Origin of the sequence: Anaerostipes hominis (ex Lee et al. 2021), from assembly GCF_002270485.1 — a bacterium.
Taxonomy (GTDB): domain Bacteria; phylum Bacillota; class Clostridia; order Lachnospirales; family Lachnospiraceae; genus Anaerostipes; species Anaerostipes hominis.
In genome coordinates, this window is record NZ_NQOG01000008.1 from 56,285 (window position 1) to 113,955 (window position 57,671).

51 protein-coding genes (2 of these 51 running past the window's edge) are annotated in these 57,671 nt (G+C 45.3%); 46 read left to right on the plus strand and 5 right to left on the minus strand.

The genetic code is table 11. From position 1 onward, the window contains the following. The 3 genes in view from CI597_RS09405 to CI597_RS09415 are tightly spaced (at most 37 nt apart) and all read left to right on the plus strand, a layout consistent with a single transcriptional unit that may run on beyond the window. Positions 1-434, plus strand: partial view of a Gfo/Idh/MocA family oxidoreductase gene (locus CI597_RS09405; protein ID WP_024728455.1) — the end only. The gene continues 571 nt to the left of window position 1, outside the view; 434 of the gene's 1,005 nt are visible here — the last part of the coding sequence; its start codon lies beyond the left edge, outside the window; its stop codon occupies positions 432-434. Between the two features lie 24 nt (positions 435-458). After that, positions 459-1,496, plus strand: coding sequence for a zinc-dependent alcohol dehydrogenase (locus CI597_RS09410; RefSeq protein WP_024728454.1), 1,038 nt, complete (start codon positions 459-461; stop codon positions 1,494-1,496). A gap of 37 nt (positions 1,497-1,533) precedes the next feature. Continuing rightward, positions 1,534-2,931 carry an MFS transporter gene (locus CI597_RS09415; protein ID WP_024728453.1) on the plus strand — a complete coding sequence of 466 codons (1,398 nt, stop codon included), beginning with the start codon at positions 1,534-1,536 and terminating at the stop codon, positions 2,929-2,931. A gap of 115 nt (positions 2,932-3,046) precedes the next feature. Here the strand turns inward: CI597_RS09415 and htpG are convergent, their stop codons facing one another. Then, positions 3,047-5,038, minus strand: coding sequence for a molecular chaperone HtpG (htpG, locus tag CI597_RS09420; RefSeq protein WP_024728452.1), 1,992 nt, complete (start codon positions 5,036-5,038; stop codon positions 3,047-3,049). A gap of 224 nt (positions 5,039-5,262) precedes the next feature. Between htpG and CI597_RS09425 the strand changes: the two genes are divergently transcribed. From CI597_RS09425 to CI597_RS09435, 3 genes are read left to right on the plus strand one after another with little or no spacing between them, the layout of a single operon-like run. After that, positions 5,263-6,750: an FAD-dependent oxidoreductase gene (locus CI597_RS09425; protein WP_024728451.1), complete on the plus strand. Its 1,488-nt coding sequence runs from the start codon at positions 5,263-5,265 to the stop codon at positions 6,748-6,750. Next, positions 6,698-7,624 carry a tocopherol cyclase family protein gene (locus CI597_RS09430; protein ID WP_024728450.1) on the plus strand — a complete coding sequence of 309 codons (927 nt, stop codon included), beginning with the start codon at positions 6,698-6,700 and terminating at the stop codon, positions 7,622-7,624. Before CI597_RS09425 ends, CI597_RS09430 begins: the two co-directional genes overlap by 53 nt. Beyond that, positions 7,621-8,073 carry an NAD(P)H-dependent oxidoreductase subunit E gene (locus CI597_RS09435; RefSeq protein WP_024728449.1) on the plus strand — a complete coding sequence of 151 codons (453 nt, stop codon included), beginning with the start codon at positions 7,621-7,623 and terminating at the stop codon, positions 8,071-8,073. The genes CI597_RS09430 and CI597_RS09435 overlap by 4 nt, the downstream gene beginning before the upstream one ends. Here the strand turns inward: CI597_RS09435 and CI597_RS09440 are convergent. After that, on the minus strand, positions 8,056-10,095 hold the full coding sequence (locus CI597_RS09440; RefSeq protein ID WP_024728448.1) for a thioredoxin domain-containing protein: 2,040 nt from the start codon (positions 10,093-10,095) through the stop codon (positions 8,056-8,058). The two genes, CI597_RS09435 and CI597_RS09440, sit on opposite strands and share 18 nt — an antisense overlap. Before the next feature lie 183 nt (positions 10,096-10,278). Here CI597_RS09440 and CI597_RS09445 point away from each other — a divergent pair, with 183 nt between their 5' ends. The 8 genes from CI597_RS09445 (at position 10,279) to CI597_RS09480 (ending at position 20,527) form a co-directional block, all read left to right on the plus strand. After that, entirely contained in the window at positions 10,279-10,986 is a 708-nt protein-coding gene (locus tag CI597_RS09445) for a response regulator transcription factor (protein WP_024728447.1), read from the plus strand. Beyond that, positions 10,958-13,099 (plus strand): sensor histidine kinase, encoded by a 2,142-nt coding sequence (locus CI597_RS09450; protein ID WP_024728446.1) that lies wholly within the window; start codon positions 10,958-10,960, stop codon positions 13,097-13,099. Before CI597_RS09445 ends, CI597_RS09450 begins: the two co-directional genes overlap by 29 nt. Positions 13,100-13,179: 80 nt before the next feature. Continuing rightward, a complete protein-coding gene (locus tag CI597_RS09455) occupies positions 13,180-14,379 on the plus strand; it encodes a glycoside hydrolase family 3 protein (RefSeq protein WP_235824591.1) in 1,200 nt (399 codons plus the stop codon). Positions 14,380-14,514: 135 nt separating this feature from the next. Then, complete coding sequence (purC, locus tag CI597_RS09460) at positions 14,515-15,219, plus strand: phosphoribosylaminoimidazolesuccinocarboxamide synthase (protein ID WP_024728444.1); 705 nt, start codon at positions 14,515-14,517, stop codon at positions 15,217-15,219. Positions 15,220-15,242: 23 nt separating this feature from the next. Continuing rightward, positions 15,243-16,670, plus strand: coding sequence for an amidophosphoribosyltransferase (purF, locus tag CI597_RS09465; protein ID WP_024728443.1), 1,428 nt, complete (start codon positions 15,243-15,245; stop codon positions 16,668-16,670). Between the two features lie 12 nt (positions 16,671-16,682). Next, the gene (gene purB, locus CI597_RS09470) at positions 16,683-18,113 is read left to right on the plus strand and encodes an adenylosuccinate lyase (protein WP_024728442.1); all 1,431 of its coding nucleotides are present in this window, start codon (positions 16,683-16,685) and stop codon (positions 18,111-18,113) included. 60 nt (positions 18,114-18,173) lie between these two features. Continuing rightward, positions 18,174-18,851, plus strand: a complete 678-nt coding sequence (locus tag CI597_RS09475; RefSeq protein ID WP_024728441.1) for a diacylglycerol/lipid kinase family protein — start codon at positions 18,174-18,176, stop codon at positions 18,849-18,851. Positions 18,852-18,922: 71 nt separating this feature from the next. Continuing rightward, positions 18,923-20,527, plus strand: a complete 1,605-nt coding sequence (locus CI597_RS09480) for an amidohydrolase (RefSeq protein ID WP_024728440.1) — start codon at positions 18,923-18,925, stop codon at positions 20,525-20,527. On the opposite strand, the gene CI597_RS09485 is transcribed toward CI597_RS09480, so the two are convergent. Next, positions 20,524-21,603: a LacI family DNA-binding transcriptional regulator gene (locus CI597_RS09485; protein WP_024728439.1), complete on the minus strand. Its 1,080-nt coding sequence runs from the start codon at positions 21,601-21,603 to the stop codon at positions 20,524-20,526. The genes CI597_RS09480 and CI597_RS09485 overlap by 4 nt on opposite strands. A 329-nt stretch (positions 21,604-21,932) precedes the next feature. On the opposite strand from CI597_RS09485, the gene fsa reads away from it, so the two are divergent. The 7 genes from fsa (at position 21,933) to CI597_RS09520 (ending at position 27,712) form a co-directional block, all read left to right on the plus strand. After that, positions 21,933-22,586 (plus strand): fructose-6-phosphate aldolase, encoded by a 654-nt coding sequence (gene fsa, locus CI597_RS09490; RefSeq protein WP_024728438.1) that lies wholly within the window; start codon positions 21,933-21,935, stop codon positions 22,584-22,586. 18 nt (positions 22,587-22,604) lie between these two features. Then, positions 22,605-23,426: a transketolase gene (locus CI597_RS09495; RefSeq protein WP_024728437.1), complete on the plus strand. Its 822-nt coding sequence runs from the start codon at positions 22,605-22,607 to the stop codon at positions 23,424-23,426. A 1-nt stretch (position 23,427) separates the two neighbouring features. Continuing rightward, the gene (locus tag CI597_RS09500; RefSeq protein ID WP_024728436.1) at positions 23,428-24,366 is read left to right on the plus strand and encodes a transketolase family protein; all 939 of its coding nucleotides are present in this window, start codon (positions 23,428-23,430) and stop codon (positions 24,364-24,366) included. A gap of 425 nt (positions 24,367-24,791) precedes the next feature. Further along, complete coding sequence (locus CI597_RS09505) at positions 24,792-25,064, plus strand: hypothetical protein (RefSeq protein ID WP_051405241.1); 273 nt, start codon at positions 24,792-24,794, stop codon at positions 25,062-25,064. Further along, complete coding sequence (locus CI597_RS09510) at positions 25,016-25,945, plus strand: BglG family transcription antiterminator (RefSeq protein WP_051405240.1); 930 nt, start codon at positions 25,016-25,018, stop codon at positions 25,943-25,945. The genes CI597_RS09505 and CI597_RS09510 overlap by 49 nt, the downstream gene beginning before the upstream one ends. Before the next feature lie 359 nt (positions 25,946-26,304). Beyond that, on the plus strand, positions 26,305-27,183 hold the full coding sequence (locus tag CI597_RS09515; protein ID WP_024728435.1) for a ribokinase: 879 nt from the start codon (positions 26,305-26,307) through the stop codon (positions 27,181-27,183). Between the two features lie 94 nt (positions 27,184-27,277). Further along, positions 27,278-27,712: a hypothetical protein gene (locus CI597_RS09520; protein ID WP_024728434.1), complete on the plus strand. Its 435-nt coding sequence runs from the start codon at positions 27,278-27,280 to the stop codon at positions 27,710-27,712. 92 nt (positions 27,713-27,804) lie between these two features. On the opposite strand, the gene glmS is transcribed toward CI597_RS09520, so the two are convergent. After that, a complete protein-coding gene (gene glmS, locus CI597_RS09525) occupies positions 27,805-29,625 on the minus strand; it encodes a glutamine--fructose-6-phosphate transaminase (isomerizing) (RefSeq protein ID WP_024728433.1) in 1,821 nt (606 codons plus the stop codon). Between the two features lie 545 nt (positions 29,626-30,170). Here glmS and CI597_RS09530 point away from each other — a divergent pair. The 15 genes from CI597_RS09530 (at position 30,171) to CI597_RS09600 (ending at position 48,715) form a co-directional block, all read left to right on the plus strand. Next, on the plus strand, positions 30,171-32,177 hold the full coding sequence (locus CI597_RS09530; protein ID WP_024728432.1) for an LTA synthase family protein: 2,007 nt from the start codon (positions 30,171-30,173) through the stop codon (positions 32,175-32,177). 130 nt (positions 32,178-32,307) lie between these two features. Further along, positions 32,308-33,594, plus strand: coding sequence for a trigger factor (gene tig / locus CI597_RS09535; protein WP_024728431.1), 1,287 nt, complete (start codon positions 32,308-32,310; stop codon positions 33,592-33,594). A gap of 31 nt (positions 33,595-33,625) precedes the next feature. Beyond that, the gene (clpP, locus tag CI597_RS09540) at positions 33,626-34,216 is read left to right on the plus strand and encodes an ATP-dependent Clp endopeptidase proteolytic subunit ClpP (RefSeq protein WP_024728430.1); all 591 of its coding nucleotides are present in this window, start codon (positions 33,626-33,628) and stop codon (positions 34,214-34,216) included. Between the two features lie 22 nt (positions 34,217-34,238). After that, positions 34,239-35,540: an ATP-dependent Clp protease ATP-binding subunit ClpX gene (gene clpX / locus CI597_RS09545; protein WP_024728429.1), complete on the plus strand. Its 1,302-nt coding sequence runs from the start codon at positions 34,239-34,241 to the stop codon at positions 35,538-35,540. 103 nt (positions 35,541-35,643) lie between these two features. Beyond that, a complete protein-coding gene (gene lon, locus CI597_RS09550; RefSeq protein WP_024728428.1) occupies positions 35,644-37,965 on the plus strand; it encodes an endopeptidase La in 2,322 nt (773 codons plus the stop codon). A gap of 18 nt (positions 37,966-37,983) precedes the next feature. Continuing rightward, positions 37,984-39,261, plus strand: a complete 1,278-nt coding sequence (locus CI597_RS09555; protein ID WP_024728427.1) for a bifunctional folylpolyglutamate synthase/dihydrofolate synthase — start codon at positions 37,984-37,986, stop codon at positions 39,259-39,261. 4 nt (positions 39,262-39,265) lie between these two features. Further along, positions 39,266-39,739: an HD domain-containing protein gene (locus tag CI597_RS09560; protein ID WP_024728426.1), complete on the plus strand. Its 474-nt coding sequence runs from the start codon at positions 39,266-39,268 to the stop codon at positions 39,737-39,739. A 9-nt stretch (positions 39,740-39,748) separates the two neighbouring features. Further along, the gene (folP, locus tag CI597_RS09565; protein WP_024728425.1) at positions 39,749-40,555 is read left to right on the plus strand and encodes a dihydropteroate synthase; all 807 of its coding nucleotides are present in this window, start codon (positions 39,749-39,751) and stop codon (positions 40,553-40,555) included. A gap of 13 nt (positions 40,556-40,568) precedes the next feature. After that, positions 40,569-41,396, plus strand: a complete 828-nt coding sequence (gene folK / locus CI597_RS09570) for a 2-amino-4-hydroxy-6-hydroxymethyldihydropteridine diphosphokinase (protein ID WP_024728424.1) — start codon at positions 40,569-40,571, stop codon at positions 41,394-41,396. Beyond that, positions 41,393-42,523 (plus strand): chorismate mutase, encoded by a 1,131-nt coding sequence (locus CI597_RS09575; protein ID WP_024728423.1) that lies wholly within the window; start codon positions 41,393-41,395, stop codon positions 42,521-42,523. The genes folK and CI597_RS09575 overlap by 4 nt, the downstream gene beginning before the upstream one ends. A gap of 51 nt (positions 42,524-42,574) precedes the next feature. Then, on the plus strand, positions 42,575-45,073 hold the full coding sequence (locus tag CI597_RS09580; RefSeq protein ID WP_024728422.1) for an alkaline phosphatase family protein: 2,499 nt from the start codon (positions 42,575-42,577) through the stop codon (positions 45,071-45,073). 117 nt (positions 45,074-45,190) lie between these two features. Beyond that, on the plus strand, positions 45,191-46,477 hold the full coding sequence (locus tag CI597_RS09585; protein ID WP_024728421.1) for an adenylosuccinate synthase: 1,287 nt from the start codon (positions 45,191-45,193) through the stop codon (positions 46,475-46,477). A gap of 62 nt (positions 46,478-46,539) precedes the next feature. Beyond that, a complete protein-coding gene (gene lepB / locus CI597_RS09590; RefSeq protein ID WP_024728420.1) occupies positions 46,540-47,094 on the plus strand; it encodes a signal peptidase I in 555 nt (184 codons plus the stop codon). A 12-nt stretch (positions 47,095-47,106) separates the two neighbouring features. Then, positions 47,107-48,243 (plus strand): hypothetical protein, encoded by a 1,137-nt coding sequence (locus CI597_RS09595; protein ID WP_024728419.1) that lies wholly within the window; start codon positions 47,107-47,109, stop codon positions 48,241-48,243. 4 nt (positions 48,244-48,247) lie between these two features. Then, positions 48,248-48,715 carry a RidA family protein gene (locus CI597_RS09600; protein ID WP_301331487.1) on the plus strand — a complete coding sequence of 156 codons (468 nt, stop codon included), beginning with the start codon at positions 48,248-48,250 and terminating at the stop codon, positions 48,713-48,715. 210 nt (positions 48,716-48,925) lie between these two features. Here the strand turns inward: CI597_RS09600 and CI597_RS09605 are convergent, their stop codons facing one another. Then, entirely contained in the window at positions 48,926-50,314 is a 1,389-nt protein-coding gene (locus CI597_RS09605; RefSeq protein ID WP_051405244.1) for an MATE family efflux transporter, read from the minus strand. A 126-nt stretch (positions 50,315-50,440) separates the two neighbouring features. Between CI597_RS09605 and CI597_RS18500 the strand changes: the two genes are divergently transcribed. From CI597_RS18500 to CI597_RS09645, 10 genes are all read left to right on the plus strand, one after another. Beyond that, complete coding sequence (locus tag CI597_RS18500) at positions 50,441-50,992, plus strand: alpha-amylase family glycosyl hydrolase (protein ID WP_024728416.1); 552 nt, start codon at positions 50,441-50,443, stop codon at positions 50,990-50,992. A 17-nt stretch (positions 50,993-51,009) separates the two neighbouring features. Then, entirely contained in the window at positions 51,010-51,285 is a 276-nt protein-coding gene (locus tag CI597_RS18505) for a hypothetical protein (RefSeq protein WP_235824592.1), read from the plus strand. Continuing rightward, the gene (locus tag CI597_RS19445) at positions 51,270-51,419 is read left to right on the plus strand and encodes an alpha-amylase family glycosyl hydrolase (RefSeq protein ID WP_235824593.1); all 150 of its coding nucleotides are present in this window, start codon (positions 51,270-51,272) and stop codon (positions 51,417-51,419) included. Before CI597_RS18505 ends, CI597_RS19445 begins: the two co-directional genes overlap by 16 nt. 92 nt (positions 51,420-51,511) lie before the next feature. Next, the gene (locus CI597_RS09615; RefSeq protein WP_024728414.1) at positions 51,512-53,605 is read left to right on the plus strand and encodes a BglG family transcription antiterminator; all 2,094 of its coding nucleotides are present in this window, start codon (positions 51,512-51,514) and stop codon (positions 53,603-53,605) included. Between the two features lie 237 nt (positions 53,606-53,842). Then, complete coding sequence (locus tag CI597_RS09620; RefSeq protein WP_024728413.1) at positions 53,843-55,108, plus strand: PTS transporter subunit IIC; 1,266 nt, start codon at positions 53,843-53,845, stop codon at positions 55,106-55,108. Between the two features lie 11 nt (positions 55,109-55,119). Next, positions 55,120-55,563, plus strand: coding sequence for a PTS sugar transporter subunit IIA (locus CI597_RS09625; RefSeq protein WP_024728412.1), 444 nt, complete (start codon positions 55,120-55,122; stop codon positions 55,561-55,563). Positions 55,564-55,588: 25 nt separating this feature from the next. Then, positions 55,589-55,891, plus strand: coding sequence for a PTS sugar transporter subunit IIB (locus CI597_RS09630; protein WP_024728411.1), 303 nt, complete (start codon positions 55,589-55,591; stop codon positions 55,889-55,891). 35 nt (positions 55,892-55,926) lie between these two features. Beyond that, the gene (locus tag CI597_RS09635; protein ID WP_024728410.1) at positions 55,927-56,976 is read left to right on the plus strand and encodes a galactitol-1-phosphate 5-dehydrogenase; all 1,050 of its coding nucleotides are present in this window, start codon (positions 55,927-55,929) and stop codon (positions 56,974-56,976) included. A gap of 40 nt (positions 56,977-57,016) precedes the next feature. Continuing rightward, positions 57,017-57,667 (plus strand): ribulose-phosphate 3-epimerase, encoded by a 651-nt coding sequence (gene rpe / locus CI597_RS09640; RefSeq protein WP_081723885.1) that lies wholly within the window; start codon positions 57,017-57,019, stop codon positions 57,665-57,667. After that, positions 57,664-57,671, plus strand: partial view of a galactitol-1-phosphate 5-dehydrogenase gene (locus CI597_RS09645; protein WP_024728408.1) — the start only. The gene runs 1,042 nt beyond the window's last position; the window shows 8 of its 1,050 coding nt (coding positions 1-8); the start codon lies at positions 57,664-57,666; its stop codon lies beyond the right edge, outside the window. The genes rpe and CI597_RS09645 overlap by 4 nt, the downstream gene beginning before the upstream one ends.

Here is a 57,671-nt window from a genome sequence, read left to right on the forward strand (position 1 = left end):
GGTTCCTCGACGGAGATCCCGAGGACTGCCATGCCTTTGGCGGTGCCTATGTGTGCAAAGGGCTGGAAGAATACGATGACTATGACAATGGATTTTCTCTGACCAGAATGGACAATGGGACAACTGCATACATTCAGGTGGGAAGAACTGCGACCTGCAGCCATGTGGAATCTGAGATTGTGGGCACAAAAGGCACCATCCGCATAAACAGCGTGCCGAGGAAAAACTATGTGTCTGCCTTTACAGAGAAAGGCTATGTGGAGGAATGCCAGGAAGACTTTATGAACCGCTGGGGAGATGCATTCTATAATGAACTTGAGAACTTTGTGGACTGTGTAGAGAACGGACGCAGCCCGGAGATTACGGCCCATGACGGTACGATGAGCCTTAAGTTCTGCCAGAAACTGCATCAGGCATATTTGGATGAAAAATAACCGAAAATCTGGAAGGAGAAGAAGATGAGTGATAAAATGAATGCAATCGTATTTAAAGATTTAGGAGAATTTGAATATACACAGAGACCGGTACCCCAGGTTTCCCATGGAGACGATGTACAGATCAGGATCCTGGCCGCCAGCATCTGCGGTACAGATGTACATATTTTGCGCAATCCGCCCGGAATCAAGGCAAATAGGGGGATCATCCTTGGACACGAATGTGTGGGTGAGGTTACAGAGATCGGCAGTGATGTGATCGATTTAAAAGTGGGCGACCACATTATTCTGGACAACAATGTGCCGTGCGGAGTCTGCACACCGTGCCAGACAGGAAATAGTAATCTGTGTACGCATATGGGATCCATGGGTGTTCATAAAGATGGAGTCTTCGCCCAGTATGCCGTAGCCCCTGAAAGGCAAATGGTGCGGATTCCAAAAGAGATCCCGTTAGAGCAGGCAATTTTTGCAGAACCGCTGAACTGTGTCATGGGCGCAGTGAAAAAGCTGAAGGTGATGCCGGGTGATACAGCATTGGTGCTGGGAGGCGGACCGATCGGATTATATTTTACGACATTGCTGAAAGCCTGCGGAGCGGGAAAGGTTCTTGTATCCGAGGTATCGGATTTCCGCACGGAGTATGCGAAAGCCCAGGGGGCGGACCGTGTGATCAATCCTGCGAAAGAGGATTTAAAGACAGAGGTGCTGAGTGAGACAGAAGGAACCGGGGCAGATATCGTTATAGACGCAGTGGGAATTCTGATCAACGATGCGCTCTCAGCAGTCAAAAGCGGAGGAAGCATTCTGCTCTTTGGACAGAACGGGGCCGCAAGACAGGAAATCTGCCAGAATGATATTACGGCCAGGGGACTCACAGTTTATGGCAACTTTATTGGAAATTACACTCTGAAAAATGTGGCGAATCTTTTGTCCAGCAGAAAAGTAGACTTTGTCAATATGATCACCCATAAGCTTCCTCTTGAAGATTTCGAGACAGGGCTGAAAGCCATGCAAAAAGGGGAAGCATTGGAAGTGGTCCTGGACCCGTTTGCCAACGCATAAGCCAGCGTATAAGAATAAACGTTTATGGAGGAAATATATGGATAAACAGACGAGGGAAATTGACAATAGTTTTAAAAGGATCCCCTGGAGAGTGCGCTTTGCCTACGGTTCCGGCGATGTGGCAATCAATGTGGTTTATGGAATGATTGGAAGCCTGCTGACGATATTTTATACGGATTATGTGGGTGTCTCAGTGGCGGCCATCGGTGTGGTAATGCTGGTCTCAAGGCTTTTTGACGGATGCTCCGATATCATTATGGGTTTTGTTGTGGAGCGAACACACTCAAAATGGGGAAAATCAAGGCCGTGGGTGCTGTGGATGGCGCTGCCGTACTCTGTCTCCGTGGTGCTTTTGTTCACCGTGCCCATGACTACAGATCTTTTGCAGCTGGTATACATTTTTATCACGTATAACCTTTGCAACACCGTATGCTTCACCATGCTGAGTCTGCCTTATGGAAGCCTGTCCGCCATGATGACCAGAAATTCCACAGAACGTGATATGCTGAGCATTGTAAGAATGGGGATGTCCCCATTCGGTCGGATCATGGCAGTGGGCTGCTCGCTTCCGCTGGTAAAGATTATGGGAAATGACCAGGCAGCCTGGATCAAAACAATTTCCATCTGGGCGGTGATCGCGCTGATCCTGCTGCTGATCTGCTTTATCAACTGTAAGGAAAATGTCCATATACCGGCGGCGGAAGAAAAAAAAGATAAGCAGCCTGTCCTGAAATCTATGAAGTATTTACTCACAAACCAGTATTTTTGGGCGGTGCTGATTCTGTGGATGATGCAGAATGTTATTTACAGCCTGACGGGGACCATTCTCCCTTATTACTGCAAATATATACTTTATAATGACAGCTGGATGTACAGTGTGCTGTATTTCACAGAGACACTGGTGCTCATGGGAGCGACCTGTATCTGTCCCCTTCTTCTCAGAAAATTTGGCAAGAGGAATATGTCTCTTTTTGGGGCTGTCCTTGCTCTGGCAGGACAGCTGGTATTCTTCATGGATCCGGAAAGCTTTTCGTGGCTTTTGTTCAGCTGTGTGATCCGGGCTGTCTGCCTGGCGCCGTTAAATTCTATTATTTTTGGAATGCTGGGTGATGTGGTGGAATTCGGACAGTGGAAACATCACGTGCGTCAGGAAAGCCTGATCTTTGCATGTGGTTCTGTGGGGACAAAGATCGGAAACGGGCTTGCAGCAGCAGCCATGACAAGTCTCCTGGGAATGTCTGGTTACATAAGTTCAGCTGCAGGCAGTACTGTCCAGCCGGGTTCTGCCCTGGCAATGATTATGAACATTTATAAGTTCGGTCCTGTTCTTGTGTGGGTGATCGTCATCGCAGTACTGTTTCTCTATAAGCTGGACAAACGATATGATACCATTATGTCGGACCTGGAAAAAAGGGAAAGGCAGGGGGAATTATAGTAGATTTATAAAAATCGGCGCGCTGTCCATAGCAGGCATGGCCATAAAAAACAAGGGTCCTTGCAGCTGAGATATATACTCCCAACTGCAAGGACCCTTGCGAATATTGGCTATTTTATTTCGTCAGCATCTGCATGATCTTATTGCTGCGTGCGATGAATTTTGTCATCTGATCGGCCGGGAGCTGTTTGTTGCTCAAAACTGCCAGGTCATAAAGCTGTTCACAGATGATCGGTGTATTCTCTGCGTCCCCGTGTTTAAACAGGTACTGTACCAGCTGGTTGTTGGCATTTAAGGTCAGAGATTCCGCTCCTCCGAACATGGCCGGGTCCATGCCTGCCATTCCGTACATTTTCATCATATCCTGCATCCGGCGGCTCTCCTCGGATAAGGTGATGACTGCGGATACATCTTCATTTTTCAGTTTGTCCACATGGACATCCAGATTTTCCTTTCCAAGAGTCTTTCTGAATAATTCCGTAAGCGCAGTCGTGATGTCGGTGAGATCTTCTTCGGAATCCTCTTTCAGGGCACCTTCCACATCGGCGTCGATCCGTTTGAACGCCAGGTTCGGATTCTGCTGTTCCAGCTGAGAGATAAACGCCGCATCAATGTTGTGTTTCAGGATGACGGCATCCAGACCCTGTTCTTTGAACATATTGATATACTGGCTCTGCTGTACTTCGTCCGTAATGTAGTAGATGGTTGTCTTGTCTTTCTCATCGGCAGGGACCGGAGCCAGGTCACTGAGTGTTAAATACTTTTGATCCATGTTCTTGAACAGAACGTAGTCTTTGATCTTTTCTCCGAATTTCTGGTCCTTGATATAGCCGAATTTAATGAACGGGCTGATATCATCCCAATATTTTTCATAGGTTTCACGGTCGGTCTTGCACATGCCGCTCAGTTTATCCGCAACCTTCTTGGAAATGTAGTCGGAGATTTTTTTCACAAAGCCGTCGTTCTGGAGAGCGCTCCTTGAAACATTCAGCGGCAGGTCCGGACAGTCGATGACACCTTTTAAGAGCATCAGGAATTCAGGGATGACTTCCTTGATGTTGTCGGCGATGAACACCTGGCTGTTGTAAAGCTTGATGGTTCCTTCGATGGAATCATACTCCGTGTTGATCTGCGGGAAGTACAAGATTCCCTTCAGATTAAACGGATAGTCCATATTTAAGTGAATCCAGAACAGAGGCTCTTTGAAATCCGCAAATACTTTATGATAAAATGCCTTGTATTCTTCGTCCGTGCAGTCGTTCGGGTGTTTCATCCAAAGCGGATGAGTATCGCTTAAAGATACCGGGCGCTTATTGATCTTTACCAGATCTTTTGCGGGAGAAACCTCGACCGTTTCTTTTTCGCCGTTTTCATTTTCCTTTTCTTCGGTCTTTGCATCCTCATGGATATGCTCGACAACCACATCCTCTTCGGTCAGTTCTGATTCGTCGATCGTCTCATATTCCTGTTCTTTATTGGCATCGGTCAAAAAGATTTCCACAGGCATGAAAGAACAGTACTTCTGAATGACTTCTTCAACTTTGGATTCGTTGGCAAACATCAGGCTGTCTTCATTTAAAAACAGTGTGATCTGTGTTCCGACCTGTTCCCGGACGCCGTCTTCGATGTCATATTCTGTACCGCCGTCGCACTCCCAGTGTACCGGAACCGCACCATCTTTGTAAGAGAGGCTGTCGATATAAACCTTATCGGCTACCATAAATGCAGAATAGAATCCAAGACCGAAATGTCCGATGATCTGGTCCTGATCTGTCTTATCCTTATATTTCTCTAAAAATTCTGTGGCTCCTGAGAACGCGATCTGTGTGATGTATTCTTCGACTTCCTCAGCCGTCATACCAAGGCCGGTATCGATAAACTTCATTGTTTTTTCTTTAGCATCAACGATGACCTGGATTTCCTCTTTGTGACCTTCCGGAAATTCATATTCGCCCATGGAAGCCAGTTTCCGGAGTTTTGTGATGGCATCGCATCCATTTGAGATCAATTCCCTGACGAAAATATCATGATCGGAATACAGCCATTTTTTAATAATTGGAAAAATGTTCTCACTGTTAATTGAAAGGTTACCATGTTTTTGTGCCATGATATACACACTCCTTTGCATTGCTTTTCTATTGACAGGTTTAATTTTCAATTCTTCGGCAGGACAAGAATCTGCCGTTCTGCATAATATTGTAGAGCCACAGAAAGGGAAAGTCAAGAGAAAATTAGCACTCAATTCATATGAGTGCTGATAATTCTGCCGTGAATAGTCCGGATTAATTTGAGCCATCCTAAAAAGAAAAATAATTGAAGGGAGGGATTTTTGTGGATACGATTTGGGAAAAGACTGTGGATATGCCTTCTTTCCCGGCTTTTCAGGGGAGAAAAAAAGTTGAGACTGCAGTGATCGGCGGGGGCATAGCCGGAATTTTGACAGCGTATCTCCTGGCACTGGAGGGAAGAGAAGTTCTCGTTTTGGAGGCAGACAGAATCGGCAGCGGACAGACAAAGGGGACTACAGCAAAAATTACAGTTTCCCATGGTCTGATCTACCAAAAGCTGATCCGTGAAGTCGGAAGGGAACAGGCAAGGCAATATGCACTGATGAACCAGACTGCGGTGAGAAAATACAGGGAATTGATAAAGGATCATCAGATCGACTGTGATTTTAAAGAATGCTCTTCCTATTTATACTCCAATTATCAGGAAGAGGCGCTGAAGGAAGAAGTACACGCGGCACAGTCACTTGGCCTTCCGGCTGATTATACGTCACAGACAGAACTCCCCTTTTCCGTGAAAGGGGCAGTCAGGTATACTGGACAGGCCAGATTTCATCCGCTGAAATTTTTAAAAGCAGCGGCGGAAGGGCTGGAGATTTATGAACAGACCCTTGTCACAGATGTGGAGAGGAACAAAATTATCACGGACCGGGGAATCGTTGAGGCGGAGAATATCGTCTTTACGACCCATTATCCCATCATGAACCGGCCCGGATATTATTTTCTTCGAATGCATCAGGAACGGAGCTACGTTCTGGCTCTCACGGGGACTGATCATATAGAAGATATGTATCTGGGAGTCGATCCAAACAACGGCCTGTCTTTTCGGCCTTACGGACCATATCTCTTATTCGGCGGCGGAGGCCACAGGACGGGTGAGAATCTTTTGGGAGGGCAGTATCAGATGCTTGAGTCAAATGCCCGCCAGTACTGGGGAAATTGCCGGGTGGAAAGCGCCTGGTCCGCACAGGACTGTATGACCATTGATTCTATTCCTTATATTGGATATTACTCTTTTTCAAAGACGGGATGGTATGTGGCAACAGGATTTAAGAAGTGGGGGATGAGTTCTTCCATGGCATCTGCTCTTTTGATCACAGATTATATTATAGAAAAGAGGAATGCCTTTGCCCATGTATTTTCACCTCAGAGGCTTCATCTGAAGGCATCAGCCAAATCGCTGGCAAAAGAGGGGATGGTGACTGCCAGGAACTTTGTACTGGAGAGAATGAAGATTCCAGATGAAGAGGCGGCGCATCTTAAAAAGGGACAGGGCGGTGTGATCGAATACGAAGGGAAAAAGGCCGGGGCATATAGAGACGAGAAGGGAATTGTCCACGTAGTTTCTCTGACCTGTCCGCATCTAGGATGCATCCTCCAGTGGAATCCGGAGGAATTAAGCTGGGACTGTCCATGCCATGGTTCCAGATTTGACTATAAAGGAAATTTAATTGACAATCCAGCAAAGGAGGATTTAACACATGAAAAACCCGAATGCATTTCAGGGGACAAAAAGAAAGAAGAATTATTTTGAGGGCTGGTATTTAAAACACCAGAAAGGGGATCAGATGTTTTCGATCATACCAGCTTATCATATTGACCGGGAAGGAAATGCATTTTCATCCCTTCAGGTGATCACAAAGGAGCAGTCATGGTATTTTTCCTGGAAGGCTGAGGCTTTCTGCGGATCGGGACAGAAGTTTCATGTAGTCCTGGATACGGGAAGAGGAGAGGGGCCGGTAAGCATTTTTTCTGAGCGGGGCATTCTTCTCAATATCCATGAGGAAGGATTAAGCCTTGAGGGGAGGATCATTTATAAAAATATTCATCCGCTTTCTTCTGATATTATGGGGCCGTTCCGGCATGTGCCCGGAATGCAGTGCCGCCATGGGATCATCAGTATGCGGCATCAGCTTTTCGGAGAAGTCACTTTGAACGGATATAAGATGAACTTTGACCAGGGGACAGGATACATTGAAAAGGACTGGGGCGGATCTTTTCCGGATGCCTACCTCTGGTCCCAGAGCATATTTCCCGACAGCGGAAAGAACAGCCTGATGCTGGCGGCGGCAAAAATACCGATTGCAGGCCTTCATTTCGATGGGGTGCTTGCGGCGCTGAATTTATACGGAAAGGAATATAAGATAGGTACTTACCTGGGCGCTAAAGTAAAGACAGACTGGAAATCCAGGATCATCATCCGACAGGGGGACTTAAAACTCCGGGCCCAGCTCCTCTCCGGAGACGGAAATGAGCTTCTTGCGCCGGAACACGGGGCAATGGACCGGAGGATCAAGGAAAGTCTGTGCTGCAGAGTGAGATATACTTTTTGGGACCAGAAACTGAAGGTCCTTGATATGATCACGGACAGGGGAAGCTTTGAACAGAGTCAGAAGGAGAGAACATGAATCTACGTGTCGGTGAGATCCTAAAGTTTTATGAGAGGCAGGGGAAGCCGGCAGAACAGGAAGAGATTCTTTCTGCCCTCCGGGAGATCCAGGAGGTGCTGGGATGCATCCCGAAAGCGGTGCAGGAAGAAGCTTCCCTGCGGCTTGGGGTCAAGCCGTCCTTTCTTGCCGCATTTGTAAAAAAGTATCCTGAATTTAAGGAAGTTTCAGAAAAATATGAGATCCAGGTCTGCACCGGTCCGTCCTGCGGGGCAGGAAAAGCCCTTGAAATATTGAGGGCTGTGGAAGCTGCAGGGAAGCAGAAAGAACGGGAACAGGGAATCTCCGTTAAAATTGTGAAAGGCAGATGTACCCGGCAGTGCGGCAAAGGCCCCAATCTTAAGATCAATGGGGTCCTTCACCATCACATGACGCCGGAACAGGCGGCCGAGTTAATCCGCCTCCTTTAAGAGTGCTTCCAGGCTTTCTGCGTCAAAGACCGGAGCCTGACAGGCCCGTCCCCGGCAGAGGTAGCAGGATATTTTATCCGGAAGCACCGGATATTCTTTCGTGAACGGAGCAATGGCAGCCAGCATATCTTTGTTTCGCTCTGTTTTGACCAGTACGGTTAAGTCAGTCATCTGACGTCTGGAGAGCAGTTCCAGGAATTCTTCGGGAAGGCTCTCTTTTTTTGCCGTGATGACCAGCTGTCTGGACGGATGAAACTGGGAAGACAGCACGGTCAGGGCATAACAGTAAGCAGAAGGATGGACAGACAGATCTGCAGAAAAATAAGAAAAAGTCTGATCCATGCAGTCTCTGTATATGGACCTTCCGGTTATTTCAGATAAGATCGAGAGCACATGGAGGGCAGCGGAGTTGCCGGAAGGCAGGGCGCCGTCATAGAGTTCTTTCGGTCTTAAGATCAGTGCCTCGCTTTCACTGGAATAGAGGAAAAACCCGCCGTGTTCCCGGTCAAAAAACAGAGAGATCATGAGGTCTGCCGCCTGAACTGCCTTTTTAAGGTATTCTTCCAGAAAAGTGGAGCGATAGAGGGAAAGCATGGCCAGGGAATAAAAAGCATAGTCCTCCAGCTGGCCGTCATAAGCCGCTTCCTCGCCGCACCACCGGAGAAACAGGCGGCCATCGTTTTTTCTTAAATGTTTGTCAAGGAAAGATTCTGCTTTTTGTGCGGCATAAAGGAATGTCTTTCGTCCGAAGATCCGGGATGCTTTTGTGAGAGCAGAGATCATCAGGCAATTCCAGGAAGTCAGTATTTTTTTGTCTGTGGAAAGACTGGTCCGCTTCTTTCGGTAAAGATAAAGGGCCTCCTTCATCTCTTGTAAGTCCTCCGGGTCATCCGGGAGAACAGAATGGTTCAGCAGATTCGGGATGTTTTTGCCTTCAAAATTGCCGCGGTCCGTAATATCATAGCGGCGGCAGAAAAGGCTGCCTTTTTCTTCTCCCAGAACGTGAAGGATTTCATCTTGGGTGAAAGTGTAGTACTTCCCTTCTTCCCCTTCGCTGTCTGCATCCTGACTGCAGTAAAAGCCTCCATCGGGATGAGAAAGTTCTTCTAAGACATAGGAGACGGCCGCATCAACGATTTCGGGAAAGAGAGAATTTTTACAGCATGCATAGGCTTCCCCATATGCCTCTAAAAGAAGTGCATTGTCATACAGCATCTTCTCAAAATGGGGCACCAGCCAGCGGTCATCAGTTGAATAGCGGGAAAAGCCTCCTCCGATATGGTCAAAGATTCCTCCCCGATACATACAAAGAAGTGTGTGCTTTGCCATAAACAGACTGTCCTTATCACCGCACAGTTTGTATTGGTGAATCAGAAACAGCAGCACTGCCGGAGTCGGAAATTTGGGCGCTGTGCCAAACCCACCGTTGACTTTGTCAAAGGATGCTTTAAGTTCTGCCAAAGCCTGAGCCGGGACATCTTCTGATAGGGAAACATTTTCTGACGGCCTTCGATTTGTATTCAGCTGGTCAGTGATCTCATTTCCGATTTTTAAAAGGCGTTCCCGGTCCTGTTTCCATAAGAGAGAGATTCGGGGCAGCAGGTCCATGAGGCCTGTCAGCTGGTATCGGGAAGTCTTGGGCAGATAAGTGGCCGCAAAAAACGGTTTCTGGTCAGGTGTCATAAAAACAGACATGGGCCAGCCTCCGGAACCGGTCATTGCCTGGCAGACAGACATATAGACGGAATCAATGTCCGGGCGTTCTTCCCGGTCTACTTTAATAGAAATAAAATGCTTGTTTAAAAGCTCTGCTACCTCATGGTCTTCGAAAGATTCCTCCTCCATTACATGGCACCAGTGACAGGAGGCATAGCCGATACTCAAAAATACAGGCTTGTCTTCAGCTCTGGCTTTTTTAAAGGCTTTGGGACCCCATGGATACCAGCGCACCGGATTGTGTGCGTGCTGGAGCAGATAAGGTGATTTTTCATGGATTAAAAGGTTTGGTTCAAATTTTGACATATAGGCTCCTTTCCAAATGGTTATGGCTTTAGAATATGCAGATCCTTTTTGTTTCATCCGGACATCAGGTTCTGTTATAATAAAAAGAAATACTGATTGTAAGACTTTTTTCAGAATTGTATTCAATGAAATCTCAGAATTGGATGATACACTGTGGTTATCAAGAAAAAGAGGAGGAAGACTATGGCACAGCCCAAGATTTTAGTAGTAGATGATGACAGAGAGATTGTAGGAGCGATCAAAAAGCGCCTGGAACTGGAAGGATACGATGTAGTTCCCGCCTATAACGGTCTTGAGGCTCTGGATGTGCTCGTGGAGCAGGATATCCAGCTTCTGATTATTGACATTATGATGCCGGGCATGGACGGACTTTCTGCTACCATGAAGATCCGGGAGAGCAAAAACATTCCGATCATCATCCTGTCTGCTAAGACGGAGGAGAGCGATAAGATCTTAGGACTTTCCATGGGGGCAGACGATTATGTCAGCAAACCTTTCCGGCCGGATGAGCTGATTGCAAGGGTAAAATCCCAGCTTCGCAGATATTTACAGCTCGGAAGCAAAGCAGCAGGGCCGGAAGATAAGAACAGGCTGATCCTTGGTGGACTGACACTGGATCTGGACGGTAAGTGTATTTATGTGGACGGGGAACCGGTGAAAGTCACGGCTACAGAGTTTAAGATACTGAATCTCCTGATGAGGCATCCAGGCAGAGTTTTTTCCGCCGAAGAAATCTATGAAAGAGTCTGGGAAGAAGCAGCATATGCAACAGAAAACACAGTGATGGTTCATATTCGGAGGATTCGTGAAAAGATCGAGATCGATCCGAAGAACCCAAAATATTTAAAGGTGGTATGGGGAATTGGATACAAAATGGAAAAAATGGATTAACAGCGGACTGATTGCTGCGGTGAGCATTGCCATGGTAGGCGGAGTGCTGTTCGGCATCTATCAGATGCATACCATGGATAATTATAATGACGGACTGGATTTCACAACGATCAAAAAAGGTGAGCGGATGGAAGACTCCGATTACTATGTGCACGCCGTCCAGCGGATTTTAAACAAATGGGTGAAAGAGAATAATCTGATGGACCAGAATTATGATGATGTTGAATCAGAACTCCCGTCCAATCTTGAAAACGAGATTTTTGTAAAGGCAAAACTTACGATCCAGCCTTACGGCAAAAAAGCTGTGACGAAAGAATACGGTGCCGATGCCAGGACAGTAAGAAAACCTGTATTTAAGAAAAAGATTGTGATCAACAGAAACGATACGCTGGGGTATGGATTGAATCCCAACAAAAGTATAAGAGCAAAATATGCAAGCAATGCAAATACGGATGAGACTTATAATGATGAATACGAAGATAATGTTATGTCACCGTCGGATTTTTACAATATCAGCGGAAACTCTATGAACAGGGGAAGCCTTTCCCTGCCTCAGACATTTTTTATTGACGATGCTAAGCAGCAGAGACTTGAGTCTGCAGTGATCGAAGTCGGTTTCTACGATGGATATTATAATGCGCTGAATAAACATTACAAGACGTTTCCGGATGTGAGGAAAGAACTGATGATCAAACTGTCTATATTATTGGGGGCAGAGGTTTTGGGGCTGCTTGTTCTGTCAGTGCTGTTTGCACTTCAGAAAAGCCGTGCCAGGTTCTTCAAAAATATAGACCGCATCTGGTACGAAGTGATTCTCTGCGTCATAGGATTTGGCCTGTTCCTGGTCGCAGGAACGGTGGCGACTGCATCCATCGGTGCCCTTCGGCAGGAAGAACTGATACCGATCATGACATTTGCAGGGATCGTACTGCTGATGATCGGGAGCGTATTCTCCATCTGCCTGCAGACAACGGTCTGGCGCCTGAAGGAAGGGACATTTTTAGAACACACACTTTGTGTGGGCACGGCCCGGAGATGGTACCGCAGGAACAGGCAGAGACGGGAGGCGGAGAAAGAAGCTCTGGAGTTTGCAGACCGTCTGGCCGTGGAACGGCTTTCAATCTACCGAAAAGGAAAGTACCTCATGCTTGCAATTTTCTTTGCAGGGCTGTTTATGATCGACTGGTCGCCTATTCTGGCAGTGATCGCCCTCTGTGTGGGTCTCCTTGGAATGAAATATCTGGGAGAACATTTTGATGAGGTTGCGAGGCAGCAGAGGGATCTTGGAAAACTGATCCGGCAGATCGAGAGAATCTCGGAGGGAGATCTGAAAGCCGATGCAGACATACCGAAGGAATCCCTGTATTATAACGCGTCGAAACAGCTGAGCAATATCGGAAGCGGCCTGGACAAATCCCTTCAGGACCAGATGAAAGGGGAGCGCATGAAGATCGACCTGATCACAAATGTATCCCATGACCTGAAAACGCCGCTTACGTCGATCATCAGCTATGTGGACCTTCTTGCGAGAGACAGGACACTGTCTCCGGAGGCAAGGGATTATGTGACCATACTGAATCAGAAAACGGAGAGACTGAAAAATACGATTGCTGATCTGTTTGAACTTGCGAAATCTACCAGCGGTGAGGCCAAGGTCACATTGGAGCCGATGGATCTCAAGAAACTGATGGAACAGACCCTCGAGGATATGAGTGATCAGATCAAAGAGTCCGGTTTTAAAGTGAAGTTTCAGTGTGAAGCAGAGCATACGAAATTTAAGGGGGATGTGAACCGTATGTACCGGGTAGTGCAGAATATATTGGAAAATGCACTGAAGTATTCCCTCAAAGGTACAAGGATTTTTGCCACGATCTCAAATCAGGGCAGCAGAGTCTGCCTGACGGTCCAGAATACTTCCGGTTATGAGATGAACTTTACTGAGGAGGAGATCATGGAACGCTTTTACAGAGGAGAAAAATCCAGGACCAGTGAAGGGAACGGCCTGGGACTCTCGATCGCAGACAGCTTTACTGCAAACTGCGGGGGAGAATTTAAGATCGGGATCGACGGAGATCAGTTTAAGGCTATGATCCTGTTTCCGATTCTTCCGTAGGACACAAAGTTTTAAAAGTAAGGACAATGACAGAAGTGCCATTACATGCTATAATAACTTCATTGAAGAAAGGAATTTCTATGATGAGAAGACGTATTACATGCATGCTGCTGGCACTCTGTCTTTTATTATGCGGGTGCAACATTGACGGCAAAAAGGACTATACAAAAACAGAAGATCTGGACGAAGCTACCCTTCAGGGCATGGCAAAGGATATCACAAAGGAGATGACACTGAAACAAAAGATCGGGCAGCTCTTTATGGTATCTATGTATTCACTGGATGGTTCGGGCAGCAAGAACCAGACCAAAGTAACCGGAACGATGAAGAAGACCATGAAGAAGTATCCTGTGGGAGGGATCGTTCTGTTTTCAAAGAATGTTAATTCCGAAAAGCAGTTAAAGCAGCTGATCAAAGACCTTCAGAGTGCTTCCCACATACCGCTGTTCATAGCGGCAGATGAGGAAGGAGGCAGCGTCTCGCGGATCGCCTCCAAGCTTCCGGATGCAGTCAGCCAGTATCCTGACGCCAGGGAGATCGGGGAGACTTATACGGACCGGCAGATCGCAGAGATGGGGAAGGAACAGAGCAGACAGCTTAAGGCCTTCGGGATCAATATGAATCTGGCGCCGGTGGCCGATGTGCTCTCCAATCAAAACAACACGGAGGTCGGAAATAGGGCTTTCGGCTCTGATGCCAAAGAAGTGGCTGCTATTGTAAAGACGCTGGTAAAAAATATGCAGAAGCAGCAAATTTCAGCCACGTTAAAGCATTTTCCGGGAAGCGGCGATGCCCTTGGAGATACCCACAGGGGAGCGGCGGAGACCAAACAGTCCATCCAGGAGCTGAGAAAAAAAGAGTTTCTTCCATTTAAAAGCGGTATGGAGGCAGACGCGGATGCCGTCATGGTTTCCCATCTGATTCTCACCAATGTGACGGATGAGAAAGAGCCGTGCAGTTTAAGCCAGCGGGTGATATCGGACATTCTGAGAGACGAGCTTGAGTACGACGGGCTCATTTTAACCGACGCCATGAATATGAATTCCATCACAGACAGCTATACCTCAGGGGAAGCGGCGGTGAAAGCCATAAAAGCAGGCGTGAACATTGTCGTTATGCCTGAGGATCTGGGACAGGCATTCAAGGCCGTAAAGCGTGCGGTGAAAGATGGAAAGATCGAGGAATCCGTCATTGACAAGGCCGTAAGAAGGATCTTCTATACCAAACTGAAACGGGGTGTGATACAGCCGGATACCATTCTTTTAGAGGATAACCAATAATTTTTTTGGATGTCGAAAAATAAAAATCAGTGCGATAGAAGATATTGCACTGGTATTTTATATGTGATACTATTTGTGAGGAAGCCTCCAAAGCGGGGCAATGCAGTGAAAGCAGAAGAATAAAGGAGATAAGACATGGAGAAACAGGAATTATTATATGAAGGAAAAGCGAAGAAAGTATTTACAACAGAAGATCCGGATTTATTAATTGTCGACTATAAAGATGATGCGACAGCGTTCAACGGAGAGAAAAAAGGAACCATCATCGGAAAAGGCGTTGTAAATAACCGCATGTCCAACTACATGTTCAAGATGCTGGAAGAAAAAGGTGTTCCGACACACTATGTACAGGAACTCAGCGACCGTGAAACAGTCGTAAAAAAGGTGGAGATCGTGCCTTTGGAAGTAATCGTCCGCAACGTGGCTGCAGGAAGCTTTTCCAAGAGACTCGGGATCGAGGAAGGCTTTGAACTGTTAGAGCCTACCCTTGAATTCAGCTACAAAGATGATAATCTTGGGGACCCATTGATCAACGAATATTTTGCTTATGCCATCGGTATCTCCAACCGCAAAGAAGTAGAACGTATCACTGAGTATGCATTTAAAGTAAATGAGGCATTGATCGAGGAATTCAAAAAGATCGGCATTAAACTGGTTGACTTTAAGATCGAATTCGGCCGCTATAAAGATGAAGTCATCTTAGCAGATGAGATCTCTCCGGACACATGCCGCCTTTGGGATTTAGAGACAAACCAGAAATTAGACAAGGACCGTTTCCGCAGAGATTTAGGAGACGTGGAAGAGGCATACGAAGAAGTATACAGAAGACTTGGTTTATAATTTATTCACAGAGAGGCTTGAAAATGGACATAGAACGTTTTGACAAGTTAGGAGAAGAGTGCGGCGTCTTCGGAGTCTATGATTTTGACGGCAATGACGTGGCTTCTACGATTTATTATGGTTTATTTGCGCTTCAGCACCGGGGACAGGAAAGCTGCGGGATCGCGGTTTCCGATACCAATGGTCCGAAAAGGAAGGTTTCTTCCAGGAAGGGTATGGGACTCTGTAATGAAGTCTTTACCCAGGAGTCTTTAGGCGAACTGAAAGGCGATATCGGTGTCGGCCATGTGAGGTATTCTACTGCAGGACAGAGCTGTCCCGAGAATGCGCAGCCGCTCGTATTAAATTATGTCAAAGGTACTCTGGGTCTGGCCCACAACGGTAATCTGATCAATGCGCTGGAGTTAAGGCATGAACTGGAATATTCCGGAGCTATTTTTCAGACGACCATAGATTCTGAAGTGATCGCTTACCATATTGCCAGGGAGAGGGTCAATACCCACAGTGTGGAAGACGCAGTGGCAAAGGCCATCCGCAAGATAAAGGGCGCATACTCTCTTGTGGTGATGTCTCCGAGGAAGCTCATTGGGGCAAGAGATCCATATGGCTTTAAGCCGCTCTGCATCGGAAAGAGAGACAATGCCTATATCCTGGCGTCCGAGACCTGTGCTCTGGACACGGTAGGCGCTGAGTTTGTCCGGGATGTGGAGCCGGGTGAGATCGTTACGATCACAAAAGACGGCATTCAGTCGGACTGCAGTATGTGCCTTCCAAAGGGCGAAGCTGCCAGATGTGTCTTTGAATACATTTATTTTGCGCGGCCGGACAGCTGTATCGACGGAGTCAGCGTGTACCAGTCAAGACTTCAGGCGGGAAAATATCTGGCGATCGATTCGCCGGTGGATGCGGACGTCGTCGTGGGAGTGCCGGAATCCGGCAATGCCGCTGCACTGGGCTACTCTCTGGAATCGGGGATCCCTTATGGAACAGCTTTCGTGAAGAATACTTATGTGGGACGAACATTTATCAAACCGAAGCAGAGCAGCCGGGAGTCCAGCGTGCAGGTTAAGCTGAATGTCTTAAAAGAATCTGTAAGAGGAAAGAGAGTCATCATGATCGACGACTCTATCGTCCGGGGTACAACCAGCGACCGGATCATCTCCATGCTCAGAGAGGCGGGAGCCAGTGAGGTCCACGTAAGAATCAGTTCTCCGCCGTTCTTATGGCCGTGTTATTTTGGGACCGATGTTCCTGCCAGAGAGCAGCTGATAGCGTATAACCGAAGTATTGATGAAATTTGTGATCTGATTGGAGCGGACAGCCTGGGATACTTAAAGACTGAGAGATTGGAACAGCTCTCTGAGGGGCTGTCGATCTGCAAAGGCTGTTTTACGGGAGAATATCCGATGGAACCGCCGAAGGAAGATATCCGCGGAGATTATGATAAATAAGGAGAAGAATTCATGAACAATAAATATCAGAGCCCCTTATCCGAACGATATGCCAGTAAAGAGATGCAGTATATCTTTTCACCGGATATGAAGTTCAAAACATGGAGGAAACTGTGGATCGCACTGGCCGAAGTGGAAAAGGAACTGGGACTTTCTATTACACAGGAACAGATCGACGAGCTGAAAGAACATGCGGAAGACATTAACTATGATGTTGCAAAAGAGCGTGAGAAGTTAGTCCGCCATGATGTGATGTCCCATGTTTATGCCTATGGAGAGCAGTGCCCTAATGCTAAAGGGATTATCCATCTGGGAGCTACTTCTTGCTATGTTGGAGACAATACTGACATTATCATCATGACAGAGGCATTAAAGCTTGTGAAGAAAAAGCTTGTGAACGTGATTGCTGAGCTTTCCAAGTTTGCTGTAGAATACAAAGACCTTCCGACCCTTGGTTTTACGCATTTCCAGCCTGCACAGCCGACAACAGTCGGAAAACGGGCAAGCCTCTGGCTGATGGATCTTGTGTATGATCTGGAGGATCTTGACCATGTTATCGATAATATGCGTCTTCTCGGGTCCAAGGGAACGACTGGGACTCAGGCAAGCTTTTTGGAACTGTTTGAGGGAGACCACGGCACGATCAAAAAGATCGACGGTATGATTGCTGAAAAGATGGGATTTGACAAGTGCCAGCCGGTATCCGGACAGACCTATTCAAGAAAGATCGACTCCAGAGTACTGAATATATTAAGCGGCATCGCACAGTCTGCCCATAAGTTCTCCAATGATATCCGCCTCCTCCAGCATTTGAAGGAGGTAGAGGAGCCGTTTGAGAAGAATCAGATCGGATCTTCCGCTATGGCATACAAGAGAAATCCGATGAGAAGCGAACGTATGGCTTCCCTGGCTGACTATGTGATCTCAGATGCCATGAATCCTGCGCTGGTAGCTTCTACCCAGTGGTTTGAGAGAACTCTGGATGACTCAGCCAATAAGCGTCTTTCTGTGCCGGAAGGATTCCTTGCTATTGACGGCATTCTGGATCTGTACCTGAATGTCGTGGATGGTCTGGTCGTTTATCCTAAGGTTATTGAAAGCCGCCTCATGAAAGAACTTCCGTTTATGGCAACGGAAAATATCATGATGGACGCAGTAAAAGCAGGCGGAGACCGCCAGGAACTTCATGAGAAGATCCGTGTACATTCTATGGCGGCCGGGAAAATAGTCAAAGAAGAAGGAAAAGAAAACGACCTGTTGGAGAGAATCGCGAACGATCCTTCCTTCGGAATGACGATGGAACAGCTGGAAGCGATTATGGAACCGAAAAATTTCGTGGGACGTGCACCGCAGCAGACAGAGGAATTTGTCAGTGAAGTTATAAAGCCGATCCTGGATGAAAATAAAGAAATGCTCGGTATGACAGCCGAGATCACGGTATAGTATTCATATGACGGAAAGCTCCTTTTAAAAGGGGCTTTTCTCTGCTTATAGGGGATGATAATGTATTATTTTATTGTAAATCCAAATGCAGGGTCCGGCAATGACTTTGCCAGGGGGATGGGGTATTCAAAAGACCCGAAAGAGAGGCTCAGGAGCATTTTAGCAGATGAGAACGGGGCCGTGATCAATGTGGGAAACACTTTTGCTCCCGATGACTCCGGGTGTTTCCTCGTCAGCTCCGGGATAGGATATGACGCACGGGTGTGCCATATGGTCAATCACGCAAAGACAAAAAAGCTGATGAACCGGCTCCACATGGGAAAACTGACTTATCTGGGGATCGGTCTTCGCGGCCTGTTTGCGGCTGAACTGTTTGCGGTGCGCCTGGTTCTTGATGATTCCAGAGAAGAAATATTTCATGATGTGCTGTTTGCATCGGTCCATAACCTGCCTTATGAGGGCGGGGGCCTGAAATTTTCACCGGATGCCCGGCCGGATGACGGTTTTCTGAATCTGTGTATTGTGGCAGGCATATCAAAGGCAAAGATGATTCGTCTGCTGTCCAAAGTACCAGGGGGAAAGCATATTGGCTGTCCGGGTGTTTACAGCTTCCGCTGCCGGAAGGCAGAATTTTTTATGGAGAAACCTCAATTCTTTCATATGGACGGAGAAGTGCCTGGGCAGTTCTGCCACGTGACGGCAGGGATCGGTTCTGAAGATTTGAAGATTTTGGGCTGACCGGAGGAGTAAAAATGTCCCGGTCTGTAAATCCTAACAGGGACAATGATTTACAGAGAGGAAGGGATCAGATGGACAGGATATACTATAACGGGAATATTCTCACAATGGAAGACACCCAGACAGAGCCGGAGGCGGTTTTGATATCGGACGGGATCATTGCATTCACAGGAAGCCTGGAAGAAGCAGTGAGGGCTGCGCAGCATCCGGAGATGATAGATCTTAACGGGAAGACCCTGATGCCGGCGTTTATAGACGGACACAGTCATATTTCTCTTGTGGCACAGTTTTCACAGTTTGCAGATTTGTCCGGATGCGAAAGCTTTTCAGATATCAAAATGCGCCTGGCTGCATTTCAGAAGGAAAAAAAGATTGGTGCAGGCGGGGCTGTCATAGGTGTGGGGTATGACCACAATTTTCTGGAAGAAAAGAAGCACCCGGATAAACATATATTGGATGAAGTGTCAGATCAAGTACCCGTATTTGTCCTGCATGCGTCCGGGCATATGGGGGTTGGAAATTCAGTTTTATTAAAAGAGTCAGGGATCGACGCGTCGACACCGAATATGGAAGGCTCCAGATTTGGCAGGATACCGGGAACTATGGAACCGGACGGGTATGCGGAAGAGACGAAGGCACTGAACCTGCTTCTGGCTCAGGTATATGCAAAGATTCCAAGGGACCCGAAAGCACAGATAGAGAAAGCCCAGGAACTTTACCTGTCCTATGGAATTACTACGGTTCAGGACGGTGCGGCATCCGGACAGGATGTGGAGGCTTTATTTGAGGCTGCGAAAGAGGGGCTGCTGAAAGCAGACGTGGTTTCTTATGTTCTCGTCGGTGAAGAACCTGAAAAGCTGGAGCGGGAATATGCAGAGCTTAAAAAAACATACTGGAATCACATGAAACTGGGCGGACGGAAAGTGATCCTGGACGGATCTCCACAGGGAAAGACCGCGTGGCTGTCGAAACCCTATGTGGGAGAAGAAAAGTACCGGGGATATCCGGCAATGGAACGGGAGAAAGTACAGAAATATGTCCGGGATGCCATAGAAAGCGGTGTACAGATCCTCGCTCACTGCAACGGAGACGCGGCTTCTCAGCAGTGGATCGACAGTTTTGAAAACGCTATGGAACAGTGCGGTGTCTCAAAAGACGATGATTTGAGGCCGGTCATGATCCACTGTCAGACAGTGCGGAAAGATCAGCTTCTCAGGATGAAAAACATTGGTATGATCCCGTCTATGTTTGTAGACCATGTTTACTACTGGGGTGACATTCATTTAAAGAATCTGGGAGAAGAAAGGGCAGAAGCCATAAGTCCTGCCAAGTCTGCATTTGAGCAGGGGCTTTGTGTGAATTTTCATCAGGATGCGCCGGTGGTTCCTCCGGACATGCTGCATACGGTGTGGTGTGCAGCAAGCCGCATGACCCGGGAAGGAAAGAGCCTGGGAGAAGAGGAGCGGGTCAGTGTCTATGAGGCGCTGAAAGCCGTGACGATCAACGGGGCCTATGCTTATTTTGAAGAAGACAAAAAAGGGAGTATAGCCGAAGGAAAAATTGCAGACCTTGTGATCCTCGATCGGAATCCACTGAAAACACCTATCTCAGAACTGAAAGACATCAAGGTGACGGAGACGTTGAAGGAGGGAGAGACTGTGTACCGGAAACGCTAGGTGTTCCTGGCTTTTCCGGTACTTTTTCTTTTGACGATGAACGGCTCAAACTCAAGTTTTGTCACGAAGCTCCTCGGCCTGTTTTTCGTCTTGGATTCCCTGTGTCTCACTATGATATCCACTGCCTCCCGCCCCTTGGCCTCGATAGAGTGTTCCACCGTTGTGAGGGAGATCCTTCGCATGTCTGCCATGGGAATGTTGTCAAAGCCGCAGACAGAAAAATCGTTCGGAACCTTGTACTTCATATCAAAAAGGGCATCTAAGATTCCCAGGGCGACCATGTCGTTGTAGGCCACAAATGCAGTGGAATCTGTTCCCTCGGTAAGGATTTCTTTGGTCAGGTTAAAGCCGCAGGAATACTCCAGCATGTTCGGGGAAAGGGTGTTGTACTCACCGGTCGACACAGAGCGGCAGGTGACATTTTCCGGATCAAAGCCATGCTCATAGAAGGCTTTTTTCAGTCCCTCAAAGCGCTTGGACCGGGAACGCTCGATCGTACTCATGGGCGTTGAAACGTAGGTGATTTTTCGGTGTCCGAGAGAGAGCAGGTGCTCTGCTACCAGATAAGCCGGTTTGGTGCTGCTGACATGGATGGAGTCAAACATGATGTCGTCATTTTTGTCTCCGATGTTGATCACGGGGATATGTTTGGACATTTCATTTACATCCTCAAGCCACGAAGTCGGGTACAGGTAGACGATGCCCGCCGCGTCAAAATCCTGGATCATATTCAGGTAGAACTGCTCGGTGTTGGGATTCCTCAGAGTAGGGGCCGCGAAAGTGACATATCCGTAGTCGTGAGCGCGCTCTGTGATAGAATGGACAAGAATCGAATAGTAGTGATTGGATAAGAAAGGACACATGATGACAATCACTTTGGAAAGCCCGACCAACTGAGCTTCCTTCTTTTTCTTTTTTTCATATCCGAGTTCCTTTGCCGCATTTAAAACTTTGAGCCTTGTTTCCTCAGAAAAAGATACATTGTTTTTTTTGTTCAGAATCATTGACACTGCGGACTGGGAAACATTTGCATATCTTGCGATATCTTTTGTAGTAACCTTTTTTTTTGAAGCCATAAATCCTCCTAATCAAAAAAATATTTATTAATTAATATTCATTAATAAAAACGAGATATATTACTAATAAAATAAAAAATATTAATTGCCTGACAAAAGCATAACATAAATGGAATAGAAAAAACAGATAAAACCTAGGTTTTTTTTGATGGGTGAATTTGGTATACAATAACCATAAATTTTCGGCTATTAATAAACCATAAAATTATTAATAAATTCACTTTAAATCGCATAAACACTGGGGTTTAAGAGTTTGACAAACCGGGGGGATACATGGTTAAATGATACCAGAGCAAAAGTGCAGCAATTCATTTTAGGAGGAAGATAATATGAGATTTTTTTTAGACACAGCAAATGTAGAAGACATTAAAAAAGCAAACGACATGGGTGTGATCTGCGGAGTAACAACAAATCCGTCACTGATCGCTAAATCCGGAAGACAGTTTGAAGATGTCATCAAAGAAATCACTTCTATCGTAGACGGAGCTATCAGCGGGGAAGTCAAAGCGACGACAACCGATGCAGAAGGAATGATCAAAGAGGGAAGAGAAATCGCAAAGATCCACCCGAACATGGTAGTTAAAATTCCTACAACTATAGAAGGGTTAAAGGCTACAAAAGTATTATCTTCTGAGGGAGTTAAGACAAACCTGACTCTCGTATTTAATCCGACACAGGCACTGCTTGCAGCAAGGGCAGGAGCTACATATGTTTCTCCATTCTTAGGAAGATTAGATGACATTTCTCAGAATGGTCTGGATCTGATTGCCGATATTGTTGAGATTTTTGAGGCAGGCGGAATTGATACACAGATTATCTGTGCAAGTGTCCGCAATCCGATCCACGTAATCGAGTGTGCGAAGATGGGCGCAGACATCGCTACCGTACCTTACAATGTCATTGAGCAGATGATGAACCATCCTCTGACAGACCAGGGAATCGCAAAATTCCAGGCAGACTATAAAGCAGTATTTGGAGAATAAGAAAGGTTGGGAGAAAAAATGACAGTGGCAGAATTACAAAAAACAGCCAATGAGATCCGTAAAGGGATCATAAAAGCGACACACGCTGCAAAATCCGGACATCCGGGCGGATCTTTATCATCCGCAGACATGTTTGCATATTTATATTTTGAAGAGATGAACATTGATCCGGAAAATCCCAAGATGGAAGACAGAGACCGTTTCGTGCTGTCCAAGGGACATGTAGCGCCGGGACTTTACTCCACACTTGCAGAGAGAGGATTCTTCCCTAAAGAAGATTTACTCACACTGCGCCATATTGATTCTTATTTACAGGGACACCCTGACATGAAGAAAATCCCTGGAGTCGACATGTCCAGCGGATCTTTGGGACAGGGCATCTCCGCGGCAGTGGGAATGGCTGTGGCTGCAAAATTACAGGGAAAAGACTACCGCACTTACACCCTGCTTGGTGACGGAGAGATCCAGGAAGGACAGGTATGGGAAGCTGCCATGAGCGCAGGGTTCAGAAAGCTTGACAACCTTGTTGTCATCGTGGACAACAACGGCCTTCAGATCGACGGAAAAGTTGACGATGTGTGTTCACCATATCCGATCGATACAAAATTTGAAGCGTTCAACTTCAATGTGATTAATATCGACGGACATAACTTTGACGAGATTGCCGACGCACTGAAAAAAGCAAAAGAGTGCAAAGGGAAACCGACGGCTATCATCATGAAGACCGTCAAAGGAAAGGGAGTTTCCTTCATGGAAAATCAGGTCGGATGGCATGGTTCTGCTCCGAATGACGAACAATGTGAACAGGCATTGAATGAATTAGAGAAGGTGGGATGTTAAGATGGCAGATGTAAAGAAAATCGCAACCAGAGAAAGCTATGGAAATGCCCTGGCTGAATTAGGAAAAGAAAATCCAAACGTAGTAGTATTAGATGCCGATCTGGCAGCTGCTACCAAGACAGGCGTGTTTAAGAAGGAATTTCCGGAGCGTCATATTGACTGCGGTATCGCAGAGTGCAACATGGTGGGAATGGGAGCAGGTCTTGCTGCCAGCGGTATGATCCCGTTTGTCAGCACATTTGCAATGTTCGCCGCAGGACGTGCATATGAGCAGGTAAGAAACGGTGTGGGATACCCTCACTTAAACGTAAAAATCGGGGCTACCCACGGCGGTATCTCCGTTGGAGAAGACGGTGCGACTCACCAGTGCTGCGAGGATGTGGCGTTAATGCGCACAATCCCTGGGATGACGGTCATCGTGCCTTCCGATGATGTGGAAGCAAAGGCAGTTGTAAAGGCAGCAGCAGAACTTGACGGACCTGTATATATGAGATTCGGGCGTCTGGCTGTGCCTGTGATCAATGATACAGCAGACTATAAGTTTGAGATTGGAAAAGGTACTGTGTTAAGAGAAGGTACCGATGTGACCATTATTGCAAACGGACTTTGTGTAGGTGAGAGTCTTGAAGCTGCTGAGAAGCTTGCTGCTGACGGAATCAATGCAAAAGTCATCAACATGGCAACGGTAAAGCCGCTGGATGATGAGCTGGTGATCGCCGCAGCAAAAGAGACTGGAAAAGTGGTTACAGTGGAAGAACACTCTGTGATCGGAGGACTCGGAAGCGCTGTATGCGATGTGCTGAGCGAGAAAGCACCGACTCCGGTACTGAAACTTGGGGTACAGGATGTATTCGGACATTCAGGACCGGCAGTGGAACTGATCAAAGAATTCGGACTGGACAGCGAAGGAATTTACAAGAGCGTGAAAGCGTTTGTATAGAAAAAAATATTTTATAGGATTGAAAAAGAGATCTCAGTTGAGGTCTCTTTTTTAGTTATTCGAATAGTTATTCGAAAAGTTCTCTGTGCAGGATGTTTGAGTTTTTTACCACTATTTCCGGCACGCTTTAAAATGCGTTCCTCCAATAGTGATAAAAAACTATTGTTAGATAATTCCATTTGTTCGATGAGTACTTATCCAGTAGATATTACGTCTATTTTCTACATGATTGGAGTGAGGCATTCTAAGAGCCGAACGAAAATCATGTGGAAAATGTCATACAACTTTCCTCGATGAAGGCAAAAAATCTACCGCATTAAGATGTCCTGACTCAATAATTTGATGAAAATTTTCTATGCTATACTTAAATTATCAAAAAGGAGGTGTGAAAGGATTTCAATTTTATTGAAAGGAGCCTGGAAGAGATGAGACGTTCAAAAGATAAATTCTATAAGAGACAAATATTTGACTGCCTCATGGAAGGAAAAGTAGTTGCAGCCGGGGAGATTACACAGGAAGTCGGCCTTTCTGAAAAATCTGTGAGAAACAAGCTGGATGGAATGAATGAATTTCTATTGCAGAAGAAATCCAGCGCAAGCCGAGGGAGGAGGTGTTCCATGTACACTTCCTGTCAGAGGATATCTTATTCTTGTCCATTCAAATCCTGTGTTCTAAATTCCTTGGTATTTCAGAAGTAGAACTTACCCTGGAGCAGGTGAGGAAATATGATAATAAGCTGGTTGAATTCGTAGACAGAATGTTAAAAATGATTGGGGATGTTCTGGAAGTAGACCTGACATCGGATAAGAAGGTCAAAGAGAGTTTGATCGTGCATCTCCGCCCTACAATTTTCAGGTTAAGATACGGCACTCCTCAGGACAATGCCCTGATTGACTTTATCAAAGAGGAGTATAAAAATGTATTTCGGGCCAGCTGGGTGATCAGTATTTTATTTGAGGAAAGCTATCATCTCCAGATTACAGAAGACGAAATAGGATACATTGTTTTATATAATCAGGCGGCCATAGAAAGGAAAAAGTTTCAATATGATGCATTAGTGTTCACTGATTCCAATATGGGGCATGCACAGCTGATCAAAGAGAGAATACGGAAGTTTGTGCCGGAAATAGGGAAATTAGTGTTTGTCAGTACACACGACTACAAAACAGAGGACTATTGGGACTATGATCTGATCATTTCGTCGAAGGATATGAAGACAAAGGACAAGAGAGTTGCAGTGATTCCGAATATTTTAAATAAAAATGGTATTGTTGGGCTGAGAAATCATTTGGATGATATGAATTCTCAGATGATCGAGAATGAAAATCCTTTTTCTCCGGAACTGATCTTTGCGGAACTGAAGGTTCAGACAAAAGAAGAATGTTTACAGGTTATGTGTGAGGCCATGAAAAAAAAGGGAGTCGTAAAAGATGATTTTTATGGCACCGTCATGGAACGGGAGAGAAATACGACAACAACGATAGGAAATGGGATCAGCCTTCCCCATGGCTCGCCGACTGCCGTCAATGAGCCAAAGGTCGCGGTGGCTTTTTTTAGAAGAACCGGTCATCTGGGATGATGAGCAGATACAGATTGTATTTTTGCTGGGGTTTAAAATGAACACGAGAGATGAGATCCACCGTATACAGTTATTCTACAAGGAATATGTATCCCTGATCGATACGGAGGAAAAGATCAAGATGCTCAGGAACCCGGCTTCATAAAGGAAATTCAGAAAAGAACTGAACAGAAGGTGTACCCGGCACTGAAAGAAAATATTTGTATCGTACCGGCACAGCTTGGAGAAGACTGCGGTCTGATCGGAGCCGCATATCTGGCAATGCAGAAAGCAGGCTTATAACATATGGGTTCTGAGAGGGTATGAAATATATCCGGAGAATGATATAATAAAATCAAAAGGTGTGGGAGGCAGTTTATATGAAAGTTTTAAATTACGGTTCCTTAAACTATGATTTTGTATATCAGGTAGATCACATCACAGAGGCAGGAGAAACGCAGGCATCTGAAAAAAGGGAAACCTTCTGTGGAGGAAAAGGGCTGAACCAGTCCATAGCCCTTGCAAAAGCCGGAGCAGAGGTTTTTCAGGGCGGAACGGTCGGCGCTGACGGACAGATGCTTCTCGATGAACTGAATAAATACGGGGTGGACACCTCCTTTGTGCGGAAAATTGACGGCGAGACCGGACATGCGGTCATACAGGTAGACAGGAATGCACAAAACGGGATTCTTCTATTCGGAGGAGCGAATGTGAGGCAGACAAAGCATGAGATGAATCAGGCTCTGGATGCATTCGGACAGGGAGATTTTCTGCTGATCCAGAATGAGATTAATCTTTTAGACTATCTCATTGACAGTGCATTTGACCGGGGGCTTCGCATTGTCTGCAACCCTTCTCCTTATAATCGAACTCTTGAACAATGTGACTTTTCAAAAATTTCTATTTTTATGCTCAACGAAGTAGAAGGTTTTCAGATGACAGGGGAAAGAGAGCCGGAAAAAATCCTGGATGTGATGGCGGAGCGGTTTCCTCAGGCAGAAGCCGTGCTGACTTTAGGGGAAAAAGGTGCTGTTTACCGGAAGGGAACTGTGAAGGTCAGGCAGGACTGTATACCGGCTGATGTGGCGGACACCACTGCCGCAGGAGATACTTTTACCGGCTATTTTATCGCAGGTATTATAGAAGGGATGAGTCCCGGGGACAACTTGAAACGGTGTGCGAAAGCGTCATCCATAACTGTATCCAGAAAGGGAGCGGCACCGTCAATACCGACATCGGATGAAGTCGATATTATTTGAAGTTTCTGAATATTATCTTATATGGAAAAATATGTTGTTTTTCTTTCCTTGCCGGAGTATAATAATATTAACACAAAAGAAGGAGGAACAGCGAATGGACAACAATGAATTACTCATACAGATAGAAAAGTTACTGGATTGCAAACTAGAAGGAAGATTCGATTCATTAGAAGGAAGGCTTGATTCATTAGAAGAAAAATTCGATTCATTAGAAGGAAGGTTCAACTCACTAGAAGGAAGGTTCAACTCACTAGAAGGAAGATTCAATTCATTAGAGCTAAAAGTGCAGTCCATAGATGACAGGCTGATCGCAGTGGAGGAGGACCTATCCCCTATCAAGAGAACCTGCCTCCGTGTGGAGAACGAGATCATTCCAAAGCTGGATGCCCTCTATGAGGACAGGATTCCGCATGCAGAGTTCAGCAGATTAAGCGACCGAGTGGAAAAAAATACACATATGCTGTTAGTGATGAAGGACGTAATCATCAATCACAGTGGTGAGATACAGCACTTAAAAGAGGTAAAATAATCTTTGGTACTTATGACAGCATAAAGCAAAACACCAGCTCAATTTGAACTGGTGTTTTATAATATAAAAATTATGCTTCATGAAACAGCGGTCTACTCTACGGTTACGGATTTTGCCAGGTTTCTTGGCTGGTCTACGTCATTTCCTCTGAAGACGGTTACGTGGTATGCAAGCAGCTGCAGTGCCACCGTGACGCCGAAGGTTCCGAATCTGTCATCTACGGCAGGTACCTGGATCAGGTCGTCATAGACGCCCTCGTAGTCTGACATGTCTTTGTCGGTCACCATGATCACATGGGCTCCGCGGGCTTTCACTTCTTCTACATTGGCCATGATCTTAGGAAGGACATGATCCTGTGTTGCGATGGCGATGATCGGAACGCCCTCAGTTACAAGAGAGATGGTTCCGTGCTTTAACTCCCCGGCATTGTATGCTTCAGAGTTGACATAAGAAATCTCTTTGAGCTTGAGTGAGCCCTCACTGGCAATCGCATAGTCAAGACTGCGGCCTAAGAAGAATGCAGAGAAGGTATCCTTGATTTTTTCCGCGATATCTTTGATATAGCCATCCATTTTCAGAACTTCTGCTACCGTGGAGATCGCCTCCTCAAATTTTGTACAGTACTCTGATAATTCTCCTTCTGTAAATTTACCGCTCAGTTCAGCCAATTTTAGGGCGATCAGGTAGAAACCTGCGCACTGTACAGAGAATGCCTTTGTACTTGCAACGGCAATTTCCGGACCGGCATGCGTGTATAGTACCTGGTCACTTTCTCTTGCAATGCTGGAGCCCTTTACATTAACAATAGAAATTGTCTTTGCACCCTGTTCATTGGCAAGGCGCAGTGCGGCTAAAGAGTCGGCTGTCTCTCCGGACTGGGAGACAATGACCACTAATGTATGTTCGTCAAGGATCGGATCCATATACCGGAACTCAGAAGAAAGTTCTACGGTGACAGGAATCCGTACCATGGATTCGATCAGATGGCGTCCGACCAGGCCTGCATGCATCGCTGTACCGCATGCAGTCACAATGATCCGGTTGATGCCTTTGAACAGATCGTCAGATATCCCGTCGGTGGCAAAGTCTGCACGGCCGTTGTGGAGTCTTGGCATAACGGTATTTTTCAGTGCCTCCGGCTGGTCATAGATTTCTTTCTGCATAAAGTAATCATATCCGCCCTTTTGAGCAGCGGTAGTATCCCAGTCAACGTGGAGCATTTTTGGTGCAACGATGTTCTGATCCATATCATAGAGTATGATTCCGTCTTTTTTCATGACTACGATGTGCTCTTCCGGCACTACAAAATAATCTTTGGAGTACTGAAGCAGTGCCACCATATCAGAGGCGATGAAGGCGCCGTCGTCTGTGGAAGTGGCTACCAGCGGGCTGGAATTGCGCATACAGTAGATCTCTTCAGGATGATCGCTGAACATGATACAGAAACCGTAAGCTCCTTCAAGGGCTTCATCGGCTTTTTTCATCGCGGCAAACGGATCTCCGTCATACACGGAGTCAAGATAAAGAGCCGCAATCTCGGTGTCAGTCTCAGAAACAGGAGTCCGGCCCTGAGCTTTGAGGGCTAAAGCAATCTCTTTGTAGTTTTCAATAATTCCATTGTGGATCAGTGTGATTTTTCCTGCCACATGGGGATGTGCGTTGGTGGTAGTAACCCCTCCGTGAGTAGCCCATCGTGTGTGTCCGATCCCGCATGTTCCGCTGCGGTCTTCTGATGACGCTACTTTTTCGCGGAGATTGGAAACCTTTCCGGCTGTTTTAATGATCTTAGTGGATGAGCCTTCACTGACTGCGATCCCTGCACTGTCATATCCGCGGTATTCAAGCTGTGTCAGGCCTCCTACCAAGATATCTGCTGCCTCGAGTTTTCCAGTAAATCCAATAATTCCACACATGTTGAAATCTCCTTTTTATTTAATTTTATGCGGACACAAAGAAAACGTCGCTTAAAATGAAAAAGCGATGAAGTGTCCTCTCATTCAAATGTTCTTTTGTGTGGTTTTTATATCTTTGGCTGTACAGTCTTTGTTCTGCAATTACTCACAGGTTTGCTCTGTACATCACGCGTCCAAAGCCACGGGAAAGCATCCGCCGAATCTTCGATCACTTTCCACCTCGTTAACCTTCTGCTCTTCGTTATCTGTTCGATAAGTCAGGTTCCGTGCCAGAAGGTGCATGGCGCTTAAAACTGCTCTGCTCCTTTCTTCGATATAAACTAGAAACTTTACAAAAAACCATAAGAAAAGTTTCCTAAAGCATCGTATCATGGATACAGAAAACTGTCAATCTGGGCAGAGCATTTAAGAAATTTTTCACAATTAAGGTATAGATACTTTGGAATGACAGTGTTATAATACACTGTATGACTTTTTGCAAATAAGAAATCTCCGAGTTTTTCGGAGCCTTTTTTGAAAGACAGAATCAAAGTAAGGAGAGTATCATGAAATCTTTGGTAAAGAATATAGTAAGCCAGATTGGGAAGTGGATCGAGAAGGTTCCTGTTCTGTGCAATATTGTGCTGGCATTTGGCATGGCATTTTTATTGGAAGTTCTCGGACGCCAGACATTTGACCAGGGAGTATTCGGGTTTGTCAATGACAGGACCAAGATGTTTCTGTACAGCGCATTCATCATTTTTGTCACTTATTCTGTGGTATTGATCGTTAAGCGGAGGCTGTTTACCTACATTATAGTGACATTGGTCTGGTCAGTCATCGGGATAGTCAATTTCCTGATGCTCAGTGCCAGAAATACTCCATTCACGTACGTGGACGTCACACTGATGAAATCTGTACTTCCGGTCATGACCAACTATTATTCGCCGTCAGCCATCATTTTTATGGGTGCACTTATTTTAATCGTATTGGTGCTGCTCGTAGTAGGATTTCTCTATCTGCCGAAAAAACAGAATCTACAATATAAAAGGAATATCCTTGCGGTTGCTGTTATTTTTGCAGCATTCGGAGTGACCACCGTATATGGATTCAGGAGCAATATGCTCACAGACAGGATCGGCAACATCCGGATCGCCTATGGAGATTACGGGACACCGTATTGTTTTTCGATTACTGCGTTGAAAAACGGGATTGATAAGCCGTCCAACTATTCGGAAGAAAAGATCGACCAGATTGAGCAAAAGACCAAGCAGGCACAAAATAAGAAAAAGGGCAGAGTCAGGAAGCCGAATATCATTTTTGTGCAGCTGGAGTCACACTTTGATATCACCCAGGTAAAAGGAGTGAAGTTCAATCAGGACCCGCTCCCGAATTTCCACAAATATATGAAGGAATACTCCTCCGGACAGCTGAGCATGCCGTCTTACGGCGCCGGGACTGCCAATTCCGAATTTGAAGCGATTACAGGTATGAACCTGGACCATTTCGGAGCGGCGGAATACCCTTACAAGACTGTGCTGCAGTCGACGACCACAGAGAGCATGGCCACATTGCTGAAAGAAGACGGATATACCGCGCATGCCATCCACAACAACAGCGCCGCCTTCTATGACAGGGATCTGGTTTTCTCCCAGCTTGGGTTTGACACCTTCACCTCAAAAGAATGTATGAATATCAAAAAATGGACAGAAAATGGATGGGCCAAGGATACTATACTCACAGGCTGTATTCTGAACGCTTTGGATTCCACAAAGGGACAAGATTATATTTATACTATTTCTGTCCAGGGGCACGGAGATTATCCTAAGACAGAGATTATTGAAAATCCAAAGATCAAGGTGTTGGGCGGAATCAAAGATGAGGCTTTAAAGAACAAATATACCTACTATGCCAATCAGGTATACCAGATGGATCAGTTTGTGGGAGACCTGGTGAATGCATTGAAAAAACGGGGTGAAGATACGGTTCTTGTGATGTATGGAGACCATCTCCCGAGTCTGGAGGTAGATGATAAAGATCTTACCTACGGGAATAAATATGAGACAAGCTATTTTATCTGGGACAACATGGGACTGAAAAAGAAGGACGGGGTGATCGAAGCTTATCAGCTCGGTTCCGATATCCTCGCCAAGCTTAACATCAAAAACGGGGTCATGAACAGTTTCCATCAGACCCGGCAGGGCACGAAAAATTACCAGAAGGACATGAAGGCACTGCAGTATGATATGCTTTACGGCAAGCAGTATGTCTGGGATCAAAAAAATCCATTTCAGGCAACGGATATCTCGTTTGGCATTAGAAAGGTCAATGTGACAAAAGCTTATGAGACTGAAAACAGCATATTTATAGAAGGAAATAACTTCACAAACTTCTGTCAGGTGTATGTGGATGAGACGAAGATCAATACGACATTCCACAATGAACATCTATTGGAAGTGTCCAAAAAGGATCTGAAAAAGGGAGATGCTTTCACGGTGAAAATTGTAAGCAAGGCTCCGAGAATCCTGCAGACATCCGGCGAATATGTCTATCAGGGAGTAAAGCAGCAGTAGGGCTTTATTTGACAGAAATGGCGTAAAATCTGTATTTTCAGTCGACAGGTCGGAAACGTCATGGTATAATGACTTAATGTTTGTATAAAACTACAACAAAGATAATGATATTTTAGGAGGATTTGTAAGAATGGGATTACAAGTTGAAAAGTTAGACAATAATATGGTAAAAGTGACGATTGAGGTAGAGCCTGAAAAATTAGATGCAGCGATCAAAAAAGCATATAATAAGAAGAAATCACAGTTCAGCGTACCTGGATTCAGAAAAGGAAAAGTACCTCAAAACTTCATCGAAAAAGCATACGGAGTAGAAGTTTTTTATGAAGATGCGGCGAATATTTTGATTCCTGAAGCATACAGTGAATCAATGAAAGATTCTGATCTGGATATTGTTTCCAGACCGGACATCGACGTGGTTCAGTTAGAAAAAGGAAAACCGTTTATTTTCACAGCCGAGATCGCGGTCAAACCGGAAGTAACTCTCGGAGATTATAAAGGACTGGAAGTCGAAGAAAAGAAAATCCGCGTAACAAAAGAAGAAATTGAAAAACAGCTCAAAAAGGAACAGGAAGCAAATGCCAGAGAAATTACAGTAGAAGACCGCCCGGTCAAAGACGGAGATATCACTCTGATCGATTACTCAGGATCTGTTGATGGTGAAAAATTCGAGGGAGGAACGGCAGAAGATCAGACTCTGGTTATCGGATCAGGTACCTTTATCGAAGGTTTTGAAGAGCAGCTGATCGGCAAAAATATCGGCGATGAAATCGAAGTCAATGTTACGTTCCCGGAACAGTACCATGCACCGGAACTGGCAGGAAAACCGGCTGTTTTTGAAGTGAAGATCAAAGGAATTAAAGAAAAAGAACTTCCGGAATTAGACGATGAGTTTGCATCTGAAGTTTCCGAGTTTGAGACTCTGGAAGACTACAAGAAAGAAATCAAGAAGAATATCAAGGCACAAAAAGAAGAAGCTGCCAAGACAGAAAAAGAAAATGCATTGGTTGACCAGGCAGTGGAGAATGCATCCATGGACATCCCTGATGCCATGATCGAAGAACAGGTACAGCAGATGGCAGATGAGTTCGCACAGAGGCTCAGTTACCAGGGACTTAACATGGAACAGTACCTTCAGTATACAGGAAGCGATGCCCAGAAGTTCGCGGAAGAGTTAAAGCCTCAGGCGTTAAAGAGAATCCAGACCCGTCTTGTATTAGAGGCGATCGCTGCGGCAGAAAGTATCGAAGCCAGTGAAGAAGACTTTAAGAAAGAATTAGAAAAAATGGCTGATATGTATCAAATGGAAACAGAACAGTTAGAGAAGATGGTACAGGGAAGCCAGAAGGAACAGATGATGGATGATATTGCTGTTCAGAAGGCAGTAGATTTCCTGATCAGTTCCTGCCAGACAAAATAATTGACAGATAGAAAACCGGGAGGGGTTTAAGATGAGTTTAGTACCTTATGTCATTGAACAAACAAGTCGCGGGGAGCGTTCTTATGACATTTATTCCCGCTTATTAAAAGAAAGAATCATTTTCCTGGGAGAAGAAGTAACTGATGTTTCTGCAAGCCTGATTGTATCCCAGCTTCTTTTTCTGGAAGCAGAAGACCCGGAAAAGGATATCAGCCTGTATATCAACAGTCCGGGGGGATCTGTCACAGCAGGCATGGCAATCTATGACACGATGAATTTCATCAAATGTGATGTATCTACGATCTGCATGGGCATGGCAGCCAGCATGGGCTCTTTCCTGCTTGCAGGGGGAGCAAAAGGAAAGCGCATGGCGCTGCCTAATGCCGAGATCATGATCCACCAGCCGATGGGCGGAGCCCAGGGGCAGGCTACAGAGATCCAGATTGCTGCAGAACATATTTTACAGACGAAGAAGCGCTTAAATCGCATTTTAAGTGAAAATACAGGAAAACTATTAGAAGTCATCGAACGGGATACGGACCGTGACAACTGGCTGACTGCAGAGGAAGCTGTGGAGTACGGACTGATTGATGCCGTCTTTGACAAGAAGAGGGAATCATAATTAGAAAGAGCGAGGTAATTCTATGGTAAATCACAGCGATGACAAAAAGCAGCTTCGTTGCTCTTTTTGCAATAAGACCCAGGATCAGGTGAGAAAACTGATTGCAGGGCCGAAGGCAAAAGGCGTCTATATATGTGATGAATGTATTGAAGTCTGCGCGGATATCATTGCCGAGGAATTTGAGCAGTATATTGATGATGCAGAGATCCATTTAAATAAACCAAAAGAAATAAAAGCATTTTTGGATGATTATGTGATCGGGCAGGACGAGGCCAAGAAAGTGCTGTCTGTAGCAGTTTATAATCACTACAAGAGGATTCTTCTGGGAGATTCCTCAGATATTGATCTTCAGAAGAGCAATATCATAATGCTCGGGCCGACGGGATCAGGGAAAACACTGCTTGCCCAGACACTGGCAAAGATGCTGAATGTTCCGTTTGCCATCGCAGACGCCACGGCGCTGACCGAAGCCGGCTACGTGGGAGAGGATGTGGAGAACATTCTCTTAAAGATCATCCAGGCGGCAGACTATGACATCGAACGGGCACAGTGCGGTATCATTTATATTGATGAGATCGATAAGATCACAAGAAAGTCAGAAAACACCTCTATCACCAGAGACGTCTCCGGTGAAGGTGTGCAGCAGGCTTTATTAAAGATCATTGAGGGAACGGTAGCCTCTGTTCCGCCTCAGGGAGGACGGAAGCATCCGCACCAGGAGTTTATACAGATTGATACAACCAATATCCTGTTTATTTGCGGGGGAGCTTTTGACGGACTGGAGAAGATCATTGAATCCAGAATTGGACAGAAGTCTATCGGATTCAATGCAGAGATCGGAAACGGCAAAAAAGAGGATATCGGGGGACTGCTCCAGCAGGTACTGCCGGAAGACTTCGTGAAATTCGGACTGATCCCTGAGTTTATTGGAAGAGTTCCGGTGAATGTATCCTTAAATCCTCTGGACAGAGAGGCGCTTGTGCGCATATTGAAAGAGCCGAAGAGTGCATTGGTGAAACAGTACCAGAAGCTGTTTGAACTGGACGGAGTAGACCTGGTATTCGAGGACGGTGCTCTGGAAGCGATTGCAGAGAAGGCTATGGAGAGAAAGACAGGAGCCAGGGGGTTAAGGGCCATCATGGAAGGTGTCATCATGGACTTAATGTATCAGGTGCCTTCTGACGAGAAAGTGTCCAAATGCCTGATTACAAGAGGCGTTGTGGAATCTTCGGAAGAGCCGGTGATCGAGAGGTCTGATGACAGAACGAAGAGAACGTCAGGCGTTAAAAAAAGAACGAAGAAGAGTAATGGTGAGATAGCATAAGACATCCGGCCCAAAGTCAACAAACTGCTTTAATACAAGAATTTCTTGCTATTGAGGCAGTTTTTTTGGCATAAATGACGATATGATAACGAAGGAGAAGCAGATGAAAAAAGTATTACCGATGCTTGCGCTGAGGGGGAAATACATATATCCGAATTCGGTGATTCATTTTGATGTCTCACGGAGTAAATCGGTGCGTGCGATCGAGGAAGCCATGCAGAACGATCAGATGATTTTTTTAGACAATCAGATCGATCCGGCGATGGAAGATCCCAAATCCTACGATCTCTACCAGATCGGGACATTGGCGAGAATCCGCCAGGTAGTAAAACTGCCTCAAAATATTATCCGGGTTTTTGCCGAGGGTATGTTCCGGGCTGAAATTCTTGAAGTTTGTGAGGAAGAACCGATATTTCGGGTAGAAGCGGCCTATCAGCACACGGAGCAGCAGGAATTTGAACAGGATGAGAAAGAGGCGGTATTCCGCGCTTTGAAAGAAAGTTTTGAAAAATATACCGGGGTTTGGAATCAGATGGACCCCAATGTATACAGTTATATTCTCATGCAGACGGATCTGGAAGTGTTTGTGGACCATCTGGCAACCCATCTTCCATTTTCTCTGCAGAACAAACAGAAGCTCCTGGAAGAAATGGACTTAAAACCGAGATGTGAGCTGATGCTTGTGCTTCTGGAACAGGAACTGCGTTTGGCTTATCTTAGGCTGGATATCCAGGAGAAAGTGAAAGAGAACATCGATGACAATCAGCGTGAATATATGCTGAGAGAACAGCTCAAGGTGATCCGGGAAGAACTTGGAGAGACCAATATCGCAGACGAAGCCGATGAGTTCCTGCGCAAGCTTTCTGAAATGGAAGCAGGCGAAGAAGTGAAGGACAAGATTAAGAAAGAAATCTCCCGGTTTCAGGCTATGGGAAACAGTGCCGCCGAGAGCGCGGTGCTCAGAACTTACATTGAGATTATGCTGGATGTGCCATGGGAAAAACTTTCCGAAGATTCCATGGATCTGGAGGAAGCAGAAAATATTCTGGAAGAGGATCACTACGGACTGAAAAAGGTTAAGGAGCGGGTTCTGGAATATCTGGCGGCAAGGGCCATGAGCCAGAAAAAGGACGCGGCCATCCTCTGTCTTGTGGGACCTCCGGGAACGGGAAAAACATCCATCGCAAGGTCGATTGCCAAGGCAACCCACAAAGAATATGTGAGACTATCCCTCGGAGGCGTCAGAGACGAGTCTGAGATTCGGGGGCACAGGAAGACTTACGTGGGAGCTATGCCGGGAAGGATCGTGGCAGCGATCCGTCAGGCCAAAGTACGCAATCCTCTGATGCTCCTGGATGAAGTGGATAAGGTGGGAAAGGACCAGAGAGGAGATACGGCATCGGCACTTCTGGAAGTTCTGGATGGAGAGCAGAACGAACATTTCCGGGATCATTATCTGGAAGTGCCGCTGGATTTAAGTGATGTACTGTTCATCGCCACGGCAAATGATCTGTCCACGATCCCCAAGCCGCTTTTAGACAGGATGGAGGTCATAGAAGTTTCCAGTTACTCTGAAAACGAGAAATTCCACATTGCCAAAAATTATCTGGTAAAAAAGCAGATGGAAGCCAACGGGCTGACTCCGAAGGAAATTGTCTGGAAGGATGATGCCCTGAGACTGCTGATCGCCAGTTATACGAGAGAAGCGGGTGTGAGAAGCCTTGAGAGAACCATTGGAAATGTTTCCCGAAAGGTTACAAAGGATATTTATCAGGGGAAGAAGAAAAAGGTGACGGTGACGAGAAAAGCAGTCCGGGATTATCTGGGCACGGCGCCGTATGAACTGGAAAAAGAAAACTTGAAGGACGAGGTGGGAATCGTGCACGGGCTGGCATGGACTAGTGTCGGAGGAGTCATGCTCAACGTGGAAGTAAACACAATGCCGGGGAAGGGAAAATTTATCGTCACAGGGTCCCTTGGTGATGTGATGAAGGAATCGGCCCAGGCCGCAGTGAGCTATATCCGGAGCAAGAGCGGCAAATATAAGATCAAGGATGATTTCTTTGAAAACCACGATATCCACATCCATATTCCGGAAGGTGCAGTACCCAAAGACGGACCGTCTGCGGGGATCACCATGACCCTTGCCCTCCTCTCGGCTATCACAGGAAGAAAAGTCCGGGGGACTGTGGCAATGACCGGAGAGGTGACGATCAGGGGACAGGTATTGGCAATCGGGGGACTGAAAGAAAAAATGCTGGCAGCAAAACGCGCGGGCATGACAAAAGTACTCGTGCCAAAGGCCAATGAAAAGGATGTCAGGGAATTTGATACAGAGATCACAGAAAATATTGAGATCGTATATGTAAAGAAGATTGAGGACGTCGTAAGAGAGGCTCTTCTTTCTGAACAGACAAAAAGATGAGACAGGGAGGCAGCTTTCATGAACTATCAGGAGACAATGGAATTTATCGGACGTGCAAATAAGTTTGGAAGTATTTTAGGACTTGACAATATCAGGGAATTGTTAAACCGTCTCGGAAATCCCCAGGACCGGCTGAAGATCGTTCATATAGCAGGCACCAACGGAAAAGGTTCCACCCTGGCGTTTCTTGCGTCTGTATTTAAAGAACAGGGTTATGAAGCAGGACGATATGTGTCTCCTGCTTCTTTCTGCTATGAAGAAAAGTTCCGTATTAACGATGAGATTATCACAAAGGAAGATCTCTGCTTTTATATGGAGAAAATAAAAAAAACAGCGGAGGAGATGGTCAGAGACGGAAAAGAGCATCCGACAGTCTTCGAGATGGAGACTGCCCTGTCATTTCTTTATTTTCTCGATAAAAAAGTGGACGCAGTCCTTCTGGAAACAGGACTTGGGGGACGACTGGATGCAACGAATGTGATAAAGCATCCGATCTGTACAGTCATTGCGTCGATCAGCTATGACCATACCCAGTATCTCGGCAGCACTATTCAGGAGATCGCAGGTGAGAAGGCAGGTATCTTGAAAAAAGGATGTCCTGCAGTTTCTTACGATAATACTTTTGAGGCCAGGGAAGTGATAGAGAAGGCCGCAGGAGAAAAAAATGTGTCTCTCATCTTTGCAGAGGCAAGCCGTCTTGACGTCTTATCCGAAAACTTAAAGGGCGCAGAATTTTCTTACGTCTGCGCAGATGGAACAGAGTACCCGAATATGGAAATCGGTATGCTTGGGGAGCACCAGATCTGTAATGCCGCAGTCGCTCTGGAGACTATCCAAATCTTAAAAAAATCTTATATTTTTCGGCAGGATTCCATAAGAAAAGGATTAAAAAATGCTGTATGGGATGGCCGATTACAGCGTATTTGCGCGGTTCCTGAGGTTTATTGCGACGGAGCTCATAATCCGGACGGAGCCGAAAAGCTTTTACGGTTCCTTCAAAAGAATTTTACAAATAAAAAAATAATCTATATAATGGGAGTATTGTCGGATAAAGATTATTTGCAGATGTTAAAGATTATGTCTCCAATGTCAGATGAAATTTACGCGGTGACACCGGAAGGTGACCGTGCCCTGCCTTCGGGGGTGCTGGCTGACGCTGCCCGTCCGTTTTACCGGAAAGTGACCGAAGGAGGAAGTCTTGGAGAATGTTATCAGAAGGTTAAGAAGGAATGCGGACAGGACGATGTTATCGTCGTGTTCGGAACCCTGTCATTTTTAAAAGAACTGAGAGGTTAGAGCAGTGAAGCGGCTTTCATATATCACGAATCATCCGGAATATCAGAGTGCTTACCGGCAGATTCAGGATGCGGAGAAAGGAAGGGCCTTTTGTCTCCACGACACCGGGCATTTTCTGGCGGTTTCCAGGATTGCTTATATCCTTGTGCTTGAAGAACGGCTTGACGTAAAGAAAGATGTGATCTATGCCGCAGGCTTTCTGCACGATATCGGAAGAGGAAAGCAGTATTCCGAGGGAATTCCACATGAGGAGGCAGGCATTTCGATCGCCTCGGCTATTTTATCTGAGTCTCCTTATAATATAGAGGAGCGGAGCACGATTCTGCTTTTATTAGGGTCCCACAGAAGGCCGGACAGTGATAAGCTTTCCTGCCTTTTTGGCCGGGCAGACAAGCTCTCCAGGGACTGCGGCAACTGTAAGGCGAGAGAAGAATGCTACTGGCCGGAAGAGAAGAAAAACAACATATATCGGTATTAGGAGCTGGATATGAAGATAGGCAAAAGACAATTTGATATAAAAAACCATGGATATATTATGGGGATACTCAATGTGACTCCGGACTCTTTTTCGGATGGAGGAAGATACACCCGCCTGGATGCGGCTCTGAAGCATGCGGAGCAAATGCTCGGCGAAGGGGCGGATATCATTGATGTCGGAGGGGAATCCACCCGCCCGGGACATGAAAAGATCACCGCAGATGAAGAGATCGAGAGGACAGCTCCGGTGATTGAGGCCCTGAAAAGAGAGTTTGATCCGGTCATTTCCCTGGATACATACAAGTGGCAGGTGGCTAAGGAAGGCATCCGTGCAGGCGCTGATATGATTAATGACATATGGGGACTCAAGTGGGACGGAAAAATGGCTCCGCTGCTGGCCAGGGAAGGCCTTCCGGCCTGCCTTATGCATAACCGGAAGAATACAGATTACAAAAATTTTTTGAGTGATGTGATAAAGGATCTCAGGGAGACTATGCAGACTGCCGAGGAGGCCGGCATGCGGAAAGAACAGATACTGCTGGACCCGGGCATTGGATTTGCAAAGACTTTGGAACAAAATTTGATGCTCATGAACCATTTGGAACTTCTTCTTGAGTTTCAGGTGCCGGTACTGCTCGGTACATCCAGAAAATCTATGATTGGATTTACTCTGGATCTGCCGGCAGATGAGAGGACAGAGGGTACTGTGGCCACTACGGTGAGCGGATATATGAAAGGCTGCCGGATGTTCCGGGTTCATGACGTTAAGGAAAACAGGCGCGCCCTCACTATGATCGAGGCAATCTGCCGTTATTAAAGGAGCGGGGAAGATGGATCAGATTATTATAAAAGAGCTGGAGATTTACTGCAATCACGGCGTATATAAAGAAGAAAAAGTCCTGGGACAGAAATTTCTTGTGTCCGCAGTACTGTATACAGATACAAAACGGGCCGGCAAGAGTGATAAAATAGAATATTCCGTCAACTACGGGGAAGTATGCCATCGGATTCGGGAGATCATGGAAAGAAATACCTTTGATCTGATCGAACGGGTGGCGGAAACAATTGCAGAGCGGCTTCTTAAGGAATTTGACTTGATAAAGAAGACAGAGGTGGAAGTTAAGAAACCGTGGGCTCCGATTGGACTGCCGATTCAGAGTGTTTCTGTAAAAATCGAGAGGCAGTGGCACCGGGCGTATATCGGAATCGGTTCAAATATGGGGGACCGGATGCAGTATATAAACGAAGCGGTAAAACAGATGAAACAGGAAGATGATCTCAGGATGGCCTGTATGTCAGACCTTGCGGAGACAGAACCTTACGGATATACGGAGCAGGATAAATTTATCAACGGATGTATCGGTATCGATACATTGAAGACGCCTGAGGAACTCCTCGGATATTTGCAGAGACTGGAAAACAATGCGGGCAGAGAACGGCTCGTGCATTGGGGCCCCAGGACACTGGATCTGGATATTTTGCTGTATGATGACATAGTGATTCATGGGGAGCATTTGACCATACCTCATACAGAGATTCCGAAACGGAGTTTTGTTTTGGAGCCTCTTGCACAGATAGCACCTTATGAGAGGCATCCAGTTCTGAACAAAACCATCCTGGAGTTAAAAGATGCTTTGGAGGAAAAGGAAGAAAAATGAGAGATTTACTTGACATAAGAAAGGACATAGACCGGATTGACCGAAAGATCGTCCGCCTGTTTGAAGAGCGGATGCATTGTTCCGAAGAGGTTGCGGAGTATAAAAAGGGAACAGGCAAGCCGATCTATGACAGGGAGAGGGAACAGCAGAAGATAGAGGCACTCACCGGTGAAGTCGGACCGGAGTTTTTAAAGAAGGGGACAGAGGAACTCTTTTTGCAGCTCATGTCCATCGGGCGCAGATACCAGTATAGTCTCCTGTCGGAAGAAGACAGTTACGTGCGCAAAATGTTTAAAGAGGTAGATAAGCTGGAGATCAACCGTGATACAAAAGTTGTATATCAGGGGATTCCCGGAGCGTATCAGGAACAGGCCATGGTTCAGTTTTTCGGAGAGAATATCAGCCATTTTACGGCCGATGAGTTTAAAGATGTGGTCGTGGCAGTGGATGAGGGAAAGGCAGATTATGGTATCCTGCCCATCGAGAATACTTCCGCAGGTACTGTGAGCGGCATTTATGATCTTCTCCTGAATCATGACGTATGTGTAGTCGGAGAAGAGACGGTAGAGTGCAATCATGCTCTTGTAGGCATCAGGGGAACAGATCTTTCCAAGGTGACCAAGGTATATTCACATCCACAGGGGCTGATGCAGTGCAAACAATTTCTGGACGAGACCGGATGGGATCAGGTCCGCATAAGGAATACGGCGGTGGCGGCCAAAAAAGTTGCTGATGACAATGACCCGACCAAGGTTGCAATTTCCAGCGAGCGGGCGGCAAAGCTCTATGGACTGGAGGTACTGAAGCGCAATGTGAATTACGAAGGAAATAACTGCACCCGTTTTGTGGTCATGTCAAAGAAAAAACAGTACCGGGGAGATGCCGGGAAGGTGAGCATCAGTTTTTCTCTTCCGCATGAGACGGGATCTCTTTATAACATTCTTGCACATTTTATGTTCAATGATGTCAGCATGACGAATATTGAATCCAGGCCGCTTCCGAACAGGCAGTGGGAATACGGATTTTATATAGATGTGGCCGGAAACTTAAATGAACCGGGCATACGCAATGCTCTGACCGGCATCCGGGCGGAAGTAAAAGATTTTAAAATACTTGGAAATTTTTAAGGAGAGAGAGGGGCAGGCTTAAAAAAATACAAAATTAGGTGGGAAGAAAACATGAACAGTAAATCAAATGGTTTCAAAGACAAACTAGGAAAAATTCATAACTTTATTCATAAGTTTGGAAAATATTTTATCATTGTGTGTCTGATCTTATTCTGTGTTCTGTGTATCAAGAATAAAGATCAGTTCGCGGAGCGGGTGGCAAAAGGCGTGCCTGAAAGCGGTATGGAAAAGATCCCGGTTGCAGATGGAGATACGATCACGCAGGAATTCAAAGCTAATTTTACTATGGCAGAAAAATTAGAATTCCGTATAGGGAGAAACTTTGGTGATGCAAGGCCTGGAAGGATTGAACTGAGTATTAAGGATTCCAAAGGAAATATTATTTTTCACGTAACTCCGACCATGGAAGAAGTGGATGGAAGAGCTGAAATAAAAGCCACGATGAGAAGAAGAGAACTGGATGAAGATCGTTGGTATAAGGCAATCGTAAACCAGAAACTAGAGAAAGGCGAAACTTATACTTACGAGATCAAGGGGGTCGGAATTAAGAAAGATGATCCGCTGTATATTTATACGTCCAGAGATATGGGATCAATTTTTGAGCCGCTCATAAAAAACGGACAGAAAACAGAGATCCGTCTTTGTGCAAAAATGTGGACTACTCAAATTGATATGTGGGCCATTGGTCTGACGATTGCAATTGCATTAGGATTGATCGTGCTCTTGCTTGTACAGATTAAAATTCCTGAAAAGCTGAATAAATGGATGTCATGGGCATTATTCATCGTGAATCCGTGGCTGGCTTTTTATATGGTGGAAAAAGTATTCTACAATCCGATCAGCGTTATGGGAGTTTTTTCTTATGCGCTGAATATCATCTGGTTCTATGTTATTTTTGGAATTCTGCTTTTGATCTTTAACAGGACAAAATACGCAGTCATTGTAGGAGATTTACTTTTATACGGATGTGCCATCGGTAACTACTTTGTTATGCAGTTCCGGGGAACTCCGATCACACCGGCAGACATTTGGGCGTTCGGTACCGCGATGGATGTGGCAGATCATTATACATTGTCTTATAATAAAGCAGCCATTGTTGCAACAATCATCTGCCTCGCACTCTGTATCATTGCATGGAAACTGGATACTATAAAAGCATTCCGATGGAAACAGCGGCTGATTGCACTGATTGTAGTGGCAGCAGTTACAATAGGACAGAGCTTTCTCTGTACGAGAGTAAATTTTCTGGAATCAAAAAATGTAAAGGTAGAATTCTTCAATCAGAAAAAGGGCTATAAAAGAAATGGCTTTGTGTTAAGTTTCCTCCTGAATGTGCAGTATCTCCTCGGAACGGAACCGGAAGGGTACAGTGTAGATAAGGTAAAAGACATTGCCAAAAATTATGAGGTGACAACCGGACAGAATAAGGCTCTGAAGCAAAAACCAAATGTGGTCGTCATCATGAACGAGACATTTTCTGATCTGAATGTGGTCAACAAGATCAAGACAAATAAAGAAGTGATGCCTTATATCAATTCCATGAAAGAAAATACGATCAAGGGCGATATGCTTGTATCGGTATTCGGAGGAGGAACAAGCAACTCTGAGTATGAGTTCCTCACAGGAAACTCAGTGTCTTCTCTTCCGCTGAACGGAAATGCCTATACACAGTTTGTAAAACACGAAGTGCCGAGTCTCGCCACCCAGTTAAAAGAACAGGGATATGACACGACCGCATTCCATCCATATAAGCCGAATGCATGGAACAGACAGAGCGTGTATCCGCTGCTAGGATTCGAGAACTTCCTGGATGAGTCATCCTTGGATGAATCCAAAGTCAGGAGAATCAGAGGATGGGTCAGTGATGAGTCTGATTACGATAAGATCATAGAGACGTTTGAGAATAGAAAATCAGATAATCCTCTGTTTATGTTTAATGTAACGATTCAGAACCACGGCGGATATCTGCTTCCGGACGATAACTTCAAGCAGGAAATTACGATTGAAGACGAGAAGAAGACAGAGCCTGCAGAGCGCTATCTGTCTCTGATCCATGAATCCGACCGGGCATTTAAAAAGCTGATCGATTATTTTAAGGATCAAAAAGAGCCGACCATCGTTGTGATGTTCGGGGACCATCAGCCGAAACTGGAAGATGAGTTTTATGAACTTCTCTACGGAAAGGACTTAAACAGTCTGAGCATCAAGGAGATGCAGAAGAAATTTACCGTTCCGTTTGTCATCTGGGCAAACTATGATATCAAAGAACAGGAAAATGTAAAGCTCACCAGTGTCAACTATCTGTCCACGCTGATGCTCAAGCAGACAAATTTAAAACTGACTCCGTATAATCAGTATCTGGAAGAACTGGAGAAACAGATCCCGGCGATCAATGCCAACGGATATGTGACAAAAGACGGTAAAAATGTTGCGACCCAGGATGAGGAAGATAAAGATAAATGGCTGACAAACTATCAGTATCTGCAGTACAATTCCCTGCTGGATTATAAACACCGCGTAGATTCCTTCTTTTCTGTGAAAGAAAAGTAGGAATCTCCCTGCGGATTCTTGACACATGAGACAAAACAATATAATATTAAAATGTTGTTCGCTTTATGCAAAAGAAAATGGCGAGGACACGTCATTGATAATTAGGAGGATACACATATGGTTAAAGCAATAGTTGGAGCTAACTGGGGCGACGAAGGAAAAGGTAAGATCACGGATATGTTAGGTGAGACTTCTGACATTATCGTGCGTTTCCAGGGAGGAGCGAATGCCGGGCATACCATCATTAACGACTACGGAAAGTTCGCGCTTCACACGCTGCCATCCGGTGTATTCTATGATCATACAACCAGTATTATTGGAAACGGTGTGGCACTGAATATCCCTGTGCTCTTTAAGGAGATTGGGGAAATCGTCTCCCAGGGTGTGCCAAAGCCGAATATCCTCATTTCCGACCGTGCCCAGATCGTTATGCCGTACCATATCCTGTTTGATGAATACGAGGAAGAACGATTGGGGAAAGGGTCTTTCGGATCTACAAAGTCGGGGATCGCACCGTTTTATTCAGACAAATATGCAAAGATCGGCTTCCAGGTCAACGAGCTGTTCGACGGAAAAGCGTTAAAAGAAAAACTGATCAGGATCTGTGAGACGAAAAATGTTTTGCTTGAGCATCTCTACCACAAACCGCTTCTCAACCCGGATGAGCTGTATGAAACACTGATGGAGTACAAGGAGATGGTAGCGCCGTATGTCTGCGACGTATCCCTGTTCCTTCACAAAGCGATGAAAGAAAACAAGACCATTCTCCTGGAAGGCCAGCTGGGCTCGTTAAAGGACCCGGACCACGGTATTTACCCGATGGTGACATCCTCTTCTACTTTAGCGGCATACGGAGCCATCGGTGCAGGTATTCCGCCATACGAGATCAAGAAGATCGTCACCGTAGTCAAGGCATACTCAAGTGCCGTAGGAGCAGGTGCCTTCGTCAGTGAGATTTTCGGGGAAGAAGCCGATGAGCTCAGAAAACGCGGCGGAGACGGCGGCGAATTCGGGGCAACGACCGGACGTCCGAGAAGGATGGGATGGTTCGACACCGTGGCTTCCAAGTACGGATGCAGGATGCAGGGAACGACAGACGTGGCATTTACTGTGCTCGATGTCCTCGGTTATCTAGAAGAAATTCCGGTTTGCGTCGCTTATGATATTGATGGGGAAATAACTACCGATTTTCCGACAACCGGTGATCTGGAGAAAGCAAAACCGGTGATCGAAGTACTTCCGGGATGGAAGAGTGACATCCGCGGAATTACAAAATATGAGGATCTGCCGGAAAACTGCAGAAAATACGTAGAGTTCGTCGAGGAGAAGATCGGATATCCGATTACTCTGATCTCCAACGGACCCGGCAGACATGAGATTATCCGCAGAGGATACACAGACTAAAAATGAAAAACCTCTTTGCAGATACGGCAAAGAGGTTTTTTGCAAAGGTATAGGAGACATCTATGGAAAAAGAACAGGAACAAGAGAATAAGAAAAAACAAAACTTCAGGAAAGAGGTCAGAAGCTGGATTGTCTGTATTGCTGCCACTCTGGCTATTACTTTGTTTATCACAAATTTCGTCATAGTCAATGCCAGTATACCAAGCGGTTCCATGGAAAATACCATCATGACCGGAGATAAACTTATTGCATTCAGGACCGCATACCTGTTCAGTGAGCCTGAACGGGGGGATGTGATTATATTTGAGTATCCGGATGATGAGTCGGAGTGGTATATTAAGAGAGTTATCGCGCTTCCGGGAGAGACGATCGAGGTAAAGGACGGAAAGGTTTATATCAACGGGAGTAAAAAGCCCCTGAAGGAACCTTATATCAAAGAGGAGCCTGTGGACGATTTTGGACCGTATAAAGTGCCCGGGAACGGGTACTTTGTCATGGGAGACAACCGGAACAGTTCCAATGACGCCAGAGAATGGCAGACCCACTATGTGACCAGGGAAGAGATCATAGGAAAAGCGAGCTTTCGATATTATCCGTCTCCGAAGTGGATCAAATAAAGGAGTGAGACCATGAAAAGAAAAATTAGGATTCTTATGCTGGCAGCGGCAGTTATGCTTGCTCTGGCAGCGTCCGGATGTCAAAAAAAAGCTGAACGAGAGCAAAAGCCTTTTGTATCAGAAAAAGAACTGAAAGCATTCATAGGAGAGACGACCAAAAAAGACGAGGTTTCGGACTTTCCAAAACTGGACTACGCTTCGGACCAAAGGGTGATGTTCCATAATTCCCAGGGCTTTTATGTCTTTGACATGAAGGAAAAGAAAGTCACCGCAGCTTTGGATCTGGTAAAAATGAAATTATTTTCCGAGGATGGAGAGACCGAGACGAAGATTATTGTATCCGGCGACGGAAATGTGGTACGGCTTTTAAGAACAAAAGGGGAAGATACGGTTAAGGACTATTTCTATGATGTGAAGGAACAGACTTTGTCTGACCAAAAACAGGCCTTTGATGATGTCTATGAAGGAGATATTCAGAAGACAGGTGAAAAGAAGTTTGCCGGACACTCGAAGGAAGAAGTGATCCGGGAGCTGATGGAGCAAGGACAAAATGACTCCAATGCGATGATCCAAAATGACCGCACCGTAGATTTTCTCGGTTATCCATCCGGGGTATATATGAAGGAAGATCAGATGTTTAAAAATGTTTCTCTGATCCAATACGATGTTAAAGCAAAAAAGAAGTCTGTGACTCCTCTGTTTGACGGATTTGTAAAGACCGATCAGGAAACGGACGCCTCAAAGCTTGTCTTTGAAGGCAGCCGTTTCATGAAATTCAGCGAAAACGGAGTCCTCTACTTCGATGTGGATGCTATGCAGAAGACCGGCGGGACAAAGGGTACATTCGGAGACCTTGTCATCGGAAATGTCTTTCAGTCAAAGAGCGGAAAGCTTACGGTCTCATTTGAAGATATTTCAAAGGCGGATCTTTCGTTGAAACCGGTGCTGTCACTGAACAACATCGATGAAAAAGGGGAACCTCAGATGATGGAATTAAAAGAAGGCAGGAATACTTATACGTTCAGCGGTCTGAAAAAAGAATTATTTTATTATATTGACTACTATGCAACGAAAGATGCCCCGGATGAAAAGAGCATGAAAAAGACCGATCAGCAAAATAAAAAGCTCAGGGTGAGCATAAGCAGCTAAAAGCATGGACGCGGGATACAGTCTGTGCTATAATATTGATACAAAAAAATTGTATGAACCTAATTATTTTTTGGAAAGTGAGGAAGCAGGTATGACATGTGAAACCATCAATGCACAGAAAGCTCCCGCAGCAGTGGGACCGTACTGCCATGCGGTAAAAGCGAGTGAATTTGTGTTTACTTCAGGACAGCTTGGGCTGGACCCGGAGAACGGAACTCTTCCGGAAGGAGTGGAAGCCCAGGCGGACCAGGCGCTGATCAACCTGGACGAAGTGCTGAAAGCGGCAGGATTATCGCTGGATGATGTGATCAAGACTACCGTATTTTTAGACGATATCAATGATTTTGCGGCAATCAATGCAATTTATGAGAAGAGGTTCGGAGACAATAAACCTGCCCGTTCCTGTGTGGAAGTGGCGGCACTCCCCAAAGGAGCCCTTTTTGAAATAGAAGCGATCGCAGCTGTTAAATAACATTATCACCGAAGAAAACCCGATTTCCTGTAAATGTGAATTCAGGACCCGGGTTTTTTTATTGCTGGTGGAGTGTAGTAAAAAAATTTCGATACAAAAGGAATGAAGATACGGGAGATTGCCGGCAGGATACTCCGGGAAGTGACGGGGAAAGTCCATATGAATATCAGGAGGGATGCTTATCGAGCAGTCCCTCTTGATTTTAAGAAACTAAGCTTTCATTTCCTCCTCCGCAGGGTTGCCCTGTTCAGATTCTCCGGGAGTATACACGAGCAGTTTTTTTGACGTAAAATAAAAAACTCCGGTGGTGACGGCAGAGGCCAGAATATCTGCAATCGGTTCTGCGGTGAAGATTCCCGTTGTGCCAAGAAATAACGGCAGGATCAAGGCCAGAGGGATCAGCAGGATGATTTTCCTCAGAAGGGCCATAACAAGAGAAATTTTTGCCCTGCCCAGTGCCATAAAAGTATTCTGGCAGGCGTACTGTGCCCCGATAAACAGAAAGCCTCCCATGAAAATGCGGATCATGGGTCTGCCGAGCACAGAAAGCTGCCTGGCCGCCTCACCGCTGGAAAACAGATATATATAGATCTGGGGAACTGCCATGGAGAGGGCCCAGATTCCAAAGGTGTAGGCCACAGTGATAACAAATAACAGCCGAAAGGCCTTTTTTACCCGGTCCATATTCCGGCTTCCATAATTAAAGCTGATGATCGGCTGTGCACCCTGGGCGAGTCCAAGGGCGGGCATGGATAGAAACTGCATGGCGCTTATGGCAATGGTCGTGACGGAGACCAGGGAGTCTGCGCTGGCACCGCCGTAGCGTTTCATTCCTGAATTTAATGTGATCTGTACCAGACTTTCCGTGGACTGCATAATAAACGGCGCGATTCCCAGGGCGATGACAGGGAGAAGAACTTTTGCTTCCAGCCTGAGATTTTTACGGCGGATCTTCAGATCCGTTTTCTTTCCGGTTAAAAAACCGAGGACCCAGGCCGCAGAGATACCCTGGGAAATGACGGTGGCTAAGGCGGAGCCCTTGACACCGAGACCCATTACAAAAATAAAGATTGGGTCCAGCACGATATTTAAGACAGCCCCGATCAGCACTGTGAGCATACTGGTCCTGGCAAATCCCTGGCAGGTGATAAAGCTGTTCAGGCCGAGAGAAAACATGACGAAAATGGAGCCGAGCAGATAGATGCTCAGATAGTCATTGGCATAAGGCAGTATATTGTCTGTCGCTCCAAATATGGAAAGCAGGGGTTCTTTTGCAAGGTAAAAAAACAGGGTAAGGGGAACGGCCAGAGCAATCAAAGCCGTGACGGCATTCCCAAGAATCTTTTCTGCCCCGTCATAATCCTGCTGTCCCATTTTTATTGAGACTCTGGGACTTCCTCCCATACCGATCATGGAGGCAAATGCAGAGATAATCATAATGATCGGAAAAGCAATTCCAAGCCCTGCAATGGCAAGAGGCCCTTCTCCTCCCGGAAGACGGCCGATGTAAATGCGGTCCACCATATTATACAGCGCGTTTATGATTTGGGCGGCAATGGTGGGAACAGCCAGCTGGAACAGTAATTTGCCCACAGGCATGGTTCCAAGGGCTGTTTCGTTGTTCGTATTCAAAAAATCACTCCTATCATATGAAAAATGTCACTCTTTTATTTTACATTGTTTTTTCAATGGGAGCAATTCTTTTATTCAGGAAAGGTGTAGGTTATGGACAGTCAGAAAGGGAAGCAAGAGATCGTATATCAGGTATATCCTAAAAGTTTTTGCGACGGTAACGGGGATGGGATCGGAGATTTAAGAGGGATTCTAAAGCGTCTTGATTATCTTAATGATCTGGGAGTGACTGTGCTGTGGATCTGTCCGGTCTATGCTTCACCGATGGAGGATTTGGAAAAACTCATATATGAGGCGGGGATCAGGGGGATGAAAATAATGATGGATCTGGTACTCAACCATACATCGGATGAACATCTGTGGTTTCAGAATGCGCTGAGGGATCAAAAAAGCAGATACAGGGATTATTATATATTTAAGAAATCCCGGGAGGGGCGCCCTCCGAGCAATTTAAGGTCTGTTTTCGGGGGATCGGTATGGGAGCCCGTTGAGGGAGCGGAGGAGTATTATTTTCATTCTTTTTCAAAAAGACAGCCGGATCTTAACTGGGAAAATGAAGACATGAGAAAAGAACTGTATGAAATGATACGGTGGTGGATGGAAAGGATGGACTGTCCGGCTGTTTTCCGTATACAAGGAATGTAAAAGGGATTGAAGTTTTTTTGGGAGAACTTAAAAACGAAGTATTTGACCCATTAGACTGTATCACTGTCTCGGAGGCCGTAGATGTACCATATTCATCGCTTGGGGATTATATCGGGGAGCAGGGATGCTTTTCTATGATGTTTGATTTCAGTTATACAAATTTCGATCTGGAAGGGAAAGATGAGAAATGGTATAAAAGAAAAGCATGGACAGCAGAAGAATTCAGAGAGTTACTGTTTAAAAGCCAGGAAGAGATTCAGAAGACCGGATGGCCGGCATGTATTTCTTTTTGAGGGGAACCCCTTTTATTTATCAGGGACAGGAATTAGGAACAACAAATGTGTGGAAAGATTCTGTCAGTGAATTTGATGATATTGAGAGCAGGGGGCAGTACCATGCAGATGATATAAAAAATTTCTATACTTAAGAAGAAATTCATTCTTTTTTAATCTATTCCATTAGGATACAATGAAATAGATTGTTACTGTTTTGCCAGATAAATAATTGGAGGTAATTAGAATGAACCAGCGGAGCACTGAGATTGTGCAGTTATTAAGTAAAGAGAAGGATGAGATTACAGTCTCAGGATTTGCAGAATATTTTCAGGTGTCTCAGAAAACCATCCGCAATGATCTGAAGGAAATCAATACAATCCTGGGTCAAAACCAGCGGGAGGAAGTTGTGATAAACAGCGGGGGCAGGATCAATCCGCCGGAGAATTTTAAGGAATCTCTGTCATTATTGCTCGAAGGGGACTTCTACAGCTATAAATTATCCAGGGAAGAACGGAAACAGGCAGCATCTGCTATGATCGTAAATTCTAACGATTACATTACCCTTGCAACCATCGCCGACCATTTATTTGTGAGCAGGGCAACGGTAATCAACGACCTGAAAGATATCAAGGCATTTATAAAGGAAGGGAACTTGAAGGTGATCTCTCACGCCAATAAGGGACTTCGTATAGAAGGTCCGGAGAGCGAAAAGAGAAAATTTCTTTTGAATCTGCTTCGTCCGTCTGTGTCTATTTATGAGAACCATAAAAATGTAGTTGCTGAACATGTCAGTGTACAGGCAGGTGACTCCAGTGTAATACAAAAGATCCTGGGGGAACAGGAACAACGCTATAAGAAATATCTGGATGACAGTTCCTTTCAGGAGATTGTTCTCTATTTAAGGATTATGATAAATCGCAATCAGTCGGGCGAATTTTTGGAGACGCAGCCGGATGAAAACAGTGAGAATTATATGTTTGCCCTGGATACATTAAAATATATCTCTCAGTACTGCGATGTTGTTACAACAGAGGATGATATAAAGTGTTTCAGCAGCTTCCTGGACGGCGTGCGGTATATGAAACATAACACAATTAATAAGAATACAGTGATTATCCAAATGATCACAAGACAATATATTGCCGGTATTTCCTCGGAATTGGGAATAGATCTGAATACAGATTATGAGTTTTTTGAGAATCTGTCCAATCACCTGGAATCCATATTTTCTGCACCGCCGATCGATTACCAGGAAGTTAATGTGATAAATGAGGTGCTGGAAGATAATCAGGATGTACTTGAGGCGGTCATAAACCAGATGTTTGTTATCTACCAATATACAGAGCGCAAATTAAATGAAATAGAAATAAAGTATATTGCGATTCATGTGTGTGCGGCGATTGAACGAAAGAAGAATAAGGAAGTGGCTTTTCGTGTGATCGTAGCCTGTCATGCAGGCATCGGAACATCCAGACTATTACTGGAAAAGCTGAAAAGACATTTTAAATTCCGGGTTGTGGATGTAGTCTCTGCCCATGAAGCAATGAGTATTGAACCCAATTCAGCTGATTTTGTGATTTCTACAGTTCCGCTGGAAGGCTGTTCGTTAGAGTATGTTGTAGTATCGGTAGCCTTCAATGATGCAGACTACATACGTGTGGGAAACAGAATTGATGCGCTGAGAAACGGCAGAAATCTTCCGGTCAGAATGGAGGAAGATGGGTTAAGTGCGAAGGGCCTGATCGACGAGGTCCGTCCCCTTGTATACAGAATGATTGAGCCGGAAGATAGAGCAAAGGAGTTTATGAAGGAACTCCGCGGAGTGGTGCGGGGGTATTTTAAACAGTCTGTAGAGAGTGAGGCGGAGATCTTGTCCCCATATCTGCATCATTTGCTGCCCGCAGCAAACATTGAGGTGGATGTAGAGTGTGAAGACTGGAAAGATGCAGTGCGCAAGTCTGGTGAGAAACTTGTAGAACGAGGCTATATTGAACCAAGATATATAGATGCAATGATCCACAGCATCGAGGAATATGGTTCCTATGTTGTGTTGTCGGAAGGATTTGCCATGCCGCATGCGAAAGTAGAGGAAGGCAGCATCCGCCTTGGTATGTATTTCATCCGTCTAAAGAATCCCGTGCCGTTCGGGGTCGAAGGACTGGACCCCATAGAGTTTGTATGCTGTCTGAGCGCCATTGATCATAAGAGTTATTTAAAGGCATTTTTCAGTCTCGTAAATATGCTGAGGGATGACGAGTACAGGCGGCTTCTGCATGAGGCAAAGAGCTCTGAGGAGATTGCAAGAATGATTGAAACATATGAACACAGCAGTGTTTAAATAACAAAAAAGCATTGGTCGGATTTATTTCTGGGAGAGGAAATAAATTCGACCAATTTATTTTATTTCCAGGTCCGGAAATGGATTCGACCAAACTAAAATTTTTCCCGGAAGGGGAAATACCTTTCACTGTTTTTGATTTTATATGCATGATACTATGTATTTGTAAATGAGAGATGGGAAGCCGGCCGGCAGATCTCAGCAACACAAATACTAAAGTAAAAAGTGGAGGTACATATGGAAATACTATTAAAGTTTTTTCAGGGATTTGTAAATTTGGGGGCAAGTGTTCTGCTTCCGGTCGTAATCGCAATATTAGCTGTTTTCTTTGGCATGAAAGCAGGACGGGCGATTAAAGCCGGCTTATTGGTAGGAATTGGTTTTCAGGGGCTTTGTTTAGCGGTAAATTTACTGATTACTTCAGTGACACCGGCGATGGAATATTATGAAAAATTAGGATCAGGATATGACACATTGGAAGTTGGATTTGCAGCACTGGGTGCAGCATCATGGACCACACCATTTGCAGTTCTTGTAATTCCGTCAATTATCCTTGTCAATATCATTTTAGTCCGCTTAAAGGTTACAAAGGTATTAAATGTTGATATCTGGAATTTCATGCATTTTCTTGTGCCGGGAGCACTCGCATATGCTTTGTTTGGAAATGCTGTCATTGGATTTTTAGTTGCTTTTGTCTGCGGTATTATTGTTCTGTTTTTTGCTCAGTGGACTGCGAAACCCTGGCAGGAATTTTTTGGACTGGAAGGGACAACATGTACATGCCTGTCTTTCGTAGCATGGGCTTATCCGATCGGCTACGGATTAAATAAGATCATAGACAAAATTCCGGGACTTAACAAGATTGATATAAATATGGATAAGGTGGGACAAAAGCTTGGAGTGTTTGGCGATCCTGCAATCATTGGTGTTGTAGTAGGAGCTTTTCTTGCAATCATTACAAAGCAAAGTCCTGGAGAAACTCTCACAATGGCAATGGGTGTTGCGGCAGCTATGGTATTGATCCCAAGAATGGTATCCATCATGATGGAAGGATTATCTCCGCTGGGACAGTCCGCAAATGAATATATGCATAAAAAAATCGGAGAAGATGCAGATATTTATATTGGTATGGATATTGCACTTGGTTTAGGTGATCCAACTTGTATTACATGTACTGCGATTATGATTCCGATTACCATACTGCTTGTATTTCTTGTACCGGATATGAGATTCTTTCCACTTGGATTATTAGCTGAGATCTGTTATTTGGCACCTATGGTCGTTTTGAGCAGCAAGGGAAATCTATTTCGCTCACTGATTGCAATGACTATTTTGATGTACATAACTCTGTTTTTGGCGAATATGTTTATTCCGGAAGCCACAAGCATGATGTCTGTTACGAATGTAGATTTTGGAAAAAGTGTCACGGCATCTCATTTTGGATGGAATCCCGGCAATGTAGTTGTATCAATTATTCATAGAATTATGGCGATGTTCGTATGAGGGGGCTCTAAATGAAAACTAGATATTTGGTAATTCACGGGACAGCAGCTAATAGTGAAGAAGCAATTAAATTATGTGGAGATGCCTTATATAAAGCAGGTATTGTTGAAAAAAATTTTGGAGTTCTTTGTGCCCAACGTGAAAAAGATTTCCCAACAGGGCTTCCTACAGAAATTCCAACAGCCATTCCTCATGTAAAAGATGAAGGGATTACACAGAACGCAATCTGTCTGCTGAAACTCAACTGTCCGGTAACCTTCAAACGACTGGACGATGATACAGAAGAAGTGAAAACAGATATGATTTTCAATCTGGCGATCAAAGATGCCAATGAACACTTAGCAGTGCTGCAAAAAATGATGGCATTTTTGAATGATCCGGAAGTCTTATTAAAATGTAAAAAACTTTCAAATAAAGAAACGGAGGCTTATCTTCAGGAAAAATTAGGATCATAATTAATCACAGTAAAGGAGAAGAATTATGGCAAAAGAAGTGAAAGTATTAGTAGCATGCGGCAGCGGTGTGGCAACGTCAACCATTGCCCAGGAAGAAATCAAAGAGATTGCAAAAAATGCAGGGGTGAAGATCAGATTGGTGAAAGGGACGATTGCAGAAGTTCCCATCAAACAAAAAGACGTAGATGTAGTTTTTACTACTGCCAATTACCGAAATCCGCTTGAAAAGCCGCATCTCAGTGTGTTTGGGCTTGTCTCCGGACTGAATAAGGAAGCATCAAAAAAGAAAGTTGAAGAATTGCTTAAAACGATTTCAGAAGAGTTATAAAAGCCCGAATATGTGAAAGGATCAGGTGGTTATAGATGAAAGCAGGAGTTTTACTCGCAAGAGATGACATAAGATATGAGGAAGTACAGACCCCGGAGCCAAAAGCCGGGGAAGTGCTTGTAAAAGTAAAATATTCCGGGATCTGCGGTTCAGATGTACCCCGGGTAAATGAAGACGGAGCCCACTTCTATCCGATCATTCTCGGACATGAGTTCTCAGGGATTGTGGAAGCTGTGGGAGATGGAGTGACAAAGGTAAAGAAAGGCCAGCGGGTCGCCGGAGCTCCATTGGTCCCGTGCATGAAATGTGAAGACTGTATGAAAGGTGATTATGCACTCTGTAAAGACTATAGTTTTATCGGGACAAGACAAGCAGGAAGCTATGCAGAATATATCTGTCTTCCGGAGCAAAACGTGGTTCCTTTTAAGGATACAGTATCCTTTGAACAAGGAGCGCTGTTTGAACCGGCGGCAGTTGCGCTCCATGGATTAGAGTGTCTTCCATATGAGGGAGGAAAGACTGTTGCTGTGCTGGGCGGAGGAACGATCGGACTGCTTGTCATGCAGTGGGCAAATATTTTCGGATCTGCAAAGACTGTTGTATTTGATATTGACGATGAAAAAATTGAACTGGCAAAACAGTTGGGAGCAGCCGATGGCGTAAATACCTTAAAAGAAGGTTTTATGGAAAAGGCCATGGAACTGACGGATCAAAAAGGCTACGATTATATTTTTGAAACGGCAGGAAGTACTGTGACAATGAAGATGGCATATGAACTGGCGGCAAATAAGGCTGGAATCTGCTATATCGGAAAACCTACAAGAGAATTAACCTTTACTGTGAAAGAATGGGAGAACATGAACCGTAAAGAGTTCACTATGACAGGGTCCTGGCTATCTTATTCTGCTCCGTTTCCGGGACATGAGTGGGAGTGTGCGGCACACTATTTTGCAACAGGACAATTAAAGGGGGAAGAATCCCTGATCTATAAGAAGCTTCCGCTTTCCAGGATCGCAGAAGGATTTGAGATGTTCAAGACCCGGGGAGCAGTAAAAGGAAAGATTTTAATTGACAGTGAAGCATGATCATAAGGCGTCTGAAGAGATAAAAGAAAGAGGTTTGACCGTGAGAAAAATAAAACTATCTCCATCCATCTTTGCAGCAGACTTAGGAGAATTAAAAAACCAGATCAAAGAATTAGAAGACAGTCAGACAGAACTGCTCCATGTGGACGTGATGGACGGACATTTTGTGGAGCGGATGGCATTTGGAGCAGATCACATTAAGGCACTGAAATCAATGACCGACATTCCGCTGGATGTTCATTTAATGATCGAACATCCGGAAGTACATATTGACAGCATTGCTGACGCAGGGGCAGATATCATAACGATCCATCAGGAGTCGACCGCAAGGGTGTTAAGCTGTCTGCATAAAATCCGTAACCGGGGCATCAAGGCCGGCATCGTGCTGAGTCCAGGGACGCCGGAAGAGACTATTAAATATTTATTGGATGATGTAGATATGATCCTTCTGATGAGTGTAAATCCCGGGGAAGGCGGACAGCATTTCCTGAGTTCAACCGTGAAGAAAATTAAGAATGTCCGGGCAATGATCGGAGACCGGAATATTGATATTGAAGTAGACGGAAGTATTGATCAAAAGACAATAAAACCATGTTATGAAGCAGGAGCAAATGTTTTTGTATCCGGGGGATATTTATTCAAAAATATTAAAGAGAATACAGAGGCTTTAAGAAAGGCAGTGAGAGGATGAAAGC

What these genes read in the sequence shown, in the direction of transcription:
- CI597_RS19445 (WP_235824593.1), top strand. Translation starts at nt 51,270, where the DNA reads ATGTATTTCTTTTTGAGGGGAACCCCTTTTATTTATCAGGGACAGGAA.
- CI597_RS09445 (WP_024728447.1), top strand. Translation starts at nt 10,279, where the DNA reads ATGGCACAGCCCAAGATTTTAGTAGTAGATGATGACAGAGAGATTGTA.
- fsa (WP_024728438.1), top strand. Translation starts at nt 21,933, where the DNA reads ATGAGATTTTTTTTAGACACAGCAAATGTAGAAGACATTAAAAAAGCA.
- glmS (WP_024728433.1), bottom strand. Translation starts at nt 29,625, where the DNA reads ATGTGTGGAATTATTGGATTTACTGGAAAACTCGAGGCAGCAGATATC.
- CI597_RS09605 (WP_051405244.1), bottom strand. Translation starts at nt 50,314, where the DNA reads ATGCCTGTGGGCAAATTACTGTTCCAGCTGGCTGTTCCCACCATTGCC.
- purB (WP_024728442.1), top strand. Translation starts at nt 16,683, where the DNA reads ATGAACAATAAATATCAGAGCCCCTTATCCGAACGATATGCCAGTAAA.
- CI597_RS09505 (WP_051405241.1), top strand. Translation starts at nt 24,792, where the DNA reads ATGAGACGTTCAAAAGATAAATTCTATAAGAGACAAATATTTGACTGC.
- CI597_RS09500 (WP_024728436.1), top strand. Translation starts at nt 23,428, where the DNA reads ATGGCAGATGTAAAGAAAATCGCAACCAGAGAAAGCTATGGAAATGCC.
- CI597_RS09520 (WP_024728434.1), top strand. Translation starts at nt 27,278, where the DNA reads ATGGACAACAATGAATTACTCATACAGATAGAAAAGTTACTGGATTGC.
- CI597_RS09620 (WP_024728413.1), top strand. Translation starts at nt 53,843, where the DNA reads ATGGAAATACTATTAAAGTTTTTTCAGGGATTTGTAAATTTGGGGGCA.
- CI597_RS09635 (WP_024728410.1), top strand. Translation starts at nt 55,927, where the DNA reads ATGAAAGCAGGAGTTTTACTCGCAAGAGATGACATAAGATATGAGGAA.
- CI597_RS09455 (WP_235824591.1), top strand. Translation starts at nt 13,180, where the DNA reads ATGATGAGAAGACGTATTACATGCATGCTGCTGGCACTCTGTCTTTTA.
- CI597_RS09595 (WP_024728419.1), top strand. Translation starts at nt 47,107, where the DNA reads ATGAAAAGAAAAATTAGGATTCTTATGCTGGCAGCGGCAGTTATGCTT.
- CI597_RS09625 (WP_024728412.1), top strand. Translation starts at nt 55,120, where the DNA reads ATGAAAACTAGATATTTGGTAATTCACGGGACAGCAGCTAATAGTGAA.
- purC (WP_024728444.1), top strand. Translation starts at nt 14,515, where the DNA reads ATGGAGAAACAGGAATTATTATATGAAGGAAAAGCGAAGAAAGTATTT.
- CI597_RS09415 (WP_024728453.1), top strand. Translation starts at nt 1,534, where the DNA reads ATGGATAAACAGACGAGGGAAATTGACAATAGTTTTAAAAGGATCCCC.
- CI597_RS09575 (WP_024728423.1), top strand. Translation starts at nt 41,393, where the DNA reads ATGAGAGATTTACTTGACATAAGAAAGGACATAGACCGGATTGACCGA.
- CI597_RS09495 (WP_024728437.1), top strand. Translation starts at nt 22,605, where the DNA reads ATGACAGTGGCAGAATTACAAAAAACAGCCAATGAGATCCGTAAAGGG.
- clpX (WP_024728429.1), top strand. Translation starts at nt 34,239, where the DNA reads ATGGTAAATCACAGCGATGACAAAAAGCAGCTTCGTTGCTCTTTTTGC.
- lon (WP_024728428.1), top strand. Translation starts at nt 35,644, where the DNA reads ATGAAAAAAGTATTACCGATGCTTGCGCTGAGGGGGAAATACATATAT.
- CI597_RS09615 (WP_024728414.1), top strand. Translation starts at nt 51,512, where the DNA reads ATGAACCAGCGGAGCACTGAGATTGTGCAGTTATTAAGTAAAGAGAAG.
- CI597_RS09580 (WP_024728422.1), top strand. Translation starts at nt 42,575, where the DNA reads ATGAACAGTAAATCAAATGGTTTCAAAGACAAACTAGGAAAAATTCAT.
- CI597_RS18500 (WP_024728416.1), top strand. Translation starts at nt 50,441, where the DNA reads ATGGACAGTCAGAAAGGGAAGCAAGAGATCGTATATCAGGTATATCCT.
- CI597_RS09585 (WP_024728421.1), top strand. Translation starts at nt 45,191, where the DNA reads ATGGTTAAAGCAATAGTTGGAGCTAACTGGGGCGACGAAGGAAAAGGT.
- tig (WP_024728431.1), top strand. Translation starts at nt 32,308, where the DNA reads ATGGGATTACAAGTTGAAAAGTTAGACAATAATATGGTAAAAGTGACG.
- htpG (WP_024728452.1), bottom strand. Translation starts at nt 5,038, where the DNA reads ATGGCACAAAAACATGGTAACCTTTCAATTAACAGTGAGAACATTTTT.
- lepB (WP_024728420.1), top strand. Translation starts at nt 46,540, where the DNA reads ATGGAAAAAGAACAGGAACAAGAGAATAAGAAAAAACAAAACTTCAGG.
- CI597_RS09430 (WP_024728450.1), top strand. Translation starts at nt 6,698, where the DNA reads ATGAAAAACCCGAATGCATTTCAGGGGACAAAAAGAAAGAAGAATTAT.
- CI597_RS09485 (WP_024728439.1), bottom strand. Translation starts at nt 21,603, where the DNA reads ATGGCTTCAAAAAAAAAGGTTACTACAAAAGATATCGCAAGATATGCA.
- CI597_RS09515 (WP_024728435.1), top strand. Translation starts at nt 26,305, where the DNA reads ATGAAAGTTTTAAATTACGGTTCCTTAAACTATGATTTTGTATATCAG.
- CI597_RS09480 (WP_024728440.1), top strand. Translation starts at nt 18,923, where the DNA reads ATGGACAGGATATACTATAACGGGAATATTCTCACAATGGAAGACACC.
- CI597_RS09410 (WP_024728454.1), top strand. Translation starts at nt 459, where the DNA reads ATGAGTGATAAAATGAATGCAATCGTATTTAAAGATTTAGGAGAATTT.
- CI597_RS09600 (WP_301331487.1), top strand. Translation starts at nt 48,248, where the DNA reads ATGGACGCGGGATACAGTCTGTGCTATAATATTGATACAAAAAAATTG.
- CI597_RS09630 (WP_024728411.1), top strand. Translation starts at nt 55,589, where the DNA reads ATGGCAAAAGAAGTGAAAGTATTAGTAGCATGCGGCAGCGGTGTGGCA.
- clpP (WP_024728430.1), top strand. Translation starts at nt 33,626, where the DNA reads ATGAGTTTAGTACCTTATGTCATTGAACAAACAAGTCGCGGGGAGCGT.
- CI597_RS09555 (WP_024728427.1), top strand. Translation starts at nt 37,984, where the DNA reads ATGAACTATCAGGAGACAATGGAATTTATCGGACGTGCAAATAAGTTT.
- purF (WP_024728443.1), top strand. Translation starts at nt 15,243, where the DNA reads ATGGACATAGAACGTTTTGACAAGTTAGGAGAAGAGTGCGGCGTCTTC.
- CI597_RS09475 (WP_024728441.1), top strand. Translation starts at nt 18,174, where the DNA reads ATGTATTATTTTATTGTAAATCCAAATGCAGGGTCCGGCAATGACTTT.
- CI597_RS09530 (WP_024728432.1), top strand. Translation starts at nt 30,171, where the DNA reads ATGAAATCTTTGGTAAAGAATATAGTAAGCCAGATTGGGAAGTGGATC.
- CI597_RS09435 (WP_024728449.1), top strand. Translation starts at nt 7,621, where the DNA reads ATGAATCTACGTGTCGGTGAGATCCTAAAGTTTTATGAGAGGCAGGGG.
- folP (WP_024728425.1), top strand. Translation starts at nt 39,749, where the DNA reads ATGAAGATAGGCAAAAGACAATTTGATATAAAAAACCATGGATATATT.
- CI597_RS09440 (WP_024728448.1), bottom strand. Translation starts at nt 10,095, where the DNA reads ATGTCAAAATTTGAACCAAACCTTTTAATCCATGAAAAATCACCTTAT.
- folK (WP_024728424.1), top strand. Translation starts at nt 40,569, where the DNA reads ATGGATCAGATTATTATAAAAGAGCTGGAGATTTACTGCAATCACGGC.